Raw genomic sequence first — 57,413 nt, forward strand, 5'->3', positions numbered from 1 at the left:
CACCACCAGGTCACGGGGGAAGGACACCATGCTGACGCGCTGGTTGTCCGCCGAGATGTCCAGGAGCATCATGACGTCGGAGTTCCCGTAGCCGGACGACTGGTCCGAGGTGCCGTACGCCTTGTTCTTGCCGTCGCGGGTGTCGGTGCCCATGATCAGGATCTGCAAGCGGTCCGTGGCGTCGTTGAGGGAGCCCTTGTCCCGGCCCGACGCCGTCAGGGGCGCCGTGTTGAGATTGCCCTGCAGACGGAAGTACCAGTACCCGGCGAATCCGAGCACCGCGATGAGAGCCACACTCACGACCCACGCGGTGATCTTCACCCAGAGAGGGGCGCCGGACGGGCGGGTCAGATGGCGCGCCTCGTGCACCTTGGCGTCAGCGGCGTGGGCACGCGCTTTGCGGCGCATGGGATCCGCCCGGCGTGCGGCATGGGGTGGCTTGGTCACTCAAAGGGCCTTTCGAAACAAACAGAACCGTCTCATCGTAGAGCCGATTTCTGCATTTGAGCTGACAGATCTCCGAAGAGTCCTGCTCAGAAGCCCATCCGGCCCAGCTGCTTCGGGTCCCGCTGCCAGTCTTTGGCCACCTTGACGTGCAGGTCCAGATACACCTTGGTGCCGAGGAGCGCTTCGATGCCCTTGCGGGCGCGCGTGCCGACCTCCTTGAGCCGGCTGCCCGCCCGTCCGATGATGATGGCCTTCTGCGAGGGCCGCTCCACGAACAGGTTCACCCGCACGTCCAGAAGAGGATTGTCCTCCGAACGGCCTTCACGGGGCACGATCTCCTCCACCACCACGGCCAGGGAGTGGGGCAGCTCGTCGCGGACGCCCTCCAGGGCGGCTTCGCGGATCAGCTCGGCCACCATGACCGCTTCCGGCTCATCGGTCAGCTCACCGTCGGGGTAGAGCGGGGGCGACTTCGGCAGGTAGGAGATCAGCACGTCCTCGACGGTGGTGACCTGGAAACCGTCCTGGGCGGACACCGGCACGATGTCGCGGAATCCTTCCCCGCCCAGGACCTCCTGACCCATGGCATGGACCGAGAGCAGCTGCTGTCCGAGGTCCTCCTTACTCACCAGATCGGCCTTCGTGACGATCGCGATGACCGGTTTCCGGCCCAGCAGCGCAAGTTGCTGCGCGATGAAACGGTCTCCAGGGCCCACTGCTTCGTTGGCCGGAAGGCAGAAGCCGATCACGTCCACCTCGGACAGCGTGGCCGCCACGAGGTCGTTGAGCCGCTGGCCCAGAAGTGTCCGGGGCCGGTGCAGACCGGGGGTGTCCACCAGGACGAGCTGCGCATTCGGGCGGTGCAGGATGCCGCGGATGGTGTGCCGCGTGGTCTGCGGCTTGTTGGAGGTGATGGCGACCTTCTGGCCCACGAGGGCATTGGTCAGCGTCGACTTGCCGGCGTTGGGACGCCCCACCAGAATGGCGAATCCCGCCTGGTGGTCCTTGTCCTGCGGTGTGGGCATCAGCCCGTCAATACGTCCCGACATCAGTTCACTTCCTCCTGGGACGCTGCGGCCCCTCTTTCAGTATCGTTCGTCGCCTGGGCCAGAACATGGTGGACACGGTTCCGCCGGCCTTCGATGCTCAGCGCTTCCAGCCGCAGCCCGTGGGTGTAAGCCACGCTGCCCAGGATGGGGACCCTGCCGAGCGCCTTGGCGAGAAGGCCGCCCACGGAATCCACGTCGTCGTCCTCGATCTCCCGGTCGAAGAGCTCGCCCAGGTGGTCGATCGGCATGCGGGCGTTCACCCGGAACGTTCCCGGCGCCAGCTCCACGAATTCGGCCGCTTCGGAATCGTATTCGTCCACGATCTCCCCGACGATCTCCTCGATGAGATCCTCAAGGGTCACCAGCCCTGCGGTGCCGCCGTATTCGTCGATCACGATGGCCATGTGCACCTGCTCCGTCTGGAGTTCCTTGAGCAGTTCGGCCACCGCTTTCGACTCGGGCACGAAACGGACGGGCCGCATGATGGCCATCAGCCCGACCGAGGAATCGGGACCACGGCCGAAGAGTGCTGCGGCCACGTCCTTCAGGTAGAGGATTCCGAGCACGTCGTCGGCGCTCTCCCCCACCACCGGAACCCGGGAGTTGCCGCTGCGGAGGAAGAGGCTCATCGCCTGTTCCAGCGTCTGTTCACTGCCGATGTGGACGATGTCCGTCCGGGGAACCATGACGGCGCGCACCAGGGTGTCCTCGAGGTCGAAGACACTCTGGATCAGCTCCGCCTCGCCTTCCTCGATCAGTTCGGAATCGCTCGAGCGTTCGAAGAGTTCCCGCACTTCGGCGCTGGTCAGCGAGCCGAGTTCATCGTGCGTGTCGATGTCCGCGCTGTGAGACGAGGGCAGCACCGCGGTCCCGAAACGCTGGAGCCATTCCGGCACCGGGCCCAGGATCTGCCGCAGGAAGTGGACCAGCCACGCCGTGTACCGCACCGTGGCGGTCGGGTGGAGCCGTCCGAGGCGGCGAGGTGAGACCCCCACCAGCACGAATCCGACGATCGCCATGATGGCGGTGACGATGAGCCCCGCGAGCCACACATTGCCGATGAGCCCGGAGACCGCCAGCGTCAGGGCGACCGCACCGGCCATCTCGAACCAGACCCGCCAGAAGCGCAAGGACCGCAGATGGGCCTGCGCATCGGCGAGAACACGGTGAGCAGCATGCCGGGGACGGGATTCCGCAAGGTCGTCCAGGGCGTGCCGGGGCAGGAAGGCGAGAGCCGATTCCGCCGCGGAGAGGACAGCTCCGATGATCAGGAAGACGACCGCCAGAAGCAGCAGTACCGCCAGGGTCATTCGGTGGTCTCCAGGGGGGCGTCCTTGCCCAGGAAGGAGGAGAGGAGCTGGCGCTGAAGGCCGAACATCTCGGCCTTCTCCTCCGGCTCGGCGTGGTCGAAGCCGAGAAGGTGAAGGATCCCGTGGGTCGCCAGGAGGAGCATCTCCTCCTCGGTGCTATGCCCGGCGTTCTTCGCCTGGATCCGCGCCACCTGCGGGCAGATGGCGATGTCACCCAGCATGCCCGCGGGCGTGATCCGGCCCGGCGCGCCGGGTGTCAGCTCATCCATGGGGACGGACAGGACATCCGTGGCGCCCGGCTCATCCATCAGCTCGATGTGGAGCTTCTCCATGGTCGGCTCGTCCACGAGCAGCACCGAGAGTTCGGCTTCGGGATGGATGTAGAGCTCATCGAAGATGAACCGTGCCAGACGGACGATGTCCTCTTCGTTGGCGTCGACGCCGGATTCGTTGTTGACCTCGATGCTCATGCGGTGGCTCCTGGCTCTGCGGTGCTGTCCAGGCCTGCCGCCTGGCGGGAAGGAGTGCGACGGCGCTGCACGCCGCGCTGCTGTTCCTCGTCCCAATGGTTGTACGCGGTCACGATGTCCCCCACCAGGCGGTGGCGGACCACGTCGCTGGCGTCGAGGACGGAGAAGTTGATGTCTTCGATGCCGTCCAGGATGCCCTGGACGATCTTCAGTCCGGAAGTGGTCCCGTTGGGGAGATCCACCTGGCTCGTATCACCTGTGACCACCATCTTGGAGCCGAAGCCCAAGCGGGTCAGGAACATCTTCATCTGCTCCGGGGTCGTGTTCTGAGCCTCGTCCAGGATGATGAACGCCTCATTGAGCGTGCGCCCGCGCATGTAGGCGAGAGGCGCCACCTCGATGGTTCCGGCCGCCATGAGACGCGGGATCGACTCGGGGTCCATCATGTCGTGCAGCGCATCGAACAACGGGCGCAGATAGGGGTCGATCTTGTCGTTGAGCGTGCCCGGCAGGAAGCCGAGCCGCTCGCCCGCCTCCACGGCCGGCCGCGTCAGGATGATCCTGGTGACTTCCTTGTTCTGCAGCGCCTGAACCGCCTTGGCCATGGCCAGGTACGTCTTACCGGTGCCGGCCGGGCCCAGCCCGAACACGATCGTGTTCTGGTCGATCGCGTCGACATAGCTCTTCTGATTGAGCGTCTTCGGCCGGATGGTGCGCCCGCGGCTGCTCAGGATGTTCTGGGTCAGGACTTCGGTGGGGGTCGGCACGGTGCGCGCGCTCAGCATTCCCAGGAGCTGGACCACGAGCTCACGCGTGACCGGAGTGCCCCGCGCCGACAGCGACTTCAGTTCCAGGATCAGACGGTTCGCCAGCTGGACATTCTCGGTGGGGCCCTTGAGCGTCAGTTCGTTCCCGCGGACGTGGAACACCACGGTGGGGAAAGCCGCTTCGAGGCCGCGCAGCGTCTCGTCGTGGGCGCCCAGCGCCCGTACCATGGCCTCGCTCGTCTCGAAGAGGATGACCTCGGTCCGAGAGAGGGGCGTGCTGTGCGGAAAGTCGGTATGACCTGACAGGGCCCCCGATGGCATGGTTTCTTCGCTCATGGTGCCGGCCCTCGAGACCGGATGTCCCTTTCGTGAAAATGGTGTGGCCATGAAGTCCATGGCCTGCTGAAAGTCTACGTCAGGACGCCGGACGGTCACGGCTTGGGCACAGCGGGGTCTCAATCGGATTGCACTTCCTCCCCAGCCCCCCTCGAACGGTCCGAGCACCCCGGCGCCTGTGGCAAGGTGGAATGCGGGGCGTGCTGATCAGCAGGCCCTTTCCCGTGGGCGGACTCCGTCCCGGGACCGGCGACTCCCCGCGAACATTGGCCGATGCCCGCACGACGAGCTGATCGAGAGAGCCGACAGGAAGGAGGGGAACCATGGGCCTGTACACCGCACGACCCACCGCACGACGGCGGCACGCCGCACGCCTGCTCGCGCTTCCCCTCGCCGCTGCGCTGCTTTCCGCGTGCACCGCCACACCGTCCGGAACGGTCTCCTCCGGCTTGCCGGATCCGCAATCGCTGGCCACTTCGATCCCCGAAGTCACCGCCGCCCCGAGTGGAACGGCCGACACCGCCACCCAGGTCCAGGTCTATTGGATCGGACGCACCGGTGGCAACGCCTACCTCTTCTCCGAACCCAGCAAAGTCGGAGCCGGGGACGACCCCGTGACCGCGGCTCTCAAAGTCATGATGGCTCAGAAGCCTCAGGACCCCGATTACTTCACCGCCTGGCAGGCCCCGCACCGTCTGGCGGCGTCGATCTCCGGAGTGTCCACCATCACGGTGGACGTCAGCGCCGACGCCTTCTCCAAGAACCTCGACCCGTCCATGGCCAAGCGGGCCATGCAGCAGCTCGTCTTCACAGCGGTGTCCGCGGCCCGCGCGTCCGGGATGGTCGACTCCTCCGCGGAGCCCGACGTCGTCCTGCTGATCGACGGCCGCAATGACGTACAGGCCTTCGGCTCGATCCCACTGAACCTTTCCTTCCACCGCGACGCGGCGTTCCTCTCGCCCGTCCGTATCACGGTCCCCCAGGACGAGGCGGTCCTCAGCTCCGGCACGCTGACGTTCAGCGGCGTCGTGCTGGGAGCCCGGAAGGACGTGAGCTGGTCGGTGGTGCCTGCCGGTTCCCCCGCGGGGCAGGACGTGCTGTCGTCCTCCAGGATCACGCTGACCCCCACGGAGGACAATGTGGGGCAGTTCAAGTCACGGGTGGAGCTGCCGAAGGGCAAATTCGAGCTCACCGTCACCACCACGGTTCCGGGCGCGTCCCAGCCTGTGCAGGATTCGAAGACCATCACCATCCGCTGAGGTGCGGGATCGCCTCGCGAACCCGGGTCACCTCACCAGCGGCCGAGAACCGTGTTCGCCACCACGAGCGCGGCCGGGCCGGCCGAGGACGACCGCAGCACATGCGGTCCGAGCAGCGCCGTGCGGGCGCCGGCCGCTTCGAAGGCGGTGACCTCCGACGGCGAGATGCCGCCCTCCGGACCCACGATGAGCAGGATCTCGCCGTCGACGCCTGCCGCGTCCTCCAGGAGCGAGGACAGGGAACTGCTCGCGTCCTCATGGAGGATGAATGCGGATCCGGCCTGCGTGATCCGGCGTGCGAGGGCGGCGGAATCCACGGCGTCCCCGACCTCGGGGGTGCGGGCGCGCCGGGACTGCTTGGTGGCGGCCCGCACCACGGAACGCCACTTCGCCAGCGCCTTCGCCGCCCGGTCACCACGCCAGCGCACGATCGACCGGTCGGACTGCCACGGAATCACACCGTCGATGCCGAGCTCCGTGGCGCTCTCGATGGCCTGCTCGTCCCGGTCACCCTTCGCCAGGGCCTGCACCAGGACCAGACGGGGCGCAGGGGCGGTCTCGCGGACGACGTCGAGGGCCCGGACCACCAGTTCCCCGTCGCCGGACGATTCGACGGTCCCGATCACGCGGGTCCCCTGCTCGTCCACCAGGTCCACGCCCTCCCCCGGAGAAAGCCTCTTGACCGTGACGGCGTGCCGGGCCTCGGCGCCGTCGAGCACGACGAGCCCGGACGGCTCGACGTGGTCGAGGGAACCGGCGGGAGCGAAGAAGACCGGGTTACTCATGGCTCAGAGGTTGCCGAACTTGTCGCGGAGCTTGGCGAACATCCCACCGGTGCTGGCGAGCTTGCCCTCGGTGAACTCCTCGTCACGCAGACCCGCGAGCTTCCTCAGGAGTTCCTCCTGCTCGGCGTCGAGCCTCGTGGGGGTCTCCACCTGGATGCGGACCTTGAGGTCGCCGCGGCCGTAGCCGCGCAAGTGGGTGACACCCAGTTCGTGGAGCGTGATGACCTCGCCGGACTGGGTGCCCGGCTTGATGCTGATGGTCTGGGGACCGTCGAAGGTCTCCAGTTCGACGTCGGTGCCCAGGGCGGCCGCGGTCATGGGAACCTTCAGCGCGGCCTGCAGATCGTCGCCGTCACGCGTGTAGGTCTTGTCAGGGTTGACCTTCACCTGGACGTACAGGTCACCGGACGGGCCGCCGGCGATGCCGGCTTCCCCGTGCCCGGAGAGCTGGATCCGGGTTCCGGTGCTCACACCGGCGGGGATCTTGATGGAAAGGGAGCGGTGCGAGCGGACACGGCCCTGGCCGTTGCACTCGTTGCAGGGGTCCTTGATGACCGTGCCGAACCCCTGGCAGCTGGGGCACGTGGCGGCGGTCATGACCTGACCCAGAATGGACCGGACCGGGCGCTGGACCTGGCCGGCGCCGTGGCAGATGTCGCAGCGCTCCGGGCTGGTGCCCGGCTGGCAGCAGCTTCCGTCGCAGGTCTCGCAGACCACGGCCGTCTCCAGTTCAAGCGTCTTCTCGACGCCGAAGACCGCGTCCTTGAGGTCGATGCGGACCTCGACCAGCGCATCCTGGCCGCGCCGGACCCGGGAGGCCGGACCCGGAGCACCGCCGCCGCCACTGAAAAAGGTGTCGAAGATGTCCTGGAAGGCGAAGCCCGAACCGGAGTACCCACCGAACCCGTTGTCGGTGCCGTTCTCGTTGCCCGTGGTGTCGTAGACCCGGCGCTTCTCGGGATCCGAGAGGACCTCGTAGGCGTGCGTCACAGCCTTGAACTGCTCGGCGGCGTCCTCCCCGGGGTTCACATCCGGGTGCAGGGTCCGCGCGAGCTTGCGGTAGGCCTTCTTGATCTCCTCACCGCTGGCGTCGCGCGGGACTCCGAGGACTTCATAGTGACTGCTCACGTGTGTGTACTTCTCTTCCTCTGTTGGGTGAAATGCAGTGGCGTCAGGTGACCGGTGAGGTCACCCCGCCAGAATCCGTGAAAGGTAGCGTGCGACGGCGCGCACGGCCGCCATGGAGGACGGGTAGTCCATGCGGGTGGGGCCGAGGACGCCCACCTTCGAGGCGGCGCCCTTGCCGTAGCCGGTGGCCACCACGGAGGTGCCCGCGAGCTCGTCGAACGGGTTCTCGCGTCCGATGCTGATGGCCACACCGTGCTGGTCGTGGTGCATCTCGGTGAGGAGCCTCAGCATGACCACCTGCTCCTCCAGGGCCTCCAGCACCGGTCCGATGCTCAGGGGGAAATCCATGGTGGCGCGGGCCAGGTTCGCCGTTCCGGCCAGCACGATCCGGTCCTCCGCACTGGAGTCCAGGAGCGACAGCAGGGCGGCGGCGAGGGCCGCCGCCGGCCGCTGCAGCCCGGGGGCCGCCGTCGCGGTCAGGACCGGGACGGTCTCGCGCAGGGTGTCGAGCGGCTGATTCGCACACGCGGCAAGGAACATCGTGCGCAAGGTCACGACATCCGCCTCGTCCAGGATCTGCCCGAGGTCCACGACGCGCTGGTCGACCGATCCCGTGTCCGTGATGAGCACCAGCAGCACCTGTGCGCCGCCCAGGGCCACGACCTCCAGGTGACGCAGGCCTGCCTGGCTGGCCTTCGGGTACTGCACGACCGCCACCTGGCGGGTCAGCTGGGACAGGAGCCGCGCCGAACGCTCCAGCACATCGTCCAGGTCGGTGGCGCTGTCCAGGAAGGAATGGATGGCGCGGCGTTCCGCGGCCGAGAGAGGCTTGACCGAGGCGAGCTGGTCCACGAAGAGCCGGTAGCCCTTGTCCGTGGGGATACGGCCCGCGCTCGTGTGAGGAGCCGCGATCAGCCCCTCCTCCTCCAGCGCGGCCATGTCATTGCGGATCGTCGCGCTGGACACGCCCAACTGATGACGCTCCACCAGGACCTTCGAACCCACCGGCTCCCGGAAGTGGACGTAGTCCTCCACAATGGCGCGCAGGACTTCGAGACGACGAGGATCACTCACTCTGCCACCTCCACATGCTCTTGCCCTTCGGCGTTTCTCTTAGCACTCTACCTCTCTAAGTGCTAATTCTAGTATGCCTGCCCCGGACCCGGGACATCGCCAGGCGGAGAACAGCAGGAGGCTTCATGTCCATCCATTCCTGGGGACCTCAGGACCTCAGCGCACCTGCTCAGAAGCAGCTGCGCGAGGTGCCCGTGGAACGCGGCATGGTGCTGGAGGACGTCCAGACCGGCTGGGTCGGGGCGGTGACCCGCGTGGAGAAGTCCGGCGGCATGCACATCCTCAGCCTCGAGGACCGGCGCGGTAAGGAACGCTCCTTCCAGCTCGGCTTCGGCTTCCTGCTGGACGGCGAAGCGGTCAAGATCGTGCCGCCACGAGCGGCCCCCGCCACCGAGCAGGGCCCGAGGCGCACCGCCAGCGGATCGATCCACGTGGACACCAAGGCACGGACCGCTCTGGCCAGCCGGATCTGGGTGGAAGGCAAGCACGACGCCGAACTCGTGGAGCGCGTCTGGGGTGACGATCTGCGCGTGGAGGGGATCGTCGTCGAGCCTCTGCACGGTATCGACGACCTCGAGGCGGCCGTGGCGGCCTTCGGACCCGGGCCCGGCCGGAAGCTCGGCATCCTGGTGGACCATCTGGTTCCCGGCTCCAAAGAGCAGCGGATCGTGGACGCGCTGATGCGCAAGCCCGGCGTCGGCGGCAACGTGCTGGTGGTGGGTCATCCCTATGTCGACGTGTGGCAGGCCATCAAACCCCAGACCCTCGGAATCCCCGCCTGGCCACGGATTCCCCGCGGCATGGACTGGAAGACCGGCATTCTGCAATCGTTCGGCTGGCCACACGCCACGGCGGAGGACATCGGCCTCGGGTGGCAGAAGCTGCTCTCCACGGTCCGCAGCTACGCCGACCTCGAACCGAGCCTGCTGGGACGCGTCGAAGAGGTCATCGATTTCCTCACGGCGTGACCTCCCAGCCACTATGCTGAGTAAGGAACGCCGTCATGGGCAGCGCCCGTGATCCGGAACTATCTCAGGAGTAACAGCTGTGTCTGACGCATCTGGACCGAAGCCCCAGGGTGCACCCACCCCGGGCGATCAGCCGCGAGGTGCCGCAGGCATGAACGGCGGTCCGGCCCAGAACAGCGGTGATCAGGTGCCCGGCGATCATCCTTACACGGGCGCCAGCGCCGTCCCGGAGCCGCTGAGCTCCAGCGAGGACCGGCAGTGGGCCATGCTGGCCCATTTCGGCGGAATCCTCGGGTTCATCCCGTCGCTCCTGATCTACCTGATCTTCAAGGACCGTGGGCCGTTCACCGCCCAGGAGGCCAAGGAAGCCCTGAACTTCACCCTGCCGCCGACCCTGGTGGCGGTGGTGGCGAACATCCTCAGCCTCATCCCCTGGATCGGCGGGATCTTCGCGGTGATCGCGGCGCTCATCTGGATCGCGCTGACGGTCTTCTCCGTGATCGCCGGCGTTCACGTCAACCGTGGCCAGCCGTATCGCTACAAGTACAACCTGCGGCTCATCAAATAGCCGGAAGGCGGAACCCCGGAAGGGGTCCCGCCTTTTTTCATGCCCTGATAGCGGTCCAGCCAGGGAGGGCCGGATCAGTCCGGAAGCAGACGGCGCACGACGGCGTCTGCCAGGAGCCGGCCACGCAGACTCAGGCGCACGGTGCCACGGAAGGCGGCCTGCGGGTCGATGAGCCCGTCCGCGATCAGACCCGCGACGGCGGTGCGCCCCTCCGCGTGGAGCGCGGAGGTCGGCAGCCCCTCGGCCAGCCTCACGCGCAAGAGGACATCCTCGAGGTAGCGGGTGCCGCCGTCGAGCACTTCCTTGCCCGCGGCCGGGGACACGCCGTCCCCCAGTCGCTGCGCATAGGCACGGGGGTGCTTGACGTTCCACCACCGGACCCCGCCGACGTGTGAGTGGGCACCGGGGCCGATCCCCCACCAATCGTCACCCCGCCAATAGGCGAGATTGTGGCGGCATTCCTGGCCCGGTTCGCGGGCCCAGTTGCTGACCTCGTACCAGTCGAAGCCGGCGGCGGCGAGCCGCTGTTCGGCCAGTTCGTACTTGTCAGCGTGGTCATCGTCGTCCACATCCGGAACCTCGCCGCGCCGGATCTGTGCCGCGAGCTTGGTCCCGTCCTCGATGATGAGGGCGTAGGCGCTCAGGTGGTCGGGCTCGCAGGCCAGGGCGGCGTCCAGTGACTGCTCCCAATCGGCCAGCGACTCCCCCGGGGTTCCATAGATCAGATCCAGGCTCACGTTCAGCCCGGCGTCGCGCGCCCATTCCACGACCTGAGGCACCCGCTCCGGACGGTGCACCCGGTCGAGCGTTTTGAGGACGTGCGGGACGGCTGACTGCATGCCGAAGGAGACCCGGGTGAAGCCGGCCTCCGCCAGGCGGGCGAGGGATTCCGCGGTCACGGTCTCCGGGTTGGCCTCGGTGGTGACTTCGGCGCCGGGCTCAAGGCCCCAGAGGTCGCGGGCACGGCCCAGCAGAGCACCGAGTTCATCAGGATTCAGCAGGGTCGGCGTGCCGCCCCCGAAGAAGACCGTGGACACGGGACGGGCGGGGACGCCGGACCGTTCCAGGACGTCGGCGGCGAAATCCAGCTCGGACAGCGCGGTGCCGGCGTACTCATCCTGGCTCGCGCCGCCGCCGAGTTCCGTGGCCGTGTAGGTGTTGAAGTCGCAGTAGCCGCAGCGGACCGTGCAGTACGGGACGTGGATGTACAGGCTGAAGGCACGCTCCTGCGCGCCCTCCCGGGCCTGAGGATCCAGGAGCCCGTCCGCAGGAGCCGGGTCACCGAGAGGGAGCGCACTGGGCATGGGTTACTTCTTGGCCTTGTCCTTGCCGTTGCCTTCGTCATTGCTCAGCGCAGCGATGAAGGCTTCCTGCGGGACCTCGACGCGGCCCACCATCTTCATGCGCTTCTTGCCTTCCTTCTGCTTCTCCAGCAGCTTGCGCTTACGGCTGATGTCGCCGCCGTAGCACTTGGCGAGAACGTCCTTGCGGATGGCGCGGATGTTCTCACGGGCGATGATGCGGGCGCCGATGGCTGCCTGGATGGGGACCTCGAACTGCTGGCGGGGAATGAGCTCCCGCAGCTTGGAGGTCATCATGACGCCGTACGAGTAGGCCTTCTCGCGGTGGGTGATCGCGCTGAACGCGTCCACCGTCTCGCCCTGGAGCATGATGTCCACCTTGACCAGGTCGGCGACCTGGTCGCCGTCGGCCTTCCAGTCCAGCGAACCGTAGCCGCGGGTCTTCGACTTCAGCGTGTCGAAGAAGTCGAAGACGATCTCCGCCAGCGGGAGCCGGTAGCGGATCTCGACACGGTCCTCCGAGAGATAGTCCATTCCGCCCAGGATGCCTCGGCGGGACTGGCACAGCTCCATGATTGCTCCGACGAATTCGTTCGGCGCCAGAATGGTGGCGGAGACCATCGGCTCACGCACCTCGGCGACCTTCCCAACGGGGTACTCGCTCGGGTTGGTGACGTGGACGACCTTCTTGTCCTCCAGGGTCACCTCGTACTCCACGTTCGGAGCGGTGGAGATCAGGTCCAGCTTGTATTCGCGTTCCAGGCGTTCGCGGGTGATCTCCAGGTGCAGCAGACCGAGGAAGCCCACACGGAAGCCGAAGCCCAGGGCCGCGGAGGTCTCCGGCTCGTAGACCAGCGCCGCGTCGTTGAGCATCAGCTTCTCCAGCGCGTCGCGGAGCACCGGGTAGTCCGTGCCGTCCAGCGGGTAGAGGCCGGAGAAGACCATGGGCTTGGCGTCCTCATACCCTCCGAGCGACACCGCCGCCGGCTTGTGCAGCGTGGTGACGGTGTCACCGACCTTGGACTGGCGGACGTCCTTCACGCCGGTGATGAGGTATCCCACCTCACCGACGCCCAGGCCCTTGGACGGCACCGGCTCGGGCGAGCTCACACCGATCTCGAGGAGTTCATGGCTCGCCTTGGTGGACATCATCTGGATGCGCTCGCGCGGCGTCAGCTTGCCGTCGACCACGCGGACGTAGGTGACCACGCCGCGGTACGTGTCGTAGACCGAGTCGAAGATCATGGCACGGGCGGGAGCCGTCGGATCGCCGACCGGCGCAGGCAGGTCCTGCACGATCTTGTCCAGCAGGCCCTCGACGCCGACGCCGGTCTTGCCGGAGACCATCAGCACGTCCTCGGGCTTGCCGCCGATGAGGTTGGCCAGTTCTGCCGCGTACTTCTCCGGCTGGGCGGCCGGCAGATCGATCTTGTTGAGCACGGGGATGATCGTCAGATCGTTCTCCATGGCCAGGTAGAGGTTGGCCAGCGTCTGGGCTTCGATGCCCTGCGCGGCGTCCACCAGCAGCACGGCGCCTTCGCAGGCGGCCAGCGAACGGGAGACCTCGTAGGTGAAGTCCACGTGGCCCGGGGTGTCGATCATGTTCAGCGCGTAGCTGGTGCCGTCGAATTCCCAGGGCATGCGGACCGCCTGGGACTTGATCGTGATGCCACGCTCGCGCTCGATGTCCATGCGGTCCAGATACTGGGCCTTCATGTCCCGGGGCTGAACCACGCCGGTCAGCTGCAGCATGCGGTCGGCCAGGGTCGACTTGCCGTGATCGATGTGCGCGATGATGCAGAAGTTGCGGATCACGGCCGGATCAGTGGCGGCGGGCACCGGTGCAGTGCGGGCCATGGGAGACACTCAGGAGTCCTTACTGTTGCCTTCGGTCGGTCCTGCCGCAGGGCTGTGGCTCGAGGCCGGCACGCGGAACACAGGACCAAGGGGTCAGATCCACCATTGTCCCACGTTTCAGGCCACTTCTCCTCACTGACGCTCTTCGCCGACGGCGCCGCGCGTCCGGCCCGCCCGTGGGTGCTCCGTGAGTACTCTGGGACCTGTGGCAACCCTGTTCTCACGCATCCTCCGGCTCCTCGGGGCCAAGCCCCGCCGTAACGCCCAGAAGCCCCGCCCGGCTGCCGGCGGGTACCCGGGCGACTACACCGGCGTCGTGGCCGTGCGCTATGCACCTCACGCCGACGGGCGGCCCGATCCTGGAGAGATCGTCTGGACCTGGGTGCCCTATGAAGAGGACCACCGTCAGGGGAAGGACCGCCCGGTGCTTCTGGTGGGAGAAGACGGCCCCTGGCTCCTGGCGCTCATGCTGACGTCCAAGGACCGGAACAACGGCCGGCGCCTGGACTCCGCCTACGTCGACGTCGGCACGGGCACCTGGGATCGTGAGGGACGGCCCAGCGAAGTCAAGGTCAACCGCGTGGTGCGGGTCGACCCCGGGGCGATCCGCCGGGAAGGAGCGGTCCTCGACCGGCGCCGCTTCACCCAGGTGGCCGAGGGCCTGCGGCGCGCCGGGCATTGACGGTCCCAGCCGCCCGGACCTGCCCCGGACCTTTCTCGGCGGCGAGCCCTCTTTGGTCAATCAGGCGGGGTCTCTGCTAAAATCATTTGCTGTGTGTCCGCACAGGTCGACGGACACTGATGATTGGCTGCCATAGGTATCCCCACGCTGCTCAGTCAATGGCCAATCTGACGCCCTCTAGACCCATCCGTCATTACAAGAGAGTTCACTAAGTGGCTAACATCAAGTCTCAGAAGAAGCGCATCCTCACCAACGAGAAGGCTCGCCAGCGCAACGTCGCTGTCAAGTCTGAGCTCAAGACCCTCATCAAGACCGTCAACGAGGCGGTTGAGGCTGGTAACAAGGATGCCGCTGAGTCCGCCGTCAAGGCGGCCAGCCGTAAGCTGGACAAGGCTGTCAGCAAGGGCGTCATTCACAAGAACAACGCTGCCAACCGCAAGTCCGCGATCAACAAGAAGGTCAGCGCTCTCTAAGAGAACCGCTGCGGCCGGTCGCTGACGCGCCAGGCTGACATACCGCACTTGCTTCGGAGTGGCCGGTCCCCCAGGGACCGGCCACTCTTGCGTTAAGGGCCGGCAGGCTGTGAGTTGGCGCGGAGATGGCATCGGGAACCACGCCGTGCGCACGGCGTGGCCGAGGCTCTCCGGAGAGCCGGACAAGGCCACCTCCGGAGAGCGGCCGCAGACGGGATTCGTCCCTCAGCGGCTCCTGACGGATGACGCGACGAGGTGCACCACCCGTTCCACGGCGTACACGGGATCCCGGGACAGGCCCTTCACCTGGGCGTCGGCTTCGGCCACCGCCCGGACACAGAGACGCAGCTGTTCCGGGGTCCATCGGCGGACGTCCCGCTGTGCCTGTTCCACGAGCCACGGCTGCATGCCGAGATCGCGCGCCACCTGAGCGGCGGAGCCACGGCTGCCGGCCACCCGGGCGAGCGTCCTCAGCTTGGCCGCCAGCGCCGCGACGAGCGGCACCGGGTCGGCGCCTGAATCCAGGGCGTAGCGAAGGGTGGCCAGCGCGCTGGCGGCGTCGCCGTCGAGGGCCGCATCGGCGACCTTGAAGGAGGTCGCCTCGATCCGGCCACCGTAGTACTTCTCCACATCGTCCGCGGTGACGGTCCCTGTGGTGTCCTCGATGAGCTGCACGCAGGCGGCGGCGAGCTCGGCGGTCTGTGACCCGACCGCATTGACCAGTGCGACGACCGCCGGTCCCTCGATCCGCCGGCTGGCCGCGCGGAATTCGGAGGTGACGAAGGCGTTCTTGTCCGTGTCACGCTTGAGCGGCTGGCAGTCCACCACAGGCCAGCGGGACTTGAGGGCGTCCAGAAGCTTCTTTCCGCGGTTGCCGCCGCCATGGCGGAGCACGACGACGGCGTCTTCCGCACCGGAAGCGCTCAGGTCCAGGGCGTCGGTCAGGAAGGCATCGTTCATGGCTTCCAGCCGGGACACCTCGATGAGCTTGAATTCCCCGAAGAGCGACGGGCTGCACGCCATCAGGAGCGCGCCGGGCTGGTATTCGGACGCGTCGAAACTGGTCAGTTCGAGGTCGGGGTGCACCTGCCGGAGCTGGCTGCGCAGCAGGTCACGGGCCCGCTGGGCGAAATACTCTTCGGGGCCGGAGAGGAGAATCAACGGCGCGGGCTGAATGTCGCGCCAGTTCAAAGCGGTGGATGCGGCGGCCTTCGCCATCGAGGTGGTCTCCCTGCTGTTTCGGCTTGTCGGCTCCTCAGCATCGTATCGCGATCAGAGGTGGCGGAGCTCGGTTCAGGTCCCGCTCCCGCCCACTCCAGGTGCAGGCCGACTTGGCCCGTCCCTCAGGCGGGCGTGGACCTTCCGGTAGAAACCCGCGACCGCCCGGGGATGGGCGAACAGCCACAGCAATCCCACCTGGCAACAGCAGAATCCGGCCATGGTGGCCAGACCCCGGACACCCGGCGGCCACTCCAGCAAAGCTCCCGGAAGACGACTCACCCCTTCAGCGATGCTCCAGATCCCCCAGGTCGCCATCCCGGCCCAGCCGATCAGCATCCCGCTGATCGGCCCGGGAACCACGGCCAACGGCAGCGCGGCGGTGCCCAGCAGCGTCACGGGAGCCACCAGCGGCGCCGTCAGTGCGTTGGCCAGCAAGGAATACGGAGTCAGCTGCGGCTGAATCAGCACGAGCAACGGCGCACAGGCCAGATTCGCCGCCAAAGGGATCGACAACCCCAGAGCCACCACGTACGGCATCCGCTGACCCAGCCACTGCGCGAGGCCTTGGGCGGCGAGAAGGATGCCGGCCGTCGCCGCGACGGAAAGCGCGAAACCCAGATCCCAGGCCAGCCACGGTGCGGCCAGCAACAACCCCGACGCGCTCACGCACAGCAGAGGAAGACCACGGCTCTGATGCCCACCCATCATGACCGTCAGACTCGCCGCGGACATCACCACCGCCCGCAGAACGCTCGAGTCCGGGCCCACCAGCGCCCCGAACACCCCCAGCGAGATCAGAGACAGGACCATCACCACCGGCCGGCTCACCCGCCAGCTCCGCAGAACCAGCACCACGGACGCGAAAACCACACTGCAATTGGCCCCGGACACCGCAGTCAGGTGCGTCAATCCGGTCGTGGTCATCACGGCGGTGGACTCGGGCGACCTGCGGCTGCGATCCCCGAGCACCATGCCGTCCAGCAGAGCCCCCGGCTCCCCCGGTATGGAGCGGCTTCTCAGAAGAAACTCGTGCCGGAGGTGGGAGACCGCGTTCTCGAACACCGACGGCGCCTCGACGAGCCGCGGCTTCGAAACGGCCGTCCCGGACAATGTGGCGGGACGGCCATCCCGGGTCCGGACACGCAAGATCACCTGCACCGTCTGGCCGTAGCGGACGCCAGCGCAGACGGTCTGGCACTGGACGTCCACCGGAACATCGAGCGAAAGCCAGTCCCCCGCCCGACGGATGCGATGGAGCTGGGCGGTGAAGTGACAGCCATGACCGCAGGGGGAACTGTCCGCCGACGTGGTCGGCTCATCGGGGCCTGGGCCACCGCCGTGATCGGTCGCCGGCATCAGTGGTTCCGGATGGCCCGAAATCTCGGCGATCACCGTCACCGCCTGCCGGGTCCCGGCTGCGGCCCAGAGGTGGCGCCATGCAGGATCCGCCGTCCGGCCGAGGCCCAGGCCACAGCCGAGAAGGCCCACGAGAGCTGCCAGGCCGAAGGTGAAGCCGACACCTCGGCCTCGTCGGCCGGGCTCCGGCATTGCTCGCTTTCGTGACCTGACGAACCCCCACAGAGTCCCGGAAGCGAGCCCCACCAGAAGCACGACGACCAGCGCCCTCAGCAGGCCAGCATCCCGGACCGCCGTCACCGCGCTCACCAGCCAGAGCAGGCTGAGCACGGGCACCAGCCGGACATCGTGGACACGCTCGCTGAGCAGGAGGCGCCGTTCCAGTTCCTCGTCGCGGGCCCGGAACACGGCCCGGACGGCAGAGACGCCCTCGGTCATACGTCGCCCTGCCCGCCGCAGGAAATGGTCCGCCCTCATGGCCGGGAGTCGAAGACGAGCAGAGGAGTCAATTGCTCCAGCATGCGCGGCCCGATGCCATCCACTGCATCGAGGTCTTCGATGGTCCCGAACGGGCCGTGCTGTTCCCGCCACGCGATGATCCGGTCCGCCAGGACCTTGCCGACGCGCGGCAGCGTCATGAGCTCCGCCTCCGACGCCGAATTGAGATGCACCTGAGCCGCGCCCGGGGTCGCCCGTGGGCCACCAGGTCCGCCGGGTTCGGAGGGACCAGCGTCCGCGCCGGACACCCGCTCGCCTCGCTGGGGAACGTGGACCTTGCGGCCGTCCTGCAACGGCTCGGCCAGATTCAGCGCGTCCAGTTCCGCCGTGTCCAGGGCGCCCCCGGCCTTCTCCACCGCCTGGAACACCCGCGCGGTGGCCGGAAGCCGCACGATGCCAGGATGCCGGACCGCACCGGAGACGTGCACCAGGATGAGGGAGGATCCGGGGGCGGGTCCCGTCGGGCCGTCCCCCGGCCGCCCTGCCTCCGATCTGCCTGCCCCGGGCTGATGAACTGAAGGCACAGGCCGGAGGGACGCCACAGAGCCGTGCGCGGCGGACGGCTGCCCGACGGAGGACTGGGCCGGAGCCGTGGCGGTGAAGGCCCACCACGCGCCCAGCAGCGCGAGCAGGCACAGCGCCGTCGTGGTCAATGCTCTCGGGCTGATCCTCCACCGGAAGCGCCCGCGGCGGTGATACCGGCGGCGTTCGGCCAGCGAAGGCGAGTGATCCTGCGGGGTGGTTTCGGGGCCACCCGGATCACCGGCGAGAATCCGTTCCAATCGTCCCGGGGCATCACGCAGTGTCATGTTCCGAAACTACTGGGGCATGCCACCCGGACTGGACGCGGAGTGGGCTATGAGGACAACTCGCGCGGGGGCAGCTGTGCACTGACGATGGCCAGGACTCCAAGGCCCACGTGGGCCGCCAGCACCGGTGGAAGCGTGCTCATCACGACCGGGGGCGCAGACGGGAATGAGGCCGTCAGGCGTCCGGCCAGGTCCGCGGCAGCCTGCGGTGAACCGAAATGGTGGACCGCCAGCCCGAGCGACTCCTCGGGGATGCCCTTCGCAGCCGCGCCCGCCAATTCCTCGAGGCGGGCCAGTGCGCGGGCGGAGGAACGGACCCGCTCCACCGGCACCACCTTGCCCCCGGCGATGCCGAGAATCGGCTTGATGGCCAGCACGGTGCCCAGCCACGATGCCGCATTGCCGATCCGGCCACCCCGGCGCAATTGCTCGAGGGACGGGACATAGAAGTGAACGGTGCTGCTCGCCAGCGAGGCTTCGGCTCCGGCGGTCACCAGTTCGAGGGGCGCGCCTTCTCCCGCCAGCGCACAGGCGGTCTGGACGGCGAAGCCCTGGCACATGGCGGCCGTCCTCGAGTCAAGGACATGGACCGGGACACCGCATTGCCCGGCCGCGATGCGGGCGGCGTCGGCGGTTCCGGATAGCTCCGCCGAGAGGTGCACCGACAGGATCGAGGAGTAACCCGCGGCTTCCAGCTCACGATAGGCGGCGGCCAGCGTGGCGGGCGACGGCCGCGACGTCCGGACGGTCTCCCCCATCGCCAGCGCGAGGCTGAGCCGCTCGGAGACGCGCTCCTCGCCCTCGGCGAGGTCTGCGGAGGAATAGATCTCCTCCCCCACCATCACGGGCATCGGCACATGGCGGAACCAGGCCGGGGCCTGATCGAACCAGCCCTGTGGGAGCGCGGCGGCGGAGTCGGTGACCACGGCCACCTGAACCGCCGGCTGCGGGGGCTTCCGGGAGCGCGCGGCGCGGCCGTCCGTGCGGCCACCCTTGAAGCCGGCGGAGCCGAGGGCACGGAGAGTCTCGAGACGCTCCAACAAGCGTCCCCAGGTCCCGGCCCCCGGCTCCGGCATCTCGTCCGGCCTAGGCGGGGACGATGTTCACGAGCTTGGGCGCCCGCACGATCACGGTCCGGATGTCGCGGCCGTCCAGGATGCGCTGCACGTTCTCGGAAGCCAGCGCCAGCTCGCGCAGAGCGTCCTCCGTGATGTCGGCAGGCACGTCCAGGCGGTCCCGCACCTTGCCCTGGACCTGGACGACGGCCGTGACCGTGTCCTCGACCAGCAGCGCGGGATCGAACACCGGCCACGCGGCGTTCGCCACGAAGGGCTCCTTGCCCAGCAGGCTCCACATGTCCTCCGCCGTGTACGGCGCGAACAGGGACAGGATGACGGCCACGGTCTCGGCCGCCTCGCGGACTGCCGGATCGGCGGCGCCGGCTCCGGTGTCGATCGTCTTCCGGGTCGCGTTGACCAGCTCCATCAGGCGGGCCACCACGACGTTGAACTTGTTCGCGGCCAGCAGTTCCTCGGCGTCGGCGATGGTCCGGTGCGTCACCGCGCGCAGTGCCTTGTCACCCTGAGCCGGGGACACGCCCGGCTCGCTGGTGACGTCCTGTGCCAGGCGCCAGGCACGCGCCAGGAACTTCGCCGAACCGGAGGGCGAAACGTCTGCCCAGTCGACGTCGTCCTCCGGCGGGGAGGCGAACACCATGGTCAGGCGCACGGCGTCGACGCCGAACTTGTCCAGCTGCTCGCTCAGATCCACGCCATTGCCGAGAGACTTGCTCATGGCCTTGCCGCCGTTGAGCACCTGGCCCTGGTTCAGGAGCGCGGCGAACGGCTCGGTGGTGTCCAGCATGCCCAGATCATGGATGACCTTGGTGAAGAACCGCGAGTACAGCAGGTGCAGAATCGCGTGCTCCACGCCGCCCACGTACTGGCCGACCGGCATCCAGGTGTTGACGGCCTGCGGGTCGAAGGGACCCTCCGTATAGTCCGGCGAGGTGAAGCGCAGGAAGTACCAGGAGGAGTCCACGAAAGTGTCCATGGTGTCGCTGTCCCGGCGGGCCGGACCGCCGCACTCCGGGCAGGTGACGTTGACCCACGCCTCGGCGGCGGCCAGGGGCGAGGTGCCCTTGGGCGCCAGATCCTCGCCGCGCAGATCGTCCGGCAGACGGACCGGCAGATCTTCGTCGGGAACCGGCACCTCGCCACAGGACTCGCAGTGGATGATCGGGATGGGGGTGCCCCAGAAGCGCTGACGGCTCAGCAGCCAGTCGCGCAGGCGGAAGTTCACATAGCCCTCGCCCGTGCCCTGACGTTCCAGGATGGCGATCGCGGCCGGAATCGCCTCAGCCTTGCTCAGGCCGTCCAGCTCGCCGGAGTTGATGAGAGTGCCTTCACCGGTCGCCGCGACGCCGGTCTCCGCCGGGTTCTCCTCGCCGGTCGCCAGCACAGGGCGGACGGGGATGCCGAACGCCTTGGCGAAATCCAGGTCCCTCTGGTCATGAGCCGGCACGGCCATGATGGCACCCGTGCCGTAGTCCGCCAGGACGTAGTCCGCGGCCCAGACCGGCAGCTTCTCGCCGTTCAGCGGGTTGATCGCGTAACGGCCGGTGAACACGCCCGTCTTGGGGCGCTCGGTGGACTGGCGCTCGATCTCGGACAGTGCCTTGACCTGCTCGCGGTAGGCGTCCAGGGCTTCGGCGTGCTCCGGGGTCACCAGCTCGATGGCCAGATCCGAATCGGCGGCCACGACGAAGAAGGTGGCGCCGTACAGGGTGTCCGGGCGGGTGGTGAAGACCGTGGTCTCACGCTCGGGCCGGCCCTCCGCGGCCTCGATCACGAAGCGCACGTGGGCGCCCTCGGAGCGGCCGATCCAGTTCTTCTGCATGGCCAGCACGCGCTCGGGCCAGTGGCCCTCGAGCTGGTCCATATCGTCCAGCAGGCGCTGCGCGTAATCGGTGATCTTGAAGTACCACTGGTTCAGGGACTTCTTGGTCACCGGGGTCCCGCACCGCTCGCAGGTCCCGTTGACGACCTGCTCGTTGGCCAGCACGGTCTGGTCCTTGGGGCACCAGTTGACCGGGGAGTCCTTGCGGTATGCCAGGCCCTTCTCGTAAAAGCGCTTGAACAGCCACTGGGTCCAGCGGTAGTACTCGGGATCGGAGGTGTGCAGGCGGCGGCTCCAGTCGGCGGAGATGGCGTACCGCTTGAACGACGCCGCCTGGGTGTCGATGTTGGTGTACGTCCACTCGCTCGGGTGGGCGTTGCGCTTGATCGCGGCGTTCTCGGCGGGCAGGCCGAAGGAGTCCCAGCCGATGGGGTGCAGGACGTCGTAGCCCTTCAGGCGCCAGTAGCGGGACACCACATCGCCCATGGCGAAGGCCTCCGCGTGGCCCATGTGAAGGTCACCGGACGGGTACGGGAACATGTCCAGGACGTAGCGGCGTTCGCGCGATCCGTCGTCCACGGGGGTGAACTGGGGGTTCTCGTCCCAGGCCTTGGCCCAGACGGCCTCGATGGCGGCGAAGTCATAGCCACGCTCGCGCGCGGACTCACCGCCCACGGTCTGTTCAGCTTCTACGCTCACTCTTTGCTCTCTCACCTTCGGCGCTCCGGCATCGTTCCAGCCACGCTCATCCACTCCACACACACAAAAGCCCCTCAACCCGCCATGACAGCCCGGCTGTCGGAAGGGTTCAAGGGGCGGCCGTCCACATCGGGACACCACGCTGCACCATCGTGCGGACGCGGCGCCGAGGGACGGCTAGCTAAGCAGAAGGATTGCGTGCATATCCTCCACTTTACCGCACGGTTCCACCCCGCCGTGCGGCCCGGCCCTCCAGTGCACGGGAAAGGCCGCCCACCACCCGCTCGGGGTGATGCGCGGCCTTTCCTGAGCGGTGAAGACTACTTCACGTCCTCGTCGACCCAGTCCATGGACTTGGTCACGGCCTTCTTCCAGAGGCGCAGCTGACGGTCGCGCTCGGCGTCGTCCATCTGCGGCTCCCAGCGCTTGTCCTCGCCCCAGTTGGCGGACAGCTCGCCGAGATCCTTCCAGAAGCCGACGGCGAGGCCCGCCGCGTAGGCGGCACCCAGTGCAGTCGTCTCGGTGACCTTCGGACGCACCACGGGCACGCCCAGGATGTCGGCCTGAAACTGCATGAGGGCCTCGTTGGCCACCATGCCGCCGTCGACCTTCAGTTCCGTCAGCGGGACACCGGAATCGGCGTTGACCGCGTCCAGCACCTCACGGGTCTGGAAAGCCGTGGACTCCAGGGCCGCCCGGGCGATGTGACCCTTGTTGACGTACCGGGTCAGACCGACGATCGCACCGCGGGCGTCAGCGCGCCAGTACGGGGCGAACAGGCCGGAGAACGCCGGAACGATGTAGGCGCCGCCGTTGTCCTCGACCGATGCCGCCAGCTGCTCCACTTCGGGAGCGGTGGAGATCATGCCGAGGTTGTCGCGCAGCCACTGGATCAGCGAACCCGCGACGGCGATGGAGCCTTCCAGCGCGTAGTGCGCCGGCTGGTCGCCCAGCTTGTACCCCAGGGTGGTCAGCAGACCGTTCTTGGAGTGCACGATCTCGGTGTCCGTGTTGAAGATCAGGAAGCAGCCGGTGCCGTAGGTGTTCTTGGCCTCGCCGGCCTGGAACGCAGCCTGGCCGAAGGTGGCGGCCTGCTGATCGCCCAGGATGCCCGCCACCGGCACTTCACGCAGCAGCTGCGAGGTGTGCACCTGGCCGTAGACCTCGGAGGAGGACTTGATGGCCGGCAGCATGGAGGCCGGAACACCGAAGGCGTCCAGGATGTCCTGATCCCACTCAAGGGTCTGCAGGTCCATGAACATGGTGCGGGAGGCGTTGGTGACGTCCGTGGCGTGCACGCCGCCGTCGACGCCGCCCGTCAGGTTCCAGAGGACCCAGCAGTCGGTGGTGCCGAAGAGCAGATCGCCGGCCTCGGCCTTCTCGCGGGCACCCTCGACGTTGTCGAGGATCCACTTGACCTTGGTGCCGGAGAAGTAGGTCGCCAGCGGAAGGCCGACCTTCTCCTTGAAGCGCTCGACGCCGCCCTCGGCAGCGAGCTCGTCCACGATGGACTGGGTGCGGGTGTCCTGCCAGACGATGGCGTTGTAGACGGGCTCACCCGTGTTCTTGTCCCAGACCACGGCGGTTTCGCGCTGGTTGGTGATGCCGACCGCAGCGATGTCGTGGCGGGTCAGGTTCGCCTTGGACAGCGCGCTGCCGATCACCTCGCGGGTGTTGTTCCAGATCTCCTTGGCGTCGTGCTCCACCCACCCGGCGTGCGGGAAGATCTGCTCATGCTCCATCTGGCCACTGGAGACGATGTTCCCGCTGTGGTCGAAGATGATGGCCCGGGAGCTCGTGGTGCCCTGGTCGATCGCGATGACGTATTCAGACATGACTTCCTCGTTTTCCTTCTCGACCGGCTACTTGGCCAGAGCCGTGAACACGATGGGCAGGTGAGCCGCCCAGCCGGCGAGCAGGCCGCCGATGATGGGGCCGGCGATCGGGACCCAGGCGTAGCTCCAGTCGCTGCTGCCCTTGCCCTTGATGGGCAGCAGGGCGTGGGCGATGCGCGGGCCGAGGTCACGGGCCGGGTTGATGGCGTAGCCGGTGGGGCCACCGAGCGAGGCGCCGATGCCGACCACGAGCATCGCGACGGCGAGCGGGCCGAGCTCATTGGGAGAACCGCCGAAGCACAGGATCACGAACACGAGCACGAAAGTGCCGATGATCTCGGTGACGAGGTTCCAGCCGTAGCTGCGGATTGCGGGTCCGGTGGAGAACGTTCCCAGCTTGTTGGCCGGGTCGGGCTCCACATCGAAGTGCTGCTTGTACGCCAGCCAGCAGACGACGGCGCCGATGAAGGCACCCAGCAGCTCCGCACCCAGGTAGGTGAAGATGGATGCTGCGTCCACCGGGATGCCGGGGACGAATTCGCTCTTGCCTGACGCGACGATACCGAGCGTCACGGCGGGGTTCAGGTGAGCGCCCGACTTGGCTGCCACGAAGACACCGGCGAAGACCGCGAGGCCCCAGCCGAAGTTCACGAAGAGGAACCCGGTGTTGTTGCCCTTAGTCCCCTTCAGCGCGGTATTGGCGACAACGCCACAGCCGAGGAGGGTGAGCATTGCGGTACCGAAGACTTCCGAAAGGAAGACGATTCCAAGAGACATCATTGACTCCTTGAGAGGTGCTGAACGCACCGGGCCAGCGCCCGGTGGATAAGTAGCCCCGAGGGGCTAGGCAACCAGGCTGTCCAGCTGAACCAGGTGCATGCGCTCCAGGACAGTGGTTGCATGGTTGATTTCCGCCACGATTCGATCCTTGTCCCAGCCAAGCGGTTCTGACAAGACCTCGGCCGTTTCGCGGAGGAGTTCTCCCGTGACCAGGCCACGGAAAGCGAGGGAGGTGCGGCGGATGAGAACGTCCACCAGGTGGCCGATCTGCTCGTGCTCCGCCATCCAGTGGAGCTCACGCACGCTCAGTTCATGGGTGGAGTGCAGGAGGCGGTCCTCACCCTGACCCAGGTAGGCGATGACGCCGTCGGCGCGGGTGCCGTAGCGCGTCAGGAGGCCGTCGACGCGAGCCGCGTCGAGCCCGGCAGCCGGGTTGAGACGCTGCTTGATCCACTGCTGCACGCCGGCGTCGTCGGCCGGGAAGCCCACACCGCCGCCGATGGCGAGCTTGGCCGTGGAGACCTTGCGCTGCACGCCGATCAGGCCGAGCACTTCATCGGCCAAGTGCTCGGAGAGTGCGCGGAACGTGGTCCACTTACCGCCCACGAGGCTGAGCACCGTGGCGCGGACGGAGCCGAAGGCTTGCTCGCGCTTCTCGATGCGGTAGTCGCGGGAGACGAAGCCGGGTGCGGTGTCGTCGTGGCGCGGCAGCGGGCGGACGCCGGAGAACGTGTAGACGATCTGGTCGCGGCTCACGGTGATGTCCGGGAAGACGTGCGCCACGAGGTCGAAGAAGTAGTCGATCTCCTCGTCGGTGCAGACCGCGTCCTCGTTCATGTCGGCGTTGATGTCGGTGGTGCCCACCAGAACACGGTCACCCATCGGGTAGATGAGGACGATGCGGCCGTCGGTGTGCTCGAAGAAGATCTCGCGTCCACCGGTCGCGGCGAGCAGCTCCGGGTGGTCCAGGACGATGTGCGAGCCCTTGGTGCCGCCCATGAACGTGGTCGGCGATCCGAGGGCGGTGTTGCTCTGGTCCACCCAGGCGCCGGTCACGTTGACCACGATGTCGGCGCTGAAGTCGAATTCCTCACCGGTGAGTTCATCACGCAGACGCACGACGCCGGAGTCGGACTCCGCGGCGCCGACGACGCTGAGGTAGTTGGCGGCACGCGCCTTGTCACCTCCGGCCTTGAGGCCGTCGTTCAGCACGTCCAGGGTGAGGCGCTCCGGATTGTGCACGGAGGCGTCGAAGTAGCTGGCCGCGTATTTGATGCCCGGGTTGAGGCGAGGCAGTTCCTCGAGGGCCTTGGTGCGGCCGCGGAACTGGTGGCGAGGCACGGTGCCGCCGTCGCGGGAGAAGGAGTCATAGAGGCTCAGGCCGAGCTTGATCAGGAAGGCGCCGCGCTCCTTCGGCTTGCCCTGCTTGTGCGTCAGGAAACGCATGGGCGCGCTGAGGATGCCGGAGAAGGTGCTGAAGATCGGGATGGTGGTCTTGAGCGGCTTCACGTAGTGGGGCGCGATCTTCATGAGGCGGTTGCGCTCCACCACGGATTCCTGAACCAGACGGAATTCGCCGTTCTCCAGGTAGCGGATGCCGCCGTGGATCATGTGGGAGGACGCGCCGGACGCACCCTGGCAGTAGTCTCCGCGTTCCACGAGCACCACGTCGACACCCTGGAGGGCGAGGTCCCGGAAGGTGCCCACCCCGTTGATGCCTCCGCCGACGATCAGCACCTTCGCTGTCGGCCTGGCGGCGATGGCCTGAACGGCCTGGCGGGTCTGGGGGGTGTTTGCGGATGCGTTCTGCTGCGTGGACATTGCTTCTCCGGACTGGGTTTCACGTCGTTCCAGACGCCATGACGGCGTCGTCCCCACTATTCTTGGAAGGACTGAAAATTACCGTCAAGCAAAATGCACAAACGTGCAGAAGGGCGATCCATGCGCAAAGACGGCGACGTGCTCAAGGCCGCACAGCTCTATTACCTGCAGGACCTCACCATGGACGCGATCGCGCGGGAGTTGCGCACCTCGCGCTCTACCGTGTCCCGGCTCCTGGCGGCGGCGCGGGATTCGGGACTCGTCCAGATCCAGGTGCGCTCCAGCCTGGACATGGCCCCCGAGCTTGAACAATTGATCAAAAAACAATTCCACGTGGACGTCCACGTGGTGCCCATCCCCTCCAGCGTCGGGGAGGCCGAAGCCCTGGACCGCGTGGCCCTCTACGCCGCGCGGACCATCACCCCGCACGTCGACTCCAACTCGATCATCGGCGTCGCCTGGGGAGCGACCATGAGCGCTGTGAGCCGCCACCTCACCAGCCGCCCGACGCACAACAGCGTGATCGTCCAGCTCAACGGCGCCGGCAACACGCACTCCACCGGGATCTCCTATTCGAGCGAGATCCTGCGGCGCTTCGGACGCGCCTACGGCGCCAAGGTGGAGCAGTTCCCCGTGCCGGCGTTCTTCGACCACGTGGAGACCCGTGAGGCGATGTGGAAGGAACGCAGCGTGGCGCGCATGCTCGACCTCCAGTCCCGGATGACCATGGCCCTGTTCGGTGTGGGCGGGATCGACGCCGGATACCCGAGCCACGTGTATGCCGGCGGTTATCTGGAACGCGGGGACCTCGAATCGCTCGCCGAACACCAGGTGGTGGGCGACGTGGCGACCGTGTTCTTCCGGGCGGACGGCTCCACCGACGGGATTCCGCTCAACGCCCGCTCCACCGGTCCGAGTCACGAACAGCTGCGCCGGGCGCCGCGCCGGGTGTGCGTCGTCTCCGGTCCGGGCAAGATCAACGGGCTCAAGGGGGCGCTCGCGGCCGGACTGGTCACGGAACTCATCCTCGATGAGAAGACCGCACGGCTCCTGGTGGGCAGCTGAGCGCGCGCCCCCCGGATTCGCGCAGGCACCTTCGGTAGAGTCGGAGGCATGAGCCACATCCCCTCCGTCGCCCTGAACAACGGCGTCCTGATCCCCCAGCTGGGATTCGGCCTCTACAAGGTCCCCGGGGAGGACGTCGCGGACCTGGTGCCGGCCGCCGTCGACGCCGGTTACCGCCACTTCGACACCGCGGCCATGTACGGCAATGAGCTGGCACTCGGCAAGGCGCTGGGAGCCCAGCTGGAGGACGGCAGCCTGAGCCGCGAGGACTTCTTCGTCACGAGCAAGGTCTGGAACGACCAGCAGGGCTACGACCAGACGCTGCGCTCCTTCGACGACTCCATGGTGGCCCTCGGCCTGGACGTGCTGGACCTCTTCCTGATCCACTGGCCCGTCGCGGACCGGGGACTGTATCTGGAGACCTACCGCGCCCTGGAGACCCTGTACCGCGAAGGCCGGGTCCGGGCGATCGGCGTGTCCAACTTCCAGATCGAGCACCTCGAACGCGTGCTGGAGGACCGTGAAGTGGTGCCCGCCGTGAATCAGGTGGAGCTGCACCCCTGGCTCCAGCAGCGTGAGCTCCGCGCATTCCACACGGCCCACGGCATCGTCACCGAGGCCTGGAGCCCCCTGGCGCGTGGAGCGCTTCTGGAGGATCCGGTCCTCGGCGAACTGGCCGCCAAGCATGGCCGGTCCATCGCGCAGATCGCGCTCCGGTGGCAGATCCAGGAGGGCATCGTCGTCTTCCCGAAGGCCAGCACCGCCGAACGGATCCGGGAGAACGCCGATCTCTTCTCCTTCAGCCTGGACCAGGACGACCTGGAACGGCTCGCCGCCCTCGACCGCGGCTTCCGCAGCGGCTCCCACCCGGACCAGGTGAAGTGATGGCGGGCCAGACCGGCACGCGGACCCACACCGGACCGGACACCACGGGATTCATCTCCCCCGCACTCGCGGGGCGGGAGCGCACGGCCGTGGTCGAGCTTCCCGGCGGGCCCGCCCACTACTGGGAACACGCAGCGGTGGACCCGGATCCGGCCACGAGCCGCACCATCCTGGTGATCCACGGTTTCCGTGGCGACCATCATGGCCTGCTGCGTCTGGTGGACCTCATGCCGCAGCATCGCTTCATCACCCCGGACCTGCCCGGCTTCGGCGCGTCCGAGGCCTTCGGGGACCGGGAACACTCGCTGGAGAGCTACGCACGGTTCGTGGCCGAATTCATGGATGCGCTCGATCTGGGCCCCGACACGGTCCTGCTCGGGCACTCGTTCGGGTCACTGGTCTGCAGCCGCTTCGTCACGCTGTACCCGGGCAAGGTCAGCCCGCTGATCCTGATCAACCCGATCGCCGCACCGGCCCTGGAGGGCCCCAAGGCCCTCCTGACCAAACTCGCCATCGCTTACTACCGGGCCGCCGCCGCGCTCCCGGAGAAGGCGGGACGTGCACTCCTGGCCAACCCGGCGATCGTGCGCGTCATGAGCGTCACCATGGCCCGGACCAAACAGAAGGACCTCCGGCGGTTCATCCACGCCCAGCACGATGCGTACTTCAGCGACTTCGCCAGCCGGGAAAGCCTGCTCGAATCCTTCCGGGCTTCGGTGTCCGGCACCGTGACGGAGGTGGCCGACCGGATCGCGCTCCCCACGCTGCTGATCGCGGGTTCCACCGATGAGGTGGCGCCGCTGCCGGCGCAGGAGAAGCTGCATGACGTCCTCCCTGACTCGCGGCTGGTGGTGATCGACGGCGTCGGGCACCTGATCCACTACGAGACGCCCGGGGCCGCCGCCCACGCCATCGAACTCTTCCTCCAGGAGCACCCCGCATGAAATTGGTGATCGACGCCCGCTTCACCCGCACCGACCACCACGACGGCATCAGCCGCTACGGCGCCAGCCTCATCGAGGCCTGTTCCAAGGTGGCCGACGTGACGATGCTGATCAGCGACGAGCGTCAGCTGAAGCTCCTGCCCGATGTCCCGTACGTGAAGATCGGCAGCCCGTTGTCCCCGCTCGAGCTCTTCGTGGCGCGTGAGGTCAACAAGCTCGGCGCGGATGTGGTCGTGTGCCCCATGCAGACCATGGGCTCCTGGGGACGGAAATACGGCCTCATCCTGACCCTGCATGACCTCATCTACTACGAGCACCCCGCTCCCCCGGGATTCCTGCCGGCGCCCGTCCGGTTCCTGTGGCGGCTCTACCACAAGGCCTACTGGCCGCAGCGGCTCCTGCTCAACCGGGCCGACGTCGTCGCGACCATCAGCCGGACCACCGAGTCCCTCATGGAGCGCTTCCGACTCACGAAACGCCCCGTCCGGATCGTCGGCAACGCCCCGCAACCGGGCGCGGTCCCGCGGCAGGAGGGTGTGGCGCCCCTGAAGGAACTCGTCTACATGGGCTCCTTCATGGAGTACAAGAACGTCGAGACGCTGATCCGCGGCATGGCCTCCCTGCCGGACTACACACTGCGCCTCATGAGCCGGGTTCAGCCCGAGCGCCGCGCTCAGCTCGAAGCCCTCATTCCGGACGGAGCGCAGGTGGTGTTCCACAACGGCGTCACCGACGAGGAGTACGAGGGCTTCCTGCGCGAAGGCACCGCTCTGGTGACGCTGTCCAAGGCGGAGGGCTACGGCCTGCCCCTGGTCGAAGCCATGGCGCTCGGAACCCCCGTGGTGGTCGCGGACACCCCGATCTTCCGCGAGGTGGGCGGCGAGGCGGCCCACTACGTGCCGGCCGAGGATCCGGCCGCCTTCGCCGCCGCTGTCCGTGCGCTGGAGGACGACGGCGCGTGGCAGGCCTCCAGCCGCGCCTCACTGGAGCAGGCGGCCCGGTTCTCGTGGGACCGCTCGGCGCAGGAACTCCTGTCAGCGGCGGAGGAAGTGGTCAGGCTCCGGGAGAACGGGACGCGCTGAAGCTGCACCTGAGCTACATCACAGGCGCTACATCTCAAGCAGTGAATCCACGGAGGATCTCTACGGTGTGTTCGGTCCGGGCCCGATCATCCGCGCCAGGATCAGCGTCGGGCCCGACCAGTCCAGGTCCTTGTGTTCCTCCAAGGGGATGAAACCGAGCCGCTGATAGAACGCCCGGGTCTGCGCATACGGCTCGTGGGGAAACGAGGGCCCGACGGTGTGCACCGTGAGCATGAGACAGCCGTCCGCACTGAGTGTCCGCGAGACCTGCTCCACGAGCCTGCGCCCGGCACCCTGGCGACGCGCCTCGGGAGACACCGCGATCAGGTGCAGTTCCGCGGCTTCGGGGAAGTGCCGACGGACCAGTGCGATCCCCACGACCTCGTGATCACGCTCCACGCAGAAGCTCTGATAGCTCTCGTCCGACGCCGTCCCGACGTACTCGGTGATCGCCTCCGGATCTCCGAACCACTCGGGCAGGCTCTCAAGGACGCGGCGGACCGCGGCTGGATCTCGTCGCCTGGTGATGCTCGTCGTCACAGCGCCAGTATGGCACGGACCGAGGGTTCACCGGCTAGAGCAGATCCAGGCCGTCGAAGCGCACCTGCGCCGCCGCGTGGGTCCGCTTCGCCGAGGCTGCCGCCTTCGCGGCACGCAGGAGCCGGGCGGCTTCCGAAGCGACGGCGAACGGGATGAAGCAGAGGGTGCGGTAATCGCCGTCGTCGAACGGGACCGGCCCCACCCTCCTCACCTCATGATCCGCTTCCAGCAGCGGGTCCAGGGCATGCTGCAGGTTCTCCACCGCGTCCTTGGGGCCCGTGAGGGCGGCGACACGGACCGCGGGAGGCAGACGCAGCTCCCGGCGCTCCTCGAGCTCCCGGGCGGCGAAAGACGCCGGATCCCAGCGGACCAGCGCACCGACGGCGAGCTCGTGCTCGGCCGTGACCATGACGACTCCCCCGTCCCGCGCGGGCCGGACAAGCGCCGCGGCATTGAACCAGCGCCGGACGGTCTCCTCCGCGGCCCGGAGATTCTCCCGCCGCAGCATCTGGTCCCCGTCCAGCAGCAAGGCTGCGGCATACCCCTCGACGGCCACGGGCTCCGCGCCGAGAGTCGCGACCACGAGCGTGCCCGCCCCGGTCACCTCATCCTTCACCCGGCCAGCCGAGGAGGACACCACACGGGCCCCAGGGAAGGCTCGTCCCAGTTGCTCGGCCGTGCGCAGAACGCCGTTCCCCGCGACCGTGTACCGCTGGGAGCCGCAGACACGGCAGGTCACGGTGCGGTGCACGGTGCCACACCAGCGGCACTCGGGCGCGGCGCCGGTCGCCGGAACGTGGAGCGGCCCCTCGCACTTCGAACAGCGGAGCGGGCTGCTGCACTGGGCGCAAAGCAGGGTGGGCGCGTAACCGCTCCTCGCCACCTGGATCAGCACGGGACCCTGTGACAGCGCGTCCTTGGCGGCCAGCCATGCCGCATGGGGCAGCCGCGCCGCTGTCGCGAGAGGATCCCGCTCCTGATGGTAAGAGTCGGCGGTGTTCACCACGCGGGGCGTCACGGCGCGCAAGAGGGTCCGATCCGCTTCGACCGACTGAGCCCAGCCGTTCTCCACGAGACGCTCGGCCTCGGTGCTGCGGGCATGACCAGCCAGGATGCACGCCGTTCCCTCGCCCTGCGAGCTGCGGAGCATGAGGAGTTCCCTGGCATGGGGGTATGGTGCTCGAGGCTCGGCGTGGACATCGTCGCCGTCGTCCCAGATGGCCACCAGACCCAGCTCACCCAGCGGCGCATAGGACGCGGCGCGTGTCCCGATCACCACCCGCGCATACCCTCCGAGCACCCGGAGGTACTCTCGATACCGCACCGACGGTCCGTCCTCCGCGGACAGCCGCGCCGTCAGCCCACGAGGAAGGTGATCGGCCAGTGCCGCCGCGAGCCGGTCCAGATCGCGTCGGTCCGGGACCACCAGGAGGGCGTTACGTCCGGACTGCAGCGCTGCGACCGCGGCCTCGGCGAACAGCTGCGGCCAGGCATGGGGACCGTAGCCTTCCGGCACGGTCACGACGGCGCGCGGGTTGCCGCCTGCGCGAACGTGCTGGAGGAACGCCGCGCCTTTGCCGAGGCGGGCCCACGTCCCGTCCGGAGCCGGCGCGTCGGCGGGGAGGTCCTCTCCCGAGGGCATCCCGCCCTTCGGGGTCCAGTCCTTCTCGCAGCTGGCCACCCGTCCGGGAATGGCGAGCCGAAGGACATCGCTCACGGTGCCGGCGTAGCGTGCCGCCACCAGGCGGCAGAGGTCGAGGACTTCAGGGGTGAGGACGGGAACTGGAGAAACCACCTTGTCCAGCACGCTCAGGCGGGTTCCGGAATCACTGTCCTCGCGGCGTTCCACGATGTACCCGTGGAGCTCACGGCCCGCGAAGCGCACCCGCACCCGGGCCCCCGCCACGGCGTCCGCATCCAGGGAATCCGGGACCAGATAGTCGAACGGACGATCCAGATGGGGCAGCGGTGATTCGACCACCACGCGGGCGACGGGACACGTTGCGGCGAGCTTCTCCGGGGGCTCGGGCATGAGCCATCCCTTGTTGCCTGCCGCGCCGGAGCCGGAAGGCGCCGGCGTTCCGGAGTCAGAGACCGGAAAGAGTCCGTCCTGCACGTGTCACCACCGGGGTCAGGCGTTGAAGAAGGCCTTGAGGTCAGCGACCTTGTCGAGACGCTCCCAGGTGAACTCCGGCTCCTCACGGCCGAAGTGACCGTGGGCGGCCGTCTTGGCGTAAATGGGGCGCTTGAGATCGAGAGCGTCGATGATGGCACGCGGGCGGAGGTCGAAGACGTCGTTGATGGCATCGCTGATGCGTGCCGGATCCACGGTCTCGGTGCCGAACGTCTCCACGTAAATGCCGACGGGGCGTGCCTGGCCGATCGCGTAGCCGATCTGGATCTCCGCGCGGCGGGCCAGTCCGGCCGCCACGACGTTCTTGGCCACCCAGCGCATGGCATAGGCCGCCGAACGGTCCACCTTGGACGGGTCCTTGCCGGAGAAGGCGCCTCCGCCGTGCCGGGCGAAGCCGCCATAGGTGTCCACGATGATCTTGCGTCCGGTCAGACCGGCATCACCCACCGGGCCGCCGATGATGAACTTGCCCGCAGGGTTCAGGATGCTGCGCACCGCCGAGGTGTCCAGTTCCGCCGTGGCGAGCACGGGGTTGACGACATGCAGCTGAAGATCGTTGCGCAACTGCTCCAGGCTCGCGTCCTCGGCGTGCTGGCTGGAGATCACGACGGTCTCCACCGATACCGGCTTGTCGCCGTCGTAACCCACGGTGACCTGGGTCTTGCCGTCAGGACGCAGATAGGCGAGTTCGCCGTTCTTGCGGACCTCGGTGAGACGCTCGGACAGACGGTGCGCCAGCCAGATGGGGGTCGGCATGTAGCTGGAGGTCTCATCGCTCGCGTAACCGAACATGATGCCCTGATCCCCGGCGCCCTGAAGATCGTAGTTATCCTGGGTGCGGCCTTCGCGGGCCTCGATGGAGTTGAAGACACCGTCGGCGATGTCGTTGGACTGCTGGCCGATGGAGACCGAGACGCCACAGCGGGCCCCGTCGAATCCGTTCGCCGAAGAGTCATAACCGATGCCGAGGATGGTCTCCCGGACGAGCTGCGGGATCTCGACATAAGCGTCCGTGGTGACCTCACCCGCCACGTGGACCAGGCCGGTGGTGGCCATGGTCTCCACCGCCACCCGGGATTCGGGGTCCGCGGCCAGCAGTGCGTCCAGAATGGAGTCACTGATCTGGTCACAGATCTTGTCCGGATGTCCCTCAGTGACGGACTCGGAGGTGAAGAGCCGGAGGCCGGTGTGCGAAGAATTCTGCATGGCAAAGGTCACCCGTACACTCTACCGGCCTCTTCCACCAGCTCCGGCGCGCAGATGACGTTATGTGGACAGTGCGGTCCAGGCCGCCCCGGGACCCGCCTGTGCGACCGCCACTTTCAGCCGCGCAACTCCGCGGCGACACGGTGCACGATCGCCTCGGCCACGAGGTTCTTGGACCCCTCCACGTGCTGCATCTCACGGTCTGTCCGCGACAGGATCTCCACGGAATTCACGTCCTGCCCGAACACCTTGGACTCCCCCACGTGATTCACCACCAGGAGATCGCAGCCCTTCCGCTCCAGCTTCTGCCGGGCGTACTCCAGGACGCTGCCGGAATCGTCCCCGGTCTCCGCGGCGAAGCCCAGGATGAGCTGCTCCTGGCCACGGTCATCCCGCAGGCGCACGAGCTCGGCCAGGATGTCCGGGTTGCGCACCAATTCGATCACCGGGTCGGCGCCCTCGGCACGCTTCTTGATCTTGGTGCCCGAACGCTCAGCGGGCCGGAAATCGGCCACGGCCGCGGCCATCAGGATGACGTCGGCGGACTCCGCCTCCCGGGTCATGACCTCCCGCAATTCCTCGGCGGTGCCGACGCGCACGACGTCGACCCCCGCCGGGAGCGCGACCTCCACGTGGGCGGCCACGAGCGTGACGGTGGCGCCGGCGTCGCGGGCGGCGGCAGCAAGGGCGATGCCCTGCTTACCGGACGAGCGGTTGCCGAGGAAGCGGACCGGATCGAGTGGCTCCTGGGTGCCGCCGGCGGAGACGAGGACCCGCTTGCCGGCCAGCGCAGCCGCGGACGATCCGGCGTCGTGGGCCTCCTCCGGAGCCGCAACCAGCGCCATGGCCGCCGCGAAGATCGCCTGCGGTTCGGGAAGCCGGCCCGGTCCGCTGTCCTTGCCGGTGAGGCGGCCGACGTCGGGATCCAGCACGTGGGCGCCATGCGCGCGCAGCGTGGCCACATTGGCCTGCGTGGCGGGGTGACGCCACATCTCCGTGTGCATGGCCGGGGCGAACAGCACGGGACAGGTGGCGACGAGGAGGGTGTTGCCGAGCAGATCGTCCGCCAGGCCATGAGCGGCGCGGGCCAGGATGTTGGCCGTGGCGGGCGCGACCACGACCAGATCGGCCTCCTGGCCGAGCCGCACGTGATTCACCTGCTCGACGTGCTCGAACACGGAGGTGCTCACGGGATTGCCGGACAGCGCCTCCCAGGTGGCCTGCCCCACGAAGTGGAGTGCCGCCTCCGTGGGCACGACGTTGACCTGATGACCCTGTTCGGTGAAAAGACGAAGGAGGGATGCGACCTTGAAGGCCGCGATCCCTCCTCCGACACCCAGGACGATCCGCATGCGCGTCTCCTTGGTTTCAGTCTCTGGTGCCAGTGTCCCGGCGCCGGATCACTCGGCTTCTTCGGTGCTCTCGACCGGCTTGCACTCCAGAAGGCCCTCGTTGATCTCGCGCAGGGCGATGGAGAGCGGCTTCTCGTTCATCTTGGTCTCCACGAGGGGACCGACGTACTCGAAGAGGCCCTCGTTGAGCTGGGCGTAGTACGCGTTGATCTGGCGGGCACGCTTGGCACCGAAGATGACCAGGCCGTACTTCGAGTCAGCGGCTTCCAGCAGCTGGTCGATCGGCGGGTTGATGATGCCCTCAAGGTTGGTGGACACGGTGTTCTCCAGGATCTTCTCGGTGTTCAGTCCCCGGGCCCTCAGAGAGGAACCAGGATGGCGCCCGCCGGTGAGCAGGCGCCGCGTGATGGCGGCTTTTCAGCGAGGGTTCGGTGTCAAACCCATCAGCTGGACAAGTTCGTCGGCTGCGCGACGGACGTCGTCATTGACCACGGTGTGGTCGAACTCCGGCTCGGCAGCAAGTTCCAGTTTAGCGGTTTCCAGGCGGCGCTGCTGTTCCTCCGGGCTTTCCGTGCCACGGCCGACCAGACGGCGGACCATTTCATCCCAGCTCGGCGGGGCCAGGAACACGAAGCGGGCGTCGGGGACGCTGGCCTTGACCTGGCGCGCTCCCTGGAGGTCGATCTCCAGCAGGACGTGCTTGCCATCCGCCAGCGCGGACTCCACGGTGCTCCTCAGCGTGCCGTACCGGTTGACGCCGTGCACGACGGCCCACTCCAGGAACTCGCCTTCCTCGGCCAGCCGGTCGAACTCCTCGGCGCTCTTGAAGAAGTAGTGGACGCCTTCCTGCTCCCCGGGCCGCGGAGGCCGGGTCGTCGCGGAGACGGACAGCCAGACCTGCGGGTAATTGTCACGGATGTAGGTGGAGACCGTGCCCTTGCCGACCGCAGTGGGTCCGGCGAGCACGGTGAGACCGGAAAGTGAGCTCACGGTGTCCTCTGGTCATAGGCCGCCCGTGGGCCGCCTGAACTATTTGTCTTCCAGAAAATCTATCAGGGCCTTGCGCTGGTGAACGCCGAGACCCCGGACCCTGCGGGACGGCGCGATGCGCAACTGGGTCATGATCGCCTGGGACCTGACGCGGCCGATGCCCGGGAACGACTCCAGGAGTTCGGACACTTTGAGCCGCGCGATGGCGGGGTCCTCCTCCGCCTGGGCCAGCACCTGGGGTACGGTCAGTTCCCCGGATTTCAGCGCCTCCTTGAGGCGCGCACGCACCTGACGGGCCGCGGCTGCTTTCGCAAGTGCGGCACTTCGTTCCGTGCTGGTCAGAACTCGCAGGCTCATGGCATCTCCCACCTCCGGGCACCCATGGCTATGGGCGCGACTGACGGTTGATGCGAACCTACCTGAAAGTGACGTCCGGCACCATAGCTGGGAGGCCACCGATTTCGGCGGCCTCCCAGCTGAGCGGCGTGTCCAGGCGTTCAGAGCGTCAGCGCAGGCCGTCCAGAGTCCTGCCGATGGCCGTCACAATTCCTTCGACGGACGGACCGTGCTTGAGGATGTCACGACTGGATGTGCCCAGGACGAGCGGGTACGCGGCCCCGAAGGTGCGGCGCATGTCCTCGGCCGTGGCGCCCTGGGCCCCGAGACCGGGGGCCAGGATGGGACCATTGAGCGACGCGAGGTCGAGACCCAGGTCGCTGATCGCCTGTCCGACGGTGGCACCCACGACGAGCCCCACCGAACCGAGGCCTTCCGTGGCCGCGTTCTCCGCCGCGGCCGCCTCCACGATCCGGCGCGCCACCGACTCCCCCGCGCCGACGTGCTGGACGCTGGCGCCTTCAGGGTTGGAGGTGAGCGCCAGGACGAACACACCGCGTCCATGAGCCGCGGCCAGATCCAGGGCCGGGCGAAGCGACTCGAAGCCGAGATACGGGCTCAGCGTCACCGCATCCGCCGCCAGGGGCGACGACGGCGACAGCCACGCGTCCGCATAGGCGGCCATCGTGGAGCCGATGTCACCGCGCTTGGCGTCGGCGATGGTCAGCACCCCGGCGGACGCGGCGTCGGCGAGGAGACCCTCCAGGACGGCCAGCCCGGCCGAGCCGTGCCGCTCATACAGGGCCACCTGCGGCTTGATGGCCGCCGCCCGGCCCTCTGCGGCCTCCAGAACCCGTGCGGAGAACTCCTTGAGCCCCACGGCCGAGTCGTCCAGCCCCCAGGCCTCCAGGAGACCGGGGTGCGGGTCGATGCCCACGCAGAGCGGGCCGAGGGAGGCCATGGCCTCCGCCAGGCGGGCGCCGAAGCCGGCGCCCGCCGTCGTGGAGCGACGATTCGTCGTCCGGTCAGCCATTGCGGACCGCCGCGAGGTTCGCCGCGTGCTCCTGCAGGCTGGTGACGTCCCACTCATAGGTGCGGATGGCCTCCATGGCCTGAACGGCCACGTTGAACTCCGCCACCGTGGTGATGCAGGGGATGCCGATCGAGGTGGCCGCGGCGCGGATCTCGTAGCCGTCGCCGCGGGCTTCGCCGCCGGACGGGGTGTTGAACACCATGTCGATCTCACCGGCGACGATGCGGTCCACGATCGTGTTCTCGCCCTCGCCGGCGCCCTGGCCCTCGGCGACCTTGCGCACGAGCGTCGCCTGGATGCCGTTGCGCTGCAGCACGTCGGCGGTTCCACCGGTGGAGACGATCTCGTAACCCAGGTCCGAGAGGCGCTTCACCGCGAGGATCACGGCACGCTTGTCACGGTTGGCCACCGAGACGAACACGCGGCCTTCACGGGGCAGCGGGTTGTTCGCGCCGGCCTGGCTCTTGGCGAACGCCGTGTCGAAGTGCTTGTCGATGCCCATGACCTCACCGGTCGAGCGCATCTCCGGGCCGAGCAGGGAGTCGACCACGTGGCCGTCCTCGGTGCGGAAGCGGCTGAAGGGCAGCACCGCCTCCTTGACGGCCACCGGGGCCTCCAGCGGGAGGTTCGCGCCGTCGCCCTGCTCGGGGAGCATCTTGTACGCGGTGCGGAGCTGGTGAATGGTCACGCCGACGCCGATCAGCGCGGCCGCCTTCGCCATCTGCACGCCGGTGGCCTTGGAGACGAACGGCACCGTGCGGGAGGCGCGGGGGTTGGCTTCCAGCACGTACAAGACGTCCGAGGCGAGGGCGAACTGGATGTTGATCAGGCCGCGCACGCCCACACCCTCCGCGATGGCGCGGGTGGCGTTGCGGACGCGCTCGATCACGTTCTTGCCGAGGGTGATCGGAGGCAGCACACAGGCCGAGTCACCGGAGTGGACGCCGGCCTCCTCGATGTGCTCCATGATGCCGCCCAGGTACATGTCGGTGCCGTCGAAGAGGGCGTCGACATCGATCTCGACGGCGTCCTCCAGGAAGCGGTCGATCAGAACCGGGTGATCCGGGGTGATCTCCGTGGCGTTGGCGATGTAGCGGGACAGGTTGGCCTCGTCGTAGACGATCTCCATGCCGCGGCCGCCCAGCACGTAGGACGGACGCACCAGGACCGGGTACCCGATCTCATCGGCGATCTTCTTGGCGTCCTCGAAGGAGACGGCCGTGCCGTTCTTCGGGGCGATCAGGCCGGCGTTGTCCAGCACACGGGAGAATTCGCCGCGGTGTTCCGCCAGGTCGATGGCCTCCGGCTGCGTGCCGAGGATCGGGACTCCGGCGTCGGCCAGTTCCTGTGCGAGCTTGAGCGGGGTCTGCCCGCCCAGCTGCACGAACACGCCCATGACGCCGCCGGTGCGCTCCTCCGCCGCGATGACCTCGAGCACGTCCTCCAGGGTGAGGGGCTCGAAGTACAGGCGGGTGGACACGTCGTAGTCCGTGGAGACGGTCTCAGGGTTGCAGTTGACCATGACGGTCTCGTAGCCGGCCTTGCGCAGTGCCATGGAGGCGTGCACGCAGGAGTAATCGAACTCGATGCCCTGGCCGATGCGGTTCGGGCCGGAGCCGAGGATGATCACCGAGGGCTTGGAGTGCAGGCCGACCTCGTCCTCCTCGTCATAGGACGAGTAGTGGTACGGGGTGTACGCGGCGAACTCGGCGGCGCAGGTGTCCACCGTCTTGTAGACCGGGCGGATGGACAGCGCCTGCCGGACGCCGCGGACCACGGCCTCCGGGTTGTTCGTCAGCGCGCCGATCTGGGCGTCCGAGAAGCCGTGGCGCTTGGCCAGGCGCAGCATCTCCGGAGTCAGGGCCTCGCTGCTGCGGATGGTCGCGGCCACCTCGTTGAGAAGCTGCAGCTGATCCAGGAACCAGGGGTCGATCTTGGTGGCTTCGAAGAGCTGCTCCACCGTGGCGCCGCCCAGGAGGGCACGCTGCACCTGGTGCAGGCGCTCGGTGGTGGGGCGCTTGGCCTTCTCGATGAGCTCCTCCACCTCCCACTCGGGGACGTGGCTGAAGTCCAGGGAGGCGCCCTTCTGCTCCAGCGAGCGGAGTGCCTTCTGGAGGGCCTCGGTGAAGTTACGGCCCAGGGCCATGGCCTCACCCACGCTCTTCATGGTGGTGGTCAGAGTCGGGTCCGCCGCCGGGAACTTCTCGAAGGCGAAGCGCGGGACCTTGACCACCACGTAGTCCAGAGTCGGCTCGAAGCTGGCCGGCGTCTTCTGGGTGATGTCGTTGGGGATCTCGTCCAGGGTGTAACCGAGCGAGAGCTTGGTGGCGATCTTGGCGATCGCGAAGCCCGTCGCCTTGGAGGCCAGTGCCGAGGAGCGGGAGACGCGCGGGTTCATCTCGATGACCACCACGCGGCCCGTCTCCGGGTTCACGGCGAACTGGATGTTGCAGCCACCGGTGTCGACGCCGACCTCGCGGATGACGGCGATCGCGACGTCGCGCAGCTTCTGGTACTCACGGTCGGTCAGCGTCAGGGCCGGCGCCACGGTGATGGAGTCACCCGTGTGGACGCCCACCGGGTCGAAGTTCTCGATGGAGCACACGACCACGACGTTGTCGTTCTTGTCGCGCATCATCTCCAGCTCGTACTCCTTCCAGCCGAGGATGCTCTCTTCGAGCAGCACCTCGCTGGTGGGGCTGTACTGGAGGCCCTGGCCGACGATGCGGCGCAGATCGCTCTCGTTGTACGCCAGGCCGGAGCCCAGGCCGCCCATGGTGAAGGACGGGCGGACGACCATGGGGTAGCCGAGGTCCTCGGCGGCCGCGAGAGCCTCGTCCATGGTGTGGATGATGTGGCTCTTGGCGCTCTCGGCGCCACAGCGCTCGACCACGCCCTTGAACTTCTCGCGGTCCTCGCCCAGCTCGATCGCGGCGATGTTCGCGCCGATCAGCTCGACGTCGTACTTGGCGAGCACGCCGTTCTTGTCCAGCGCGATCGCCGTGTTGAGGGCCGTCTGGCCGCCCAGGGTCGGCAGGACCGCGTCGGGGCGCTCCTTGGCGATGATCTTCTCGACCACCTCGGGGGTGATCGGCTCGACGTAGGTGGCGTCGGCGAACTCGGGGTCGGTCATGATGGTGGCCGGGTTGGAGTTGACCAGGATGACCCGCAGGCCCTCCTCCTTCAGGACACGCAGGGCCTGCGTGCCGGAGTAGTCGAACTCGGCCGCCTGGCCGATGACGATGGGTCCGGACCCGATGACCAGGACACTCTTGAGGTCTGTACGTTTCGGCATGCTTAGGCGTCCTTGTCCTTCTGGTTGGTCTGACCGCTCTCGGCTTCCATGAGCTCGATGAAGCGGTCGAAGAGGTAGGCGGCGTCGTGCGGACCCGAGGCGGCCTCGGGGTGGTACTGCACGGAGAATGCGGGGATGTCGAGGCAGGAGAGGCCCTCGACCACGTCGTCGTTGAGGCTCACGTGGCTCACCTCGACGCGGCCGAAGCGGCTCTCCGGCGCCTGGGTCGCGCCGTCCATGGGGGCGTCCACCGCGAAGCCGTGGTTCTGCGAGGTGATCTCCACCTTGCCGGTGCGGCGGTCCAGGACGGGCTGGTTGATGCCGCGGTGGCCGTACTTCAGCTTGTAGGTGCCGAAGCCGAGCGCGCGGCCCAGGATCTGGTTGCCGAAGCAGATGCCGAAGTACGGCAGCTTCTCGTCCAGCACGGAGCGCAGGAGGCTGACCTGGGCGTCCGCCGTCGCGGGGTCGCCGGGGCCGTTGGACATGAAGAACCCATCAGGGTTCACGGCCTTGACGTCCTCCAGCGTGGCCGTGGCCGGGAGGACGTGCACGCGCACGCCGCGCTCGGCGAAACGCTGCGGGGTCATGGCCTTGATGCCGAGGTCGATCGCGGCGATCGTGAAGCGGGGCTCCCCCTCCCAGCCGTGGTCAGACGGCTCGACGACGTAGGCCTCGTCGATGCTGACCTCCTCGGCCAGGCGGGAGCCCTCCATGGGCTCGCTCGCCCGGACAGCGGCCAGCAGCTCGGCGTCGCTCGCCTGAGCGGCCTCGCCGGAGAAGATGCCGGCGCGCATGGTCTTGTGCTCGCGCAGGTGACGGGTCAGTGCGCGGGTGTCCACGCCCTGGATGCCCACGATGCCCTGGCGGACGAGCTCGTCGTCCAGCGAGGCCTCGCTGCGCCAGTTGGAGGGACGTCGGGCGGGGTCGCGCACCACGTACCCGGCGACCCAGATGCGGCGGGATTCGGCGTCCTCACCGTTCACGCCGGTGTTGCCGATGTGCGGGGCGGTCTGCACCACGATCTGGCGGGCGTACGAGGGGTCCGTGATGGTCTCCTGGTAGCCGGTCATCCCGGTGGTGAAGACGGCCTCCCCCAGAGTGGTGCCGACGGCACCGTAGCTCTGGCCGCGGAAGATGCGTCCGTCTTCAAGGACGAGAACTGCCGCGCCGGTGCTCGCCTCAGGCGTTTGAATGCTCACTGTGTCCTCTTGTTCGCGTTCGTGTGGTCTGTCATGTCGTTTCGGTGGGCCCTCAGGCCCGTGCGGTGCCCAGGAGTCCCTCCAGGGCTTCCCGCAGTGGTTCGGTGTCGGCGCCGTGGCGGGGCAGGAAGCCCGTGTCGAGGCTCCGCTCCCCCAGCTTCCAGGTGGCCACGAGGATCTGGTCCTTGCCCAGGAACTTCCCCGCCATGCCGCTCGTGAGGCGGACCTCTTCGAGGTCGCTCGCCGGGATGAAGAGCTCCTCGCAGCCCGGGCGGGTGATCAGCACGCCGTCCGGGTGGACGGCCAGGTCCGCACGGGAGCGGATGCCCAGGCTGTGGACCGCCACGCGGTCCAGCCAGTCACCCGCCGTCGTCGTGGCCACGTACTGGCCAGCGACGGCGAGCTCCGGCTCCCCGAGTCCGGGCACCGCGGGCAGCGGGTCCAGATCGCTCTGCCGTCGCTGCCGGCTCCGCCAGCCGATGTACAGCAGCACGATGACCGCCGCACCGATGGCCAGCATGAGGATGCCGGGAAGAATCTTGTCCATGGCTCAGGCCCCTGCGCCCGTGCGCGGGGTGTTGAGGGCCCCGTCCAGCACCGTGGGGTGACCGTGGAAGAAGGTGGCCCGGACCTTGCCCGGCAGCTCCATGCCCTGGAACGGGGTGTTCCGGCCCTTGGTGGCCATGGCCTTGCCATCCACGGTCCAGCGTGCCGCCGGATCGACCAGGATGACGTTGGCGGGCTCCCCGACGGCCAGCGGACGGCCCTGGTCGGCGACGCGGCCGATCCCGGCCGGGACCTCGGACATCACGCGGGCCACATCGGCCCAGGTCATGAGGCCGCTGTCCACCATGGTGTGCTGCACCACGGAGAGAGCGGTCTCGAGGCCCGTCATGCCCATGGCGGCCTGCGCCCACTCGCATTCCTTGTGCTCGCTCGGGTGCGGCGCGTGGTCCGTGCCGATGACGTCGATGACGCCCTCGGCCAGGGCCTGGCGCAGCGCCAGGACGTCCTCCTGGGTGCGGAGGGGCGGGTTGACCTTGTAGACCGGGTCGTAGCTGCGGACCAGTTCGTCCGTGAGCAGGAGGTGGTGCGGGGTGACCTCGGCGGTCACCCGGATGCCGCGCTGCTTGGCCCAGCGGATGATCTCGACGCTGCCGGCCGTGGAGACGTGGCAGACGTGCAGGCGGGAGTCGACGTGCTGCGCCAAGAGCACATCGCGGGCGATGATGCTCTCCTCGGCCACGGCAGGCCAGCCGGCCAGGCCGAGCACCGCGGAGACTTCGCCCTCGTTCATCTGGGCGCCGGCCGTCAGACGGGGTTCCTGGGCGTGCTGGGCGATGACGCCGTCGAACGCCTTCACGTATTCGAGGGCACGGCGCATCAGGACCGGGTCATGCACGCAGATCCCGTCGTCGGAGAACATCCGCACCTGGGCGCGGGAGTCCGCCATGGCGCCCAGCTCGGCGAGCTGCTCCCCCGCCAGGCCGACGGTCACGGCGCCCACGGGACGAACGTCCACCCAGCCGGAGGCCTGGCCGAGGCTGTGGACCTGCTCGACGACGCCGGCCGTGTCGGCCACCGGCGAGCTGTTCGCCATGGCGTGCACGGCGGTGTAGCCGCCCAGCGCCGCGGCGCGGGTCCCCGTCTCGACGGTCTCCGCGTCCTCGCGGCCCGGCTCGCGCAGGTGGGTGTGGACGTCCACGAGGCCGGGCAGCGCCACGAGCCCCGTCGCGTCGATCACGGTGGCGCCTTCGGCGTCCGGGTGGGACGAAGCGTCGGCGCCGAGTGCGGCGATCACTCCGCCCGCGATCAGGATGTCCGTGGGCTCGCCGCCCAGGAGCGAGGCTCCCGTGAGGAGGTGGTTGTCGGAACTCATGCGGGGATTCCCTCCGTGACGGCGTCGTTGCTGTGATCTTCGGCGTCCCGGCCGCCGGCCAGGAGCAGGTAGAGCGCCGCCATCCGGACCGACACGCCATTGCTGACCTGGTCCAGGACGGTGGAGCGGTGTGAGTCCGCGGCGGCGGAGGAGATCTCCAGGCCGCGGTTCATGGGACCGGGGTGCATGATGATGGTGTCCTTGAGGCCGTGCCGGTCCAGGGCTTCCAGCCGGGCGTCATCGAAGCCCCAGCGGCGGGAGTACTCCCGGGCCGAGGGGAAGAAGGAGTCATGCATGCGCTCCTTCTGGACCCGCAGCATCATCATCGAGTCCACGCCCTGTTCCAGGGTGGCGTCGAGGTCGTAGCTGACCTCGCACGGCCAGCTCTCGACGCCCACGGGAAGCAGGGTGGGCGGGGCCACGAGCGTGACGGAGGCGCCCAGGGTCCTCAGGAGCCAGACGTTGGAGCGGGCCACGCGGGAGTGCAGCACATCGCCCGCGATCGCCACACGCATGCCGGACAGATCGGTTCCCGCGGAGTCGGTCCCGGCGAGCTTCGCCCAGTGGCGGCGCATCGTGAACGCGTCGAGCAGGGCCTGCGTGGGGTGCTCATGGGTACCGTCACCGGCGTTGAGGATCTTCGCGTCGATCCAGTCGGTGTTGGCGAGGCGCTGCGGCGCACCGCTGGCCCAGTGCCGGATCACGACGGCGTCGGCGCCGATCGCCGCGAGGGTCTGGGCGGTGTCCTTGAGGGACTCCCCCTTACTCACCGAGGAGCCCTTCGCGGAGAAGTTGATGACGTCGGCGGAGAGACGCTTGGCCGCGGCCTCGAAGGAGATCCGGGTCCGGGTGGAGTCCTCGAAGAAGAGGTTGACCACGGTGCGTCCGCGCAGCGCGGGCAGTTTCTTGACCTCGCGCTGGCCGACGCGCGCCATCTCCTCGGCGGTGTCCAGGATGTCCAGAGCGTCCCGTCGGCTCAGGTCCTGGGTGGAGAGAAGGTGTTTCATGCGCCCGCCTCGATCACGACCTCGTTGTCCCCGGAGTCGACTTCGCTCAGATGCACGCGGACCTTCTCGCTGCTCGCGGTGGGGAGGTTCTTGCCCACGTGGTCGGCACGGATCGGCAGTTCGCGGTGCCCACGGTCCACCAGGACGGCGAGCCGCACGATGCGGGGGCGTCCGAGGTCCACGAGGGCGTCCAGGGCGGCGCGGATGGTGCGGCCCGAATACAGGACGTCATCCACCAGGACCACGACCTTGCCGTCGAGGCCGCTCTTGGGGAGCTGGGTGGGAAGCGGTGAGCGCGTGGGCTGGTGCGCGAGATCGTCGCGGAACATGGTCACGTCGAGCTGGCCGAGGGATTCCCGGGCGTCGAAACCGGGGTGCGCTGCGGCGATCTTCTGCGCCAGGCGCTGAGCGAGGGGGTAACCGCGGCGGGGAATGCCGAGCAGGACGAGGTCCTGGATCCCCTTGTTCGCCTCGATGATCTCAAAGGCGATGCGGGTCAACGCGCGGTCGATGTCGTCGGAGCTGAGGACGACGCGCTGGACCGGTTGCCCGGCCGAGGATGCACTGGTGGCGTCATTCATGCCTCTCTCCCCTTTCCCCGCCTCACGGGACGGAATTAAAAAAGGATGATTGCATACCAAAATTATCACACGGCCCCGGCCGGACCACTGTGTGACGGCCTCGCTGCCGCGTGATCCGCGACGCATCCGGCGTAACGCGCTCGTACGCTGGCTGGCCGCCCCGCGAATCAATACGATGGAGAATCATGAGCGCCCCACCGTATGGTCACGACGACCCTTCAGGCCATCAGTCTCCCGGACGGCAGCCGTATCAGGCCACCGCCCCCGAGCCTTTCTTCGTCCCCGAGGACCAGCAGCTGAACCCCAGCTGGATCGGCCGGGTGGATCCGGAGAGCTATACGCAGCCCGGCGCCAATTACGCCGGGCGTCCCCCACTCCAGCAGGCCCAGACGTCTCCGGCGCAGCACTACGGGGCCCAGCCCGCGCAGGCGTTCCAGCGGCCGGCCCCGGGGCCCCGGAACTGGCAGCAGAACCCGTGGCCGCAGGGGCAGGGCCCTGGACAGGAGCTCCAGGGGCAGCAGGGGCAGCAGGGCTACCGTGCACCGCTCCAGCAGCCCGGGCAGCCCAGCCAGTCGTTCCAGCAGGCCCAGTCCCAGGTGCCCGCCTGGCCGGCAGGACCACAGCAGTTCCAGGGCGCCTGGCAGCAGACCCCCTCGGGCTGGACGCCGCCCCGCAAACACCGCAACATCAATCCCGCCACGCTGACGCTCATGATCATCGGTGGCGTGCTCGCCTTCCTGAGCCTGGTCCTCGTGCTGCCGCTGCTGCTCGCCAATGTGGGCGGCCAGGGGTTCGTCGGTGGCTTCTTCGCGTCCCTGATCCCGCTGGCGATCGTCCTCACGGCGGTCTACTTCATGGACCGCTGGGAACCCGAGCCCCGCAAGCTCCTGCTCTTCGCCCTGCTCTGGGGCGCGACGGTCGCCGTCGCCACCACCGTGGTGATCCAGCCGTTCTTCCTCCAGCTGGCGCCGCCGGATTCCACCAAGGCGGAAGTCCAGACGTTCCTGGCGACGGTCGAAGCGCCGATCGTCGAGGAGTTCTCCAAATCCCTCGGCCTGCTGCTCCTGGCACTGCTGGCCCGGAAGTACTTCGACGGTCCCGTGGACGGTCTGGTCTACGCCTTCACCATCGCCGCGGGCTTCGCCTTCACGGAGAACATCCTCTACTTCGGGCGCATCTACTCGGCCGAGGAGGGCGCGGGACAGACCTTCTGGACCATCGTCTTCCTCCGCGGCATCCTCTCCCCCTTCGCTCACGCGCTCTTCACCGGAGCCACCGGCCTGCTCATGGGCTTCGCCGCCCGCCGGTGGAACCGCGGACTGACCGTGGGGGCGTTCTTCGTCGGCCTGCTGCCGGCCATGTTCCTGCACCACCAGTGGAACAGCATGGGACAGGACTTCCTCTGGCTCTACATCGTGATCCAGATGCCGCTCTTCTTCCTGGCCGTGCTGGGCTTCATCTTCCTGCGCGTGGCGGAGGCCAAACTGACCCGTGCCCGGCTGAGTGAATACGCCGCCGCGGGCTGGCTCACTTGGCCCGAAGTGGGCCTCTTCGCCACCGGGCAGGGAAGGCGCGCCGCGAAGCGCTGGGCCTCGCAGTTCGGCCGTCAGAAGACCATGCACGAACTCATCCGCACCGCCACGGCCCTCGCCTACACCCGGCAGCGGATCCTCACCGGACGGGACCTCCCCCGGCTTCAGCAGGATGAGCACCGCCTGCTCGAACGCCTCGGCCAGCTGAGGGCGATGGTCACCGCCTGAACCCGCACCGACGACGACGGCGGCCCGCCCCGGGAGGGGGCGGGCCGCCGTCGTCGTTTCACGCTGAGCGCTGGTTCCCTGAGCGGGAATCAGGCCAGCAGCGTGGGCTTGAGTTCCTTCAGCCGGCCGAGGAGGCCGTTGATGAAGGCCGGGGAGTCGTCCGTGGACAGGACCTTGGCGAGGCTCACGGCCTCACTCACGGCGACGCTGTCCGGCACGTCCTCGTTGTACAGGAGTTCCCAGGTGCCGATGCGGAGGATGATCCGGTCCACATTGGGCATCCGCTCCAGGGTCCAGCCCTGGGCGTAGGTGGTCAGGAACTCGTCGATGGTCTCCTGCAGCGACACCACACCTTCGACCACTTCCACCGTGTAGGGGTTGATGATCTGATCGGTGTGCTCACGCCGTTCCTTGATGACGGAGAACGGGGTGACCTGACGCTGCTCGGCTTCGAACAGGATGTCGAGTGCCCGGTTGCGGGCCTTGCCGCGGGCGCTCACTAGTCGGTGACCCGGCCCAGGTAGCTGCCGTCACGGGTGTCGACCTTGACGCGGGTGCCCTGCTCGAGGAACAGCGGGACCTGGATCTCGTAGCCGGTCTCCACGGTGGCGGGCTTGGTGCCGGCGGAGGAGCGGTCGCCCTGCAGGCCGGGCTCGGTGTAGGTGATCTCGAGGACCACGCTGGCCGGCATTTCGAGGTACAGGGGGGCGCCGTCGTGCATGGCGATGATGACCTGCTGGTTCTCCAGCATGAAGTTCTTCGCATTGCCGACGACCTCAGGGGTCACGGTCAGCTGGTCGTAATCCTGGACGTCCATGAAGACGTAGTCCGCGCCGTCCTGGTACAGGTAGGTGTAGTCGCGGCGGTCCACCGTGGCGGTCTCGATCTTCAGGCCGGCGTTGAAGGTCTTGTCCACGACCTTGCCGGAGAGGATGTTGCGCAGCTTGGTGCGCACGAACGCGCCGCCCTTGCCCGGCTTCACGTGCTGGAACTCGATGACGTTCCAGAGGTTGCCCTCCAATTTGAGGACGGTGCCGTTCTTGATGTCGTTCGTGGTTGCCACTGCAGCCTCTCTCCCGATGAGGGCTGTCCGGGGCCCTGAGGGTGCGAACAGCCATGTAGTTGTCAAAAAACCGAGATCCAGTCTACCGTGTCCGGCGACCAGCCCCGAAAGCGGATCGCGAAGCGGTCCGGGATGCCGTGTGTCAGTTGGATTCCGCCGCGTGCCGCGCCTGTTGCAGGGCGACCGTGGAGGAGTAGATCAGCTCGGGGCTGGCGTGCGACGCGACGCGGAGTTCCAGGGCCTCCTGGAAGGCGTCGGCACTGCGCGTGAAGTCGCCCGAGCTGTAGTAGGTGTTGCCCAGATGCTGGAGCACCTCGGCCTCGTGTGCGGTCCCCCGGTACTGCGCCAGCAGCCGGTGCAGCCGCTCGTAGGCGGCCTCCAGCCGCCCCCGCGTGTACAGGATCTCGGTGTCCAGCAGCAGCAGCTCGAAGGATTCCGGATCCACCATGCGGGCCTCGGCCAGCAGCTCCGCGGCCTCGGTGGTCTTGCCCTGGACCATGAGGACGAAGACTCCGGCCCACGGACGATCGTCCCCGGACAGCGTGGTCTGCACCAGTTCCTCGTCCACGATCTCGTAGCGGCGCGTCAGCGGATTGACCTTGATGCCGGGGAATCCCGATTCAGGCCACTCGGAGGTCTCCAGGTCCACGCCGTCACCGCTCATGATCCGGCCACCTCCTGATAGGCCGCGAAGAGCAGGGAGGTGTCCGGCACCTCCAGGACGCCGGGCTTGCCGATGCCGTCCAGGACCACGAAGCGGAGCAGATCGCCACGGGACTTCTTGTCGCGCCGCATGCCGTCCAGCAGGGCCGCCCAGCGGTCGTCGCGGTACGTGGTGGGGAGACCGAAACTCTCCAGGATGGCCTTGTGCCGGTCGGCGTCCTCGTCGCTCAGACGGCCGACGCTGCGGGCCAGTTCCGCGGCGAACACCATGCCCACCGAGATGGCGGCGCCGTGGCGCCAGGAGTACCGCTCCGCCAGCTCGATCGCGTGACCGAGGGTGTGCCCGTAGTTCAGGATCTCGCGGAGGCCGGACTCCTTCAGGTCCTCGGAGACGACCTTGGCCTTGACGGCGATGGCGCGCTCGATCAGCTCGCGCAGGACCGGGGACTCCGGATCCAGGACGTCCTGGCCGTGTTCCTCCAGGAGATCGAGGATCTTCGGGTCGGCGATGAAACCGCACTTGATCACCTCGGCCAGGCCGGAGACCAGTTCGTTGCGGGGCAGGGTCTTCAGGGTGTCCAGATCCGCCAGGACGGCCGCCGGCGGGTGGAAGGCGCCCACCAGGTTCTTGCCTTCGGCCGTGTTGATGCCGGTCTTGCCTCCGACGGCGGCGTCGACCATGCCCAGCACGCTCGTGGGCATGTGGATGACCTTGACGCCGCGCAGCCAGGTGGCCGCCACGAAGCCGCCGAGGTCGCTCACGGCGCCGCCGCCCACGGTGACCACGGCATCGGACCGGGTGAAGTCGTTCTGGCCCAGCACCTGCCAGCAGAAGGCCGCCACCTGGATGTGCTTGCCCTCCTCGGCGTCCGGGATCTCCGCCGTGACGGCGGTGAAGCCCGCCGCGGCCAGCTCGTCACGGACGGCGTCACCGGTCAGGCGGAGTGCCCGTGGGTGGACCACCAGGACGCGCTTGACGCGCTCCCCCAGCCGCCCCGGAAGCTGCGCGAGCAGCCCACGGCCCACCACGACGTCGTAGTTCTCCTCCGGGCGGTTGCCGGTGACCTTGATGACCGTCTCGGGATGCGTCACTCGATGCTGTCCTTTGCTGTGATTCCGGGGAGGTCCAGCGCCCTGGCGATCTCCAGGGCGAAGTCCTCCGGGCTTCCGTGGCGCACGTCGACGGTCAGCTCGGCTGCCGCTTGGTAGAGGTGACGCCGCTGTTCGAAGAGGGTGAGCCAGCGTTCAGCCGCGTCACCCGTGAGCATGGGCCGCCCGGTGTCCCGGGCGATGCGCGGCAGGACGGTGGCCAGATCGGGCTCCAGGTACACCACGCGGCAGGAGGCGATCGCCGCGCGTGATTCCTCGGCGCCCAGGGAACCGCCCCCCACGGAGATGATGCGCGGGGCTTCCGGGTGCGTCATGGGCACATCGCCCGCGACGGCGCGCGCCACGATCGCGGACTCGCGGGCCCGGAACGCGTCCTCCCCTTCGGCTGCGAAGAACTCCGGGATGGGACCGTTCTCCAGGACGAAGATCTCGTCCGTGTCCACGTACTCGCCCTGGAGCAGCGCCGCCAGGGCCTGTCCCACGGCGCTTTTTCCTGCCGCCATGGGACCGACCAGGACGATCGCTGTGCTGTCTGCTGCCTCGTCAGAAGGCATGTGGGGCTCCCTGTGTTTCAGTTGCCGTCTCAGTGGCCGGAGGAGCTGAGCTCCTCCGGGATGGCCGCCAGGTAGTTCTGGAGGTTGCGGCGGGTTTCCGCCACGGAGTCACCGCCGAACTTCTCCAGCATGGCCTCGGCGAGGACCAGGGCCACCATGGCCTCGGCCACCACGCCGGCCGCGGGCACGGCACAGACATCGGAACGCTGATGGTGGGCCTTGGCGGCCTCACCCGTGGTCACGTCCACGGTCTGCAGCGCGCGAGGCACGGTGGCGATGGGCTTCATGGCGGCACGCACGCGCAACACGGTGCCGATGCTCATGCCGCCCTCGATGCCGCCGGCCCGGTTGCTCAGGCGGGAGATCTCGCCGTTCTCGTCCTTGACCATCTCGTCATGTGCCGCGGATCCGCGCCGGGCCGCCGTGGCGAAACCGTCACCGACCTCCACGCCCTTGATGGCCTGGATGCCCATGAGCGCGGACGCCAGACGGGCGTCCAGGCGGCGGTCCCAGTGCACGTAGCTGCCGAGTCCCGGCGGAAGGCCGTAGGCGAGGACCTCGACCACGCCGCCGAGGGTCTCGCCCTCCTTGTGCGCGGCGTCCACCTCGGCCACCATGGCGTCCGAGGTCGCGCGGTCGAAGCAGCGCAGCGGATCGGCGTCGAGGGCGATCAGGTCCGACGGCGCGGGCAGCTGCGTGCCGTCCGGCACGGCGACGGTGCCCACCGCGGTGGTGTGGCTGATGAGCTCCACGCCGAGCTGGCGGAGGAATTTCGAGGCCACGGTGCCGAGGGCCACGCGGGTGGCGGTCTCGCGGGCGCTGGCGCGCTCCAGGACGGGACGGGCCTCCGGGAAACCGTACTTCTGCATGCCGGTGAAGTCCGCATGGCCGGGCCGCGGACGGGTCAGCGGCGCGTTGCGGGCCGAGTTGGCCAGCTCGTCAGGGTCCACGGGATCCGCGGACATGACGCGCTCCCACTTGGGCCATTCGGTGTTGCCCACCTCGATGGCCACGGGGCCGCCCTGGGTCAGGCCGTGCCGGACACCACCGATGATGGTGACCTCATCCTGCTCGAACTTCATCCGGGCGCCGCGGCCGTAGCCGAGACGGCGGCGGGCGAGGGCGTCACGGACGTCCTCGCTTGAGAGTTCGACGCCTGCCGGGACGCCTTCGACGATCCCGACGAGCGCGGGGCCATGAGACTCACCAGCGGTTAACCAACGAAACATATGTCCATCCTGCCATGCTTGTGCCCGGTCACCCGCGTCGGGGTGCGTTCACTGCGTCACACATCGCGTCGATGACGCGAGCGGCCTGTTCGGGCCCATTTCCAGTAAAGAGAAGCACTTGTTCGACTGCCTGATACAGCAGCATCTCGAGACCCGGGACCACCGTTCCGCCATGGGCGGACCAGGCGGAGGCCAGCGCACTGGGCCACGGCTCGTACGCGACGTCCAGCAGGACGGGAGGCCCGTCACCGTCCGGCGCGGCACTCCCCTGCTCCAGCAGCCGGGCCGCCAGGCCATCCGCCGCACGGGGCGGCAGCGTGGACACGACGACGTCGTACTCCGCCAGACTGCCGGTCGCCGAGTCATAGGGCAGCAGGCTGAGCCGGACACCGCTCGCGTCCGCGGCGCCGAAGGCTTCGGCCGCGCGGCTCTCATCCCGGGCGAACAGGACCACGTCGCGGTGCCCCAGGCGGGACAGCGCGGTGATCGCCGCCGCTGAGGTGCCACCGGCGCCCAGCACAGCCGCCCGGCGGCCGAGGGTGGACCCGTCACCGGGGACGCCGTGCAGTGTCGGGAGACCCGCCGCGTGACGGAGCGCGTTGACGATGCCCGTGACGTCCGTGTTGTGACCCGTGAGGCGCGCGGCGCCGTCGTCGGAGGTCTCGATGACCACGGTGTTCAGCACGCCGAGTTCGGCGGCGGCGCCCACGCACTCATCGACTTCGGAGACCATCGCCCTCTTGAGCGGCATGGTGACGGAGAGCCCGCACCACGCCGGCTCGCGGCGCACCCCTGCCATGAAGGCGGTCAGATCGGGTTCATCCACGTCCACTGCCGTGTACTCGGCGTCGAAGCCGAGCGCGCGGTACGCCGCGTTGTGCAGCGCGGGTGACTTCGAGTGGGAGATGGGATGCCCGAGGACCGCGGCCCTGCGCGTCATTGGCACCGTCCGGCGTTGGCGCTGCACCACTCCTGGTAGAGCGCCACGTTGCGGTTGTGCTCGTCCAGGGTCTTCGCGAAACGGGTCTCCCCCGTGTCCAGGTTGATGGTCACCCAGAACAGGTAGTCGGAGGCCTTCGGATGGGCGGCGGCGTCGATCGCCAGCTTGCCCGGCGACCCGATGGGACCGACCGGAAGACCGGGGTTCGCGTACGTGTTGTACGGGTTGCTCTTGTCTTCCTTCTCGGCCGGCGTGAGCTCGTAGCTCTTGCGGCCCAGCCCATAGGTCACGGTGGCGTCCGACTGGATGAAACCGACCGTCTGCGCGTTGTGCTTGAGGCGGTTCATGACGGCTCCGGCCACGGTCGGGTAGTCGGCCCGTCCCGCCTCGGCCTGCACGATCGAGGCGATGGTCAGCATGCGGTACTGCTCGTCGGGGTCGGTCACGCCCTGAGACTTGAGCTCATCCTGGGTTGCCTTGACCAGCTGGCCGAGGACCTGTTTGGCGGTGCTGCCCAGGGCGAAGCGGTATTCACCCGGGAACAGGTAGCCCTCCAGGTTCTTGGCCTTCGAGGACACCCCGAACTGCCCCGGAGAGTTCGCGAGGTTCTTCAGATCGGAGAGCTCGAGGCCGGTGCCCTTGGCGATCGCGTCGAGCGACTCCCCCAGACGGAGGCCCGCGGAGAGCGGCACGTAGGAGACCTTGTCGTTGCCGCTCGCGGCGAACACACCCACGGCGTCCGCGGACTTCATCTCCTTGCGGAAGGTGTACTTGCCCGGGGAAAGCGTGACGCCGGATTCACCGAAGGCCTTGATGAAGGTCCCCGCGTCGGCGACCACGCCCTTCTCCTTGAGCGAGTTGGCCACCTGCGTCACGGAGGAGCCCTGGACCACCTCGACGGGCACGGAACCCGTTCCGGGGCCGGGGTAGTCCGTCACGCGGCCCCAGCCGAGGCTCGGGCCGATGAACTGGAAGGCGGCGAAAGCGCCACCCGCCACCAGCAGGAAGGAGAGCAGGACGGCGACCCAGCCGCGCACGCGACGGTGCTTGCGGGGGCTGGCGACTTCCTCCTGGAAGGCGGTCTTGACGGGTTCGTCCTCGTCTTGGCCGGGTTCCGCGGAATGAATGAAGTGAAAACTGTGTCCCGCCGCGGCCTCGTGCTGGCCATGGTGCTGAGTCTCTGATTCCTCGGCCGCGGGAACGGCCGCCGTCCCCGGGTGCGCCTCAGGACGGGCGGACGGGGCGGACGCCGAGCGGTGACCATGGGTCAGCGGGTTCAGCCGGGCGTGGGATGGTTCCGGGTAGAAGTGCTGGGCATGAGCCGTCGCGGGAACGGGCGCGATCCGCGACGACGGCGCCGCCTCCGCGCTTGCTGCCTGGGCCTTGTCCGCAGTGGTCTTCTCGGCATGGGCCTTCTCTGCGCGCGCGTTCTCCATGGCGGCGGCCTCAGCCGCCGCGCGCTCGGCACGGGACTTTTCAGCCGCCTTCTCCGCACGGGCCTTCTCAGCCGCGACGCGCTCCGCCTCAGCCTTCTCAGCACGGGCTTTCTCGGCTGCCAGACGCTCGGCCTGGGCCTTCTCCGCGGCAGCGCGCTCGGCACGGGCCTGTTCGGCACGGGCCTTCTCAGCCGCGACGCGCTCCGCCTCAGCCTTCTCAGCACGTACCTTCTCAGCAGCCAGGCGCTCAGCCTGAGCCTTCTCCGCGGCAGCGCGCTCGGCACGGGCCTGTTCGGCACGGGCCTTCTCGGCACGGGCACGCTCCGCCTCAGCCTTCTCAGCACGTACCTTCTCAGCAGCCAGGCGCTCAGCCTGAGCCTTCTCCGCGGCAGCGCGCTCGGCACGGGCCTTTTCTGCGGCCAGGCGCTCAGCCTGAGCCTTCTCCGCCGCTGCACGCTCGGCAGCCGCGTGATCAGCCACCGTCGGCGCCTGCTGTGCCGTGGAAGCCTCGCGGCGCCGCGGCAGTTCGTCCTGCTCCTGATCGAAAGGAGCGGCGGCCCGGGCGGCACGCGCCTCCTCCTCGCGCTGGGCGAGCAGACGCTCCCGCGCACGAAGCTCCCGCCGGGTCAGCGGCATGCCCTCTGCGGCCGTGGGACCGTCAGCCCGGGACGGCATGTCCCCGGGCTCTTTGTTGTCCGTGCTCACGTACGGGTGCCTCCATCACTTTCCTCGCGGGTGGCGGAACGGGCGCGCAGGGGCGTCCCCACCTCAGGTCCTTGGCGTTTCTGCATGTCAAGTGCATGCTGGAGGATATTCACCGCCGCCACCTGATCCACCACTTTACGATGTTCGCGGCCGTCCATTCCAGCCTCGCGAAGAGTCCGGTGCGCCGTGACGGTGGTCAGACGCTCGTCGAGCATGGCCACGGAACAGTCGATCGACGCTTCCTGCAGGCGATCCGCCAGCAGCTGCGCGTAATCCAGAGCCATCTGCGTGGACTGGCTCTCGCCACCGCGCAGGGTCCGTGGCAATCCCACGAACACCCACCGCACCTGCCGTTCGATGATCTGACGCACGATCACGGCGATGTCGGAGTTCTTCTTGCTGTCTCGCTGCAGGGTCTTGAAAGGGGTCGCCAGAATCCCGTCCGGATCGCTGACGGCGACGCCCACCCGCACCAGGCCGACATCGATCCCCAGGCGGACGCCCCGGAGAGCGTCCGCCGGGGACGTCTGTGCATGGTCTTCCATCCGTGCCTAACGGTTGCGGATCGCGTCGACGATGGCCGTCAGCGCCGCGGGGACCTTCGCAGCGTCCGTGCCACCGCCCTGGGCGATGTCATCCTTGCCGCCGCCACCGCCACCGAGGATCCCGGCGGCCGTGCGCACCAGGGCGCCGGCCTTGACGCCCGCCGCACGGGCCTCGTCGTTCGTGGCGACGATGACCACAGGACGGCTGTTGGCCACGCCCGCCACGGCCACCGTGGCCGCTTCGCTGCCCAGGCGTCCGCGGAGATCCAGCACGAGCGAGCGGAGGTCATCCGCGCCGCCGACCGTGCCGGCGTCGTGAGCGATGACGCGGACGCCGTTCGCATCGCTGGCGCTGTTCAGCAGCGTGGCCGCCTGAGCGGCGAGCTGCTCCTTGCGCAGACGGTCGAGTTCCTTCTCCGCGGCCTTGAGCTTGCTCAGCGTGGCGCCGATGCGCTCGGACAGCTGCCCGGACGGAACCTTGAACATCTCGCTGAGCTCGGTGACCAGGGCGCGTTCGGCGGCGAAGTGGCGGAACGCCTCCATGCCGACGAAAGCCTCAACGCGGCGGTTGCCCGAGCCGACGGACTGCTCGCCCAGAAGGTTCAGGCTGCCGATGCGGGAGGTGCTGCCGACGTGGGTTCCACCGCAGAGCTCGCGCGACCAGGCGCCGTCGATCTCCACCACGCGGACTTCGCTGCCGTAGTTCTCGCCGAAGAGCGCCATGGCGCCGAGAGCCTTGGCCTGCTCCAGACCCATCACCGAGGTCTTGACTTCGAAGTTGTTGCGGATAGCCAGGTTGGCCACTTCCTCGATCTCGCTCTTGGTGGCGCCCGAAAGCTGCTCACCCCAGGCGAAGTCGAAGCGGAGGTAGCCGGCCTTGTTGAAGGAGCCGCGCTGGGTGGCCTCCTTGCCGAGGATCTGGTGAAGGGCGGCGTGCACCAGGTGCGTGGCCGTGTGAGCCTGCTCGCCGGCGTGACGGCGCTCGGCGTCCACCGCGGCGCGCACGAGGGCGTCCGAGGAGATCTCACCCTCTCGGACCAGCGCCTTGTGCACGGAGAGACCCTTGACCGGACGCTGCACGTCCAGGACCTCCACCACGAAGCCGTCACCCGTGATCAGACCGGTGTCGGCGGCCTGGCCGCCGGCCTCCGCGTAGAACGGGGTCTCGGCGAGCACCAGCTCGATCTCGTCACCCGTGGAGGCGTGACCGGTGCGGGCGCCACCGCTGAGCAGTGCGCGGACCCGGGACTCGGTCTCCAGTTCGTCGTAGCCCGTGAAGACGGTCTCGCCCTCTGCCAGGATGTCCCGGAAGACGGTGACGTCGGCGTGGCCGCCCTTCTTGGCCTTCGCATCGGCCTGGGCGCGCTGACGCTGCTCCTGCATCAGGGCGCGGAATTGCTTCTCGTCCACGGCGACGCCGGCCTCCTCGGCCATTTCGAGCGTCAGGTCGATCGGGAAGCCGTAGGTGTCGTGCAGCGCGAAGGCGTCC

Annotated in this window: 52 protein-coding genes (2 of these 52 cut by a window edge); 10 read left to right on the forward strand and 42 right to left on the reverse strand. The window is 68.2% G+C overall.

Annotation, left to right across the window (positions count from 1 at the left end):
* From AB4Y75_RS07225 to AB4Y75_RS07245, 5 genes are all read right to left on the reverse strand, one after another.
* A protein-coding gene (locus tag AB4Y75_RS07225) for an LCP family protein (protein ID WP_441435162.1) crosses the window boundary here: on the reverse strand, positions 1-447 show its beginning. The gene continues 1,110 nt to the left of window position 1, outside the view; the window shows 447 of its 1,557 coding nt (coding positions 1-447); the start codon lies at positions 445-447; its stop codon lies beyond the left edge, outside the window.
* A gap of 86 nt (positions 448-533) precedes the next feature.
* Positions 534-1,496: a GTPase Era gene (gene era / locus AB4Y75_RS07230; protein ID WP_441435163.1), complete on the reverse strand. Its 963-nt coding sequence runs from the start codon at positions 1,494-1,496 to the stop codon at positions 534-536.
* Positions 1,496-2,806: a hemolysin family protein gene (locus AB4Y75_RS07235; RefSeq protein ID WP_441435164.1), complete on the reverse strand. Its 1,311-nt coding sequence runs from the start codon at positions 2,804-2,806 to the stop codon at positions 1,496-1,498. The genes era and AB4Y75_RS07235 overlap by 1 nt, the downstream gene beginning before the upstream one ends.
* Positions 2,803-3,276, reverse strand: coding sequence for an rRNA maturation RNase YbeY (gene ybeY, locus AB4Y75_RS07240; RefSeq protein WP_441435165.1), 474 nt, complete (start codon positions 3,274-3,276; stop codon positions 2,803-2,805). Before ybeY ends, AB4Y75_RS07235 begins: the two co-directional genes overlap by 4 nt.
* Positions 3,273-4,379, reverse strand: a complete 1,107-nt coding sequence (locus AB4Y75_RS07245) for a PhoH family protein (RefSeq protein ID WP_441435166.1) — start codon at positions 4,377-4,379, stop codon at positions 3,273-3,275. The genes ybeY and AB4Y75_RS07245 overlap by 4 nt, the downstream gene beginning before the upstream one ends.
* A gap of 323 nt (positions 4,380-4,702) precedes the next feature.
* Here AB4Y75_RS07245 and AB4Y75_RS07250 point away from each other — a divergent pair, with 323 nt between their 5' ends.
* The gene (locus AB4Y75_RS07250) at positions 4,703-5,638 is read left to right on the forward strand and encodes a GerMN domain-containing protein (RefSeq protein WP_441435167.1); all 936 of its coding nucleotides are present in this window, start codon (positions 4,703-4,705) and stop codon (positions 5,636-5,638) included.
* Between the two features lie 32 nt (positions 5,639-5,670).
* Here the strand turns inward: AB4Y75_RS07250 and AB4Y75_RS07255 are convergent, their stop codons facing one another.
* The 3 genes from AB4Y75_RS07255 to hrcA are packed head-to-tail and all read right to left on the reverse strand — an operon-like array spanning position 5,671 to position 8,625.
* Positions 5,671-6,423: a 16S rRNA (uracil(1498)-N(3))-methyltransferase gene (locus AB4Y75_RS07255; protein ID WP_441435168.1), complete on the reverse strand. Its 753-nt coding sequence runs from the start codon at positions 6,421-6,423 to the stop codon at positions 5,671-5,673.
* A 3-nt stretch (positions 6,424-6,426) separates the two neighbouring features.
* A complete protein-coding gene (gene dnaJ, locus AB4Y75_RS07260) occupies positions 6,427-7,551 on the reverse strand; it encodes a molecular chaperone DnaJ (protein ID WP_441435169.1) in 1,125 nt (374 codons plus the stop codon).
* A gap of 60 nt (positions 7,552-7,611) precedes the next feature.
* A complete protein-coding gene (gene hrcA / locus AB4Y75_RS07265; RefSeq protein ID WP_441435170.1) occupies positions 7,612-8,625 on the reverse strand; it encodes a heat-inducible transcriptional repressor HrcA in 1,014 nt (337 codons plus the stop codon).
* A gap of 125 nt (positions 8,626-8,750) precedes the next feature.
* Here hrcA and AB4Y75_RS07270 point away from each other — a divergent pair, with 125 nt between their 5' ends.
* A complete protein-coding gene (locus AB4Y75_RS07270) occupies positions 8,751-9,593 on the forward strand; it encodes a DUF3097 domain-containing protein (RefSeq protein ID WP_441435171.1) in 843 nt (280 codons plus the stop codon).
* 151 nt (positions 9,594-9,744) lie between these two features.
* Positions 9,745-10,161 (forward strand): DUF4870 domain-containing protein, encoded by a 417-nt coding sequence (locus AB4Y75_RS07275; protein WP_441435277.1) that lies wholly within the window; start codon positions 9,745-9,747, stop codon positions 10,159-10,161.
* A gap of 74 nt (positions 10,162-10,235) precedes the next feature.
* Here the strand turns inward: AB4Y75_RS07275 and hemW are convergent, their stop codons facing one another.
* Together hemW and lepA are read right to left on the reverse strand one after the other, a co-directional pair.
* Complete coding sequence (hemW, locus tag AB4Y75_RS07280; protein ID WP_441435172.1) at positions 10,236-11,465, reverse strand: radical SAM family heme chaperone HemW; 1,230 nt, start codon at positions 11,463-11,465, stop codon at positions 10,236-10,238.
* A gap of 3 nt (positions 11,466-11,468) precedes the next feature.
* Positions 11,469-13,328 (reverse strand): translation elongation factor 4, encoded by a 1,860-nt coding sequence (lepA, locus tag AB4Y75_RS07285; RefSeq protein WP_441435173.1) that lies wholly within the window; start codon positions 13,326-13,328, stop codon positions 11,469-11,471.
* Between the two features lie 196 nt (positions 13,329-13,524).
* On the opposite strand from lepA, the gene AB4Y75_RS07290 reads away from it, so the two are divergent.
* Together AB4Y75_RS07290 and rpsT are read left to right on the forward strand one after the other, a co-directional pair.
* Positions 13,525-14,001, forward strand: a complete 477-nt coding sequence (locus tag AB4Y75_RS07290) for a type II toxin-antitoxin system PemK/MazF family toxin (protein ID WP_441435174.1) — start codon at positions 13,525-13,527, stop codon at positions 13,999-14,001.
* Between the two features lie 212 nt (positions 14,002-14,213).
* A complete protein-coding gene (rpsT, locus tag AB4Y75_RS07295; protein ID WP_307496850.1) occupies positions 14,214-14,474 on the forward strand; it encodes a 30S ribosomal protein S20 in 261 nt (86 codons plus the stop codon).
* A 225-nt stretch (positions 14,475-14,699) separates the two neighbouring features.
* Here the strand turns inward: rpsT and holA are convergent, their stop codons facing one another.
* The 8 genes from holA to AB4Y75_RS07335 form a co-directional block, all read right to left on the reverse strand.
* Positions 14,700-15,692, reverse strand: coding sequence for a DNA polymerase III subunit delta (holA, locus tag AB4Y75_RS07300; protein ID WP_441435175.1), 993 nt, complete (start codon positions 15,690-15,692; stop codon positions 14,700-14,702).
* A 75-nt stretch (positions 15,693-15,767) separates the two neighbouring features.
* Complete coding sequence (locus AB4Y75_RS07305; RefSeq protein WP_441435176.1) at positions 15,768-17,489, reverse strand: ComEC/Rec2 family competence protein; 1,722 nt, start codon at positions 17,487-17,489, stop codon at positions 15,768-15,770.
* 35 nt (positions 17,490-17,524) lie between these two features.
* Positions 17,525-18,358, reverse strand: a complete 834-nt coding sequence (locus AB4Y75_RS07310; protein WP_441435177.1) for a helix-hairpin-helix domain-containing protein — start codon at positions 18,356-18,358, stop codon at positions 17,525-17,527.
* Positions 18,359-18,405: 47 nt separating this feature from the next.
* Entirely contained in the window at positions 18,406-19,434 is a 1,029-nt protein-coding gene (locus AB4Y75_RS07315) for a DegV family protein (protein ID WP_441435178.1), read from the reverse strand.
* Between the two features lie 10 nt (positions 19,435-19,444).
* The gene (leuS, locus tag AB4Y75_RS07320) at positions 19,445-21,955 is read right to left on the reverse strand and encodes a leucine--tRNA ligase (RefSeq protein WP_441435179.1); all 2,511 of its coding nucleotides are present in this window, start codon (positions 21,953-21,955) and stop codon (positions 19,445-19,447) included.
* A 320-nt stretch (positions 21,956-22,275) separates the two neighbouring features.
* Entirely contained in the window at positions 22,276-23,790 is a 1,515-nt protein-coding gene (gene glpK / locus AB4Y75_RS07325) for a glycerol kinase GlpK (protein ID WP_441435180.1), read from the reverse strand.
* Positions 23,791-23,817: 27 nt separating this feature from the next.
* Positions 23,818-24,567 carry an MIP/aquaporin family protein gene (locus AB4Y75_RS07330; RefSeq protein WP_441435278.1) on the reverse strand — a complete coding sequence of 250 codons (750 nt, stop codon included), beginning with the start codon at positions 24,565-24,567 and terminating at the stop codon, positions 23,818-23,820.
* Positions 24,568-24,633: 66 nt separating this feature from the next.
* A complete protein-coding gene (locus AB4Y75_RS07335; protein ID WP_441435181.1) occupies positions 24,634-26,391 on the reverse strand; it encodes a glycerol-3-phosphate dehydrogenase/oxidase in 1,758 nt (585 codons plus the stop codon).
* A 120-nt stretch (positions 26,392-26,511) separates the two neighbouring features.
* Between AB4Y75_RS07335 and AB4Y75_RS07340 the strand changes: the two genes are divergently transcribed.
* From AB4Y75_RS07340 to AB4Y75_RS07355, 4 genes are read left to right on the forward strand one after another with little or no spacing between them, the layout of a single operon-like run.
* Positions 26,512-27,456, forward strand: coding sequence for a sugar-binding transcriptional regulator (locus AB4Y75_RS07340; protein ID WP_441435182.1), 945 nt, complete (start codon positions 26,512-26,514; stop codon positions 27,454-27,456).
* A gap of 48 nt (positions 27,457-27,504) precedes the next feature.
* Positions 27,505-28,341, forward strand: coding sequence for an aldo/keto reductase (locus tag AB4Y75_RS07345; protein WP_441435183.1), 837 nt, complete (start codon positions 27,505-27,507; stop codon positions 28,339-28,341).
* Positions 28,341-29,285 carry an alpha/beta fold hydrolase gene (locus AB4Y75_RS07350; RefSeq protein WP_441435184.1) on the forward strand — a complete coding sequence of 315 codons (945 nt, stop codon included), beginning with the start codon at positions 28,341-28,343 and terminating at the stop codon, positions 29,283-29,285. The genes AB4Y75_RS07345 and AB4Y75_RS07350 overlap by 1 nt, the downstream gene beginning before the upstream one ends.
* A complete protein-coding gene (locus AB4Y75_RS07355) occupies positions 29,282-30,367 on the forward strand; it encodes a glycosyltransferase family 4 protein (protein WP_441435185.1) in 1,086 nt (361 codons plus the stop codon). The genes AB4Y75_RS07350 and AB4Y75_RS07355 overlap by 4 nt, the downstream gene beginning before the upstream one ends.
* Positions 30,368-30,427: 60 nt before the next feature.
* Here AB4Y75_RS07355 and AB4Y75_RS07360 read toward each other — a convergent pair whose 3' ends face one another.
* From AB4Y75_RS07360 to pyrR, 14 genes are all read right to left on the reverse strand, one after another.
* On the reverse strand, positions 30,428-30,907 hold the full coding sequence (locus AB4Y75_RS07360) for a GNAT family N-acetyltransferase (protein WP_441435186.1): 480 nt from the start codon (positions 30,905-30,907) through the stop codon (positions 30,428-30,430).
* 34 nt (positions 30,908-30,941) lie between these two features.
* Positions 30,942-32,939, reverse strand: a complete 1,998-nt coding sequence (locus AB4Y75_RS07365; protein ID WP_441435187.1) for a primosomal protein N' — start codon at positions 32,937-32,939, stop codon at positions 30,942-30,944.
* A 99-nt stretch (positions 32,940-33,038) separates the two neighbouring features.
* A complete protein-coding gene (metK, locus tag AB4Y75_RS07370) occupies positions 33,039-34,247 on the reverse strand; it encodes a methionine adenosyltransferase (RefSeq protein ID WP_441435279.1) in 1,209 nt (402 codons plus the stop codon).
* Positions 34,248-34,363: 116 nt separating this feature from the next.
* Positions 34,364-35,599: a bifunctional phosphopantothenoylcysteine decarboxylase/phosphopantothenate--cysteine ligase CoaBC gene (coaBC, locus tag AB4Y75_RS07375; protein WP_441435188.1), complete on the reverse strand. Its 1,236-nt coding sequence runs from the start codon at positions 35,597-35,599 to the stop codon at positions 34,364-34,366.
* Between the two features lie 48 nt (positions 35,600-35,647).
* Complete coding sequence (rpoZ, locus tag AB4Y75_RS07380; RefSeq protein WP_066213096.1) at positions 35,648-35,917, reverse strand: DNA-directed RNA polymerase subunit omega; 270 nt, start codon at positions 35,915-35,917, stop codon at positions 35,648-35,650.
* Positions 35,918-36,016: 99 nt separating this feature from the next.
* The gene (gene gmk, locus AB4Y75_RS07385; protein WP_441435189.1) at positions 36,017-36,589 is read right to left on the reverse strand and encodes a guanylate kinase; all 573 of its coding nucleotides are present in this window, start codon (positions 36,587-36,589) and stop codon (positions 36,017-36,019) included.
* A gap of 39 nt (positions 36,590-36,628) precedes the next feature.
* Positions 36,629-36,946 (reverse strand): integration host factor, actinobacterial type, encoded by a 318-nt coding sequence (mihF, locus tag AB4Y75_RS07390; RefSeq protein WP_441435190.1) that lies wholly within the window; start codon positions 36,944-36,946, stop codon positions 36,629-36,631.
* Between the two features lie 148 nt (positions 36,947-37,094).
* Positions 37,095-37,958, reverse strand: a complete 864-nt coding sequence (pyrF, locus tag AB4Y75_RS07395) for an orotidine-5'-phosphate decarboxylase (RefSeq protein ID WP_441435191.1) — start codon at positions 37,956-37,958, stop codon at positions 37,095-37,097.
* On the reverse strand, positions 37,951-41,253 hold the full coding sequence (gene carB / locus AB4Y75_RS07400) for a carbamoyl-phosphate synthase large subunit (RefSeq protein ID WP_441435192.1): 3,303 nt from the start codon (positions 41,251-41,253) through the stop codon (positions 37,951-37,953). The genes pyrF and carB overlap by 8 nt, the downstream gene beginning before the upstream one ends.
* Positions 41,254-41,255: 2 nt before the next feature.
* Complete coding sequence (carA, locus tag AB4Y75_RS07405; RefSeq protein ID WP_441435193.1) at positions 41,256-42,452, reverse strand: glutamine-hydrolyzing carbamoyl-phosphate synthase small subunit; 1,197 nt, start codon at positions 42,450-42,452, stop codon at positions 41,256-41,258.
* Between the two features lie 52 nt (positions 42,453-42,504).
* Positions 42,505-42,999, reverse strand: coding sequence for a PH-like domain-containing protein (locus AB4Y75_RS07410; RefSeq protein WP_441435194.1), 495 nt, complete (start codon positions 42,997-42,999; stop codon positions 42,505-42,507).
* Between the two features lie 3 nt (positions 43,000-43,002).
* The gene (locus AB4Y75_RS07415; RefSeq protein ID WP_441435195.1) at positions 43,003-44,331 is read right to left on the reverse strand and encodes a dihydroorotase; all 1,329 of its coding nucleotides are present in this window, start codon (positions 44,329-44,331) and stop codon (positions 43,003-43,005) included.
* Complete coding sequence (locus AB4Y75_RS07420) at positions 44,328-45,338, reverse strand: aspartate carbamoyltransferase catalytic subunit (RefSeq protein WP_441435196.1); 1,011 nt, start codon at positions 45,336-45,338, stop codon at positions 44,328-44,330. Before AB4Y75_RS07420 ends, AB4Y75_RS07415 begins: the two co-directional genes overlap by 4 nt.
* Entirely contained in the window at positions 45,335-45,919 is a 585-nt protein-coding gene (gene pyrR, locus AB4Y75_RS07425; RefSeq protein ID WP_441435197.1) for a bifunctional pyr operon transcriptional regulator/uracil phosphoribosyltransferase PyrR, read from the reverse strand. Before pyrR ends, AB4Y75_RS07420 begins: the two co-directional genes overlap by 4 nt.
* Positions 45,920-46,104: 185 nt before the next feature.
* Here pyrR and AB4Y75_RS07430 point away from each other — a divergent pair, with 185 nt between their 5' ends.
* Complete coding sequence (locus tag AB4Y75_RS07430) at positions 46,105-47,679, forward strand: PrsW family intramembrane metalloprotease (RefSeq protein WP_441435198.1); 1,575 nt, start codon at positions 46,105-46,107, stop codon at positions 47,677-47,679.
* 89 nt (positions 47,680-47,768) lie between these two features.
* Here the strand turns inward: AB4Y75_RS07430 and nusB are convergent, their stop codons facing one another.
* The 10 genes from nusB to alaS form a co-directional block, all read right to left on the reverse strand.
* Entirely contained in the window at positions 47,769-48,179 is a 411-nt protein-coding gene (gene nusB, locus AB4Y75_RS07435) for a transcription antitermination factor NusB (protein ID WP_441435199.1), read from the reverse strand.
* The gene (gene efp, locus AB4Y75_RS07440) at positions 48,179-48,742 is read right to left on the reverse strand and encodes an elongation factor P (protein WP_441435200.1); all 564 of its coding nucleotides are present in this window, start codon (positions 48,740-48,742) and stop codon (positions 48,179-48,181) included. Before efp ends, nusB begins: the two co-directional genes overlap by 1 nt.
* Positions 48,743-48,884: 142 nt before the next feature.
* Entirely contained in the window at positions 48,885-49,406 is a 522-nt protein-coding gene (locus tag AB4Y75_RS07445) for a tetratricopeptide repeat protein (protein ID WP_441435201.1), read from the reverse strand.
* The gene (aroB, locus tag AB4Y75_RS07450; protein WP_441435202.1) at positions 49,403-50,497 is read right to left on the reverse strand and encodes a 3-dehydroquinate synthase; all 1,095 of its coding nucleotides are present in this window, start codon (positions 50,495-50,497) and stop codon (positions 49,403-49,405) included. Before aroB ends, AB4Y75_RS07445 begins: the two co-directional genes overlap by 4 nt.
* Positions 50,494-51,069 (reverse strand): shikimate kinase, encoded by a 576-nt coding sequence (locus AB4Y75_RS07455; RefSeq protein WP_441435203.1) that lies wholly within the window; start codon positions 51,067-51,069, stop codon positions 50,494-50,496. The genes aroB and AB4Y75_RS07455 overlap by 4 nt, the downstream gene beginning before the upstream one ends.
* A gap of 29 nt (positions 51,070-51,098) precedes the next feature.
* Positions 51,099-52,298 carry a chorismate synthase gene (gene aroC / locus AB4Y75_RS07460; RefSeq protein WP_441435204.1) on the reverse strand — a complete coding sequence of 400 codons (1,200 nt, stop codon included), beginning with the start codon at positions 52,296-52,298 and terminating at the stop codon, positions 51,099-51,101.
* A gap of 28 nt (positions 52,299-52,326) precedes the next feature.
* Positions 52,327-53,238 (reverse strand): shikimate dehydrogenase, encoded by a 912-nt coding sequence (locus AB4Y75_RS07465; protein WP_441435205.1) that lies wholly within the window; start codon positions 53,236-53,238, stop codon positions 52,327-52,329.
* Positions 53,235-55,379 (reverse strand): endolytic transglycosylase MltG, encoded by a 2,145-nt coding sequence (gene mltG, locus AB4Y75_RS07470; RefSeq protein WP_441435206.1) that lies wholly within the window; start codon positions 55,377-55,379, stop codon positions 53,235-53,237. Before mltG ends, AB4Y75_RS07465 begins: the two co-directional genes overlap by 4 nt.
* A complete protein-coding gene (gene ruvX, locus AB4Y75_RS07475; RefSeq protein WP_441435207.1) occupies positions 55,376-55,924 on the reverse strand; it encodes a Holliday junction resolvase RuvX in 549 nt (182 codons plus the stop codon). The genes mltG and ruvX overlap by 4 nt, the downstream gene beginning before the upstream one ends.
* Before the next feature lie 6 nt (positions 55,925-55,930).
* On the reverse strand, positions 55,931-57,413 hold the 3' portion of the coding sequence (alaS, locus tag AB4Y75_RS07480; protein ID WP_441435208.1) for an alanine--tRNA ligase. It continues 1,196 nt past the right edge of the window; the window shows 1,483 of its 2,679 coding nt (coding positions 1,197-2,679); its start codon lies beyond the right edge, outside the window — the gene reads right to left on this strand; its stop codon occupies positions 55,931-55,933.

This window comes from Arthrobacter sp. RAF14, assembly GCF_052114185.1.
GTDB lineage: Bacteria > Actinomycetota > Actinomycetes > Actinomycetales > Micrococcaceae > Arthrobacter_E.

Bases quoted from the DNA above. Each gene is read 5' to 3' on its own strand.
- era (WP_441435163.1), bottom strand. From the start codon at position 1,496: ATGTCGGGACGTATTGACGGGCTGATGCCCACACCGCAGGACAAGGAC.
- AB4Y75_RS07235 (WP_441435164.1), bottom strand. From the start codon at position 2,806: ATGACCCTGGCGGTACTGCTGCTTCTGGCGGTCGTCTTCCTGATCATC.
- ybeY (WP_441435165.1), bottom strand. From the start codon at position 3,276: ATGAGCATCGAGGTCAACAACGAATCCGGCGTCGACGCCAACGAAGAG.
- AB4Y75_RS07245 (WP_441435166.1), bottom strand. From the start codon at position 4,379: ATGAGCGAAGAAACCATGCCATCGGGGGCCCTGTCAGGTCATACCGAC.
- AB4Y75_RS07250 (WP_441435167.1), top strand. From the start codon at position 4,703: ATGGGCCTGTACACCGCACGACCCACCGCACGACGGCGGCACGCCGCA.
- AB4Y75_RS07255 (WP_441435168.1), bottom strand. From the start codon at position 6,423: ATGAGTAACCCGGTCTTCTTCGCTCCCGCCGGTTCCCTCGACCACGTC.
- AB4Y75_RS07270 (WP_441435171.1), top strand. From the start codon at position 8,751: ATGTCCATCCATTCCTGGGGACCTCAGGACCTCAGCGCACCTGCTCAG.
- AB4Y75_RS07275 (WP_441435277.1), top strand. From the start codon at position 9,745: ATGAACGGCGGTCCGGCCCAGAACAGCGGTGATCAGGTGCCCGGCGAT.
- hemW (WP_441435172.1), bottom strand. From the start codon at position 11,465: ATGCCCAGTGCGCTCCCTCTCGGTGACCCGGCTCCTGCGGACGGGCTC.
- holA (WP_441435175.1), bottom strand. From the start codon at position 15,692: ATGGCGAAGGCCGCCGCATCCACCGCTTTGAACTGGCGCGACATTCAG.
- AB4Y75_RS07305 (WP_441435176.1), bottom strand. From the start codon at position 17,489: ATGACCGAGGGCGTCTCTGCCGTCCGGGCCGTGTTCCGGGCCCGCGAC.
- AB4Y75_RS07310 (WP_441435177.1), bottom strand. From the start codon at position 18,358: ATGACACTGCGTGATGCCCCGGGACGATTGGAACGGATTCTCGCCGGT.
- AB4Y75_RS07315 (WP_441435178.1), bottom strand. From the start codon at position 19,434: ATGCCGGAGCCGGGGGCCGGGACCTGGGGACGCTTGTTGGAGCGTCTC.
- glpK (WP_441435180.1), bottom strand. From the start codon at position 23,790: ATGTCTGAATACGTCATCGCGATCGACCAGGGCACCACGAGCTCCCGG.
- AB4Y75_RS07330 (WP_441435278.1), bottom strand. From the start codon at position 24,567: ATGTCTCTTGGAATCGTCTTCCTTTCGGAAGTCTTCGGTACCGCAATG.
- AB4Y75_RS07335 (WP_441435181.1), bottom strand. From the start codon at position 26,391: ATGTCCACGCAGCAGAACGCATCCGCAAACACCCCCCAGACCCGCCAG.
- AB4Y75_RS07340 (WP_441435182.1), top strand. From the start codon at position 26,512: ATGCGCAAAGACGGCGACGTGCTCAAGGCCGCACAGCTCTATTACCTG.
- AB4Y75_RS07345 (WP_441435183.1), top strand. From the start codon at position 27,505: ATGAGCCACATCCCCTCCGTCGCCCTGAACAACGGCGTCCTGATCCCC.
- AB4Y75_RS07350 (WP_441435184.1), top strand. From the start codon at position 28,341: ATGGCGGGCCAGACCGGCACGCGGACCCACACCGGACCGGACACCACG.
- AB4Y75_RS07355 (WP_441435185.1), top strand. From the start codon at position 29,282: ATGAAATTGGTGATCGACGCCCGCTTCACCCGCACCGACCACCACGAC.
- AB4Y75_RS07365 (WP_441435187.1), bottom strand. From the start codon at position 32,939: ATGCCCGAGCCCCCGGAGAAGCTCGCCGCAACGTGTCCCGTCGCCCGC.
- metK (WP_441435279.1), bottom strand. From the start codon at position 34,247: ATGCAGAATTCTTCGCACACCGGCCTCCGGCTCTTCACCTCCGAGTCC.
- coaBC (WP_441435188.1), bottom strand. From the start codon at position 35,599: ATGCGGATCGTCCTGGGTGTCGGAGGAGGGATCGCGGCCTTCAAGGTC.
- mihF (WP_441435190.1), bottom strand. From the start codon at position 36,946: ATGAGCCTGCGAGTTCTGACCAGCACGGAACGAAGTGCCGCACTTGCG.
- pyrF (WP_441435191.1), bottom strand. From the start codon at position 37,958: ATGGCTGACCGGACGACGAATCGTCGCTCCACGACGGCGGGCGCCGGC.
- carB (WP_441435192.1), bottom strand. From the start codon at position 41,253: ATGCCGAAACGTACAGACCTCAAGAGTGTCCTGGTCATCGGGTCCGGA.
- AB4Y75_RS07410 (WP_441435194.1), bottom strand. From the start codon at position 42,999: ATGGACAAGATTCTTCCCGGCATCCTCATGCTGGCCATCGGTGCGGCG.
- AB4Y75_RS07415 (WP_441435195.1), bottom strand. From the start codon at position 44,331: ATGAGTTCCGACAACCACCTCCTCACGGGAGCCTCGCTCCTGGGCGGC.
- AB4Y75_RS07420 (WP_441435196.1), bottom strand. From the start codon at position 45,338: ATGAAACACCTTCTCTCCACCCAGGACCTGAGCCGACGGGACGCTCTG.
- pyrR (WP_441435197.1), bottom strand. From the start codon at position 45,919: ATGAATGACGCCACCAGTGCATCCTCGGCCGGGCAACCGGTCCAGCGC.
- AB4Y75_RS07430 (WP_441435198.1), top strand. From the start codon at position 46,105: ATGAGCGCCCCACCGTATGGTCACGACGACCCTTCAGGCCATCAGTCT.
- AB4Y75_RS07445 (WP_441435201.1), bottom strand. From the start codon at position 49,406: ATGAGCGGTGACGGCGTGGACCTGGAGACCTCCGAGTGGCCTGAATCG.
- AB4Y75_RS07455 (WP_441435203.1), bottom strand. From the start codon at position 51,069: ATGCCTTCTGACGAGGCAGCAGACAGCACAGCGATCGTCCTGGTCGGT.
- aroC (WP_441435204.1), bottom strand. From the start codon at position 52,298: ATGTTTCGTTGGTTAACCGCTGGTGAGTCTCATGGCCCCGCGCTCGTC.
- AB4Y75_RS07465 (WP_441435205.1), bottom strand. From the start codon at position 53,238: ATGACGCGCAGGGCCGCGGTCCTCGGGCATCCCATCTCCCACTCGAAG.
- ruvX (WP_441435207.1), bottom strand. From the start codon at position 55,924: ATGGAAGACCATGCACAGACGTCCCCGGCGGACGCTCTCCGGGGCGTC.